53 protein-coding genes and 1 tRNA gene (2 of these 54 cut by a window edge) are annotated in these 57,671 nt (G+C 67.3%); 32 read left to right on the top strand and 22 right to left on the bottom strand.

What is annotated here, in order from left to right; genetic code table 11:
• Positions 1–1,344: the 3' portion of a TldD/PmbA family protein gene (locus SBI80_RS16740; RefSeq protein WP_318975932.1), read on the top strand. Its footprint begins 177 nt before the window's first position; the window shows 1,344 of its 1,521 coding nt (coding positions 178–1,521); the start codon falls outside the window, past its left edge; it ends in the stop codon at positions 1,342–1,344.
• Complete coding sequence (locus tag SBI80_RS16735; RefSeq protein WP_318975931.1) at positions 1,341–2,711, top strand: metallopeptidase TldD-related protein; 1,371 nt, start codon at positions 1,341–1,343, stop codon at positions 2,709–2,711. The genes SBI80_RS16740 and SBI80_RS16735 overlap by 4 nt, the downstream gene beginning before the upstream one ends.
• Here SBI80_RS16735 and SBI80_RS16730 read toward each other — a convergent pair whose 3' ends face one another.
• The 3 genes from SBI80_RS16730 to SBI80_RS16720 all read right to left on the bottom strand — a co-directional run bounded on the left by SBI80_RS16730 (position 2,712) and on the right by SBI80_RS16720 (position 5,735).
• Entirely contained in the window at positions 2,712–4,394 is a 1,683-nt protein-coding gene (locus SBI80_RS16730; RefSeq protein WP_318975930.1) for an amidohydrolase, read from the bottom strand.
• 224 nt (positions 4,395–4,618) lie between these two features.
• Positions 4,619–5,353: an SHOCT domain-containing protein gene (locus SBI80_RS16725; RefSeq protein ID WP_318975929.1), complete on the bottom strand. Its 735-nt coding sequence runs from the start codon at positions 5,351–5,353 to the stop codon at positions 4,619–4,621.
• 4 nt (positions 5,354–5,357) lie between these two features.
• Positions 5,358–5,735: a phage holin family protein gene (locus SBI80_RS16720; protein WP_318975928.1), complete on the bottom strand. Its 378-nt coding sequence runs from the start codon at positions 5,733–5,735 to the stop codon at positions 5,358–5,360.
• 104 nt (positions 5,736–5,839) lie between these two features.
• Between SBI80_RS16720 and SBI80_RS16715 the strand changes: the two genes are divergently transcribed.
• Positions 5,840–5,913: transfer RNA gene (locus tag SBI80_RS16715), tRNA-Ile, on the top strand.
• A 41-nt stretch (positions 5,914–5,954) separates the two neighbouring features.
• Here the strand turns inward: SBI80_RS16715 and SBI80_RS16710 are convergent.
• Both SBI80_RS16710 and SBI80_RS16705 read right to left on the bottom strand, forming a co-directional pair.
• Positions 5,955–6,464 (bottom strand): nucleotidyl transferase AbiEii/AbiGii toxin family protein, encoded by a 510-nt coding sequence (locus SBI80_RS16710; protein ID WP_318975927.1) that lies wholly within the window; start codon positions 6,462–6,464, stop codon positions 5,955–5,957.
• Complete coding sequence (locus tag SBI80_RS16705) at positions 6,461–6,913, bottom strand: type IV toxin-antitoxin system AbiEi family antitoxin domain-containing protein (protein ID WP_318975926.1); 453 nt, start codon at positions 6,911–6,913, stop codon at positions 6,461–6,463. Before SBI80_RS16705 ends, SBI80_RS16710 begins: the two co-directional genes overlap by 4 nt.
• Before the next feature lie 1,018 nt (positions 6,914–7,931).
• Between SBI80_RS16705 and arr the strand changes: the two genes are divergently transcribed.
• The 7 genes from arr (at position 7,932) to SBI80_RS16670 (ending at position 16,909) form a co-directional block, all read left to right on the top strand.
• Positions 7,932–8,354 (top strand): NAD(+)--rifampin ADP-ribosyltransferase, encoded by a 423-nt coding sequence (gene arr / locus SBI80_RS16700; protein ID WP_318975925.1) that lies wholly within the window; start codon positions 7,932–7,934, stop codon positions 8,352–8,354.
• 403 nt (positions 8,355–8,757) lie between these two features.
• A complete protein-coding gene (locus SBI80_RS16695) occupies positions 8,758–9,795 on the top strand; it encodes an ABC transporter permease (RefSeq protein WP_318975924.1) in 1,038 nt (345 codons plus the stop codon).
• A gap of 39 nt (positions 9,796–9,834) precedes the next feature.
• Complete coding sequence (locus SBI80_RS16690; protein ID WP_318975923.1) at positions 9,835–10,926, top strand: substrate-binding domain-containing protein; 1,092 nt, start codon at positions 9,835–9,837, stop codon at positions 10,924–10,926.
• Between the two features lie 24 nt (positions 10,927–10,950).
• Positions 10,951–13,464, top strand: coding sequence for an ATP-binding cassette domain-containing protein (locus SBI80_RS16685; RefSeq protein ID WP_318975922.1), 2,514 nt, complete (start codon positions 10,951–10,953; stop codon positions 13,462–13,464).
• 27 nt (positions 13,465–13,491) lie between these two features.
• A complete protein-coding gene (locus tag SBI80_RS16680; protein ID WP_318975921.1) occupies positions 13,492–14,880 on the top strand; it encodes a M24 family metallopeptidase in 1,389 nt (462 codons plus the stop codon).
• Entirely contained in the window at positions 14,880–15,932 is a 1,053-nt protein-coding gene (locus tag SBI80_RS16675) for a zinc-dependent alcohol dehydrogenase (RefSeq protein ID WP_318975920.1), read from the top strand. The genes SBI80_RS16680 and SBI80_RS16675 overlap by 1 nt, the downstream gene beginning before the upstream one ends.
• Entirely contained in the window at positions 15,929–16,909 is a 981-nt protein-coding gene (locus SBI80_RS16670) for a zinc-dependent alcohol dehydrogenase (protein ID WP_318975919.1), read from the top strand. The genes SBI80_RS16675 and SBI80_RS16670 overlap by 4 nt, the downstream gene beginning before the upstream one ends.
• On the opposite strand, the gene SBI80_RS16665 is transcribed toward SBI80_RS16670, so the two are convergent.
• Positions 16,899–17,975 carry an SDR family oxidoreductase gene (locus SBI80_RS16665; protein WP_318975918.1) on the bottom strand — a complete coding sequence of 359 codons (1,077 nt, stop codon included), beginning with the start codon at positions 17,973–17,975 and terminating at the stop codon, positions 16,899–16,901. The two genes, SBI80_RS16670 and SBI80_RS16665, sit on opposite strands and share 11 nt — an antisense overlap.
• A 222-nt stretch (positions 17,976–18,197) precedes the next feature.
• On the opposite strand from SBI80_RS16665, the gene SBI80_RS16660 reads away from it, so the two are divergent.
• The gene (locus tag SBI80_RS16660) at positions 18,198–18,851 is read left to right on the top strand and encodes a helix-turn-helix domain-containing protein (protein WP_318975917.1); all 654 of its coding nucleotides are present in this window, start codon (positions 18,198–18,200) and stop codon (positions 18,849–18,851) included.
• A gap of 31 nt (positions 18,852–18,882) precedes the next feature.
• Here the strand turns inward: SBI80_RS16660 and SBI80_RS16655 are convergent, their stop codons facing one another.
• Both SBI80_RS16655 and SBI80_RS16650 read right to left on the bottom strand, forming a co-directional pair.
• Complete coding sequence (locus SBI80_RS16655; protein WP_318975916.1) at positions 18,883–19,560, bottom strand: GntR family transcriptional regulator; 678 nt, start codon at positions 19,558–19,560, stop codon at positions 18,883–18,885.
• Positions 19,533–20,057, bottom strand: coding sequence for a VOC family protein (locus tag SBI80_RS16650; protein WP_318975915.1), 525 nt, complete (start codon positions 20,055–20,057; stop codon positions 19,533–19,535). The genes SBI80_RS16655 and SBI80_RS16650 overlap by 28 nt, the downstream gene beginning before the upstream one ends.
• A 155-nt stretch (positions 20,058–20,212) precedes the next feature.
• Here SBI80_RS16650 and SBI80_RS16645 point away from each other — a divergent pair, with 155 nt between their 5' ends.
• Both SBI80_RS16645 and SBI80_RS16640 read left to right on the top strand, forming a co-directional pair.
• Positions 20,213–22,429, top strand: coding sequence for an alpha-ketoacid dehydrogenase subunit alpha/beta (locus SBI80_RS16645; protein WP_318975914.1), 2,217 nt, complete (start codon positions 20,213–20,215; stop codon positions 22,427–22,429).
• 17 nt (positions 22,430–22,446) lie between these two features.
• Positions 22,447–23,721 carry a dihydrolipoamide acetyltransferase family protein gene (locus SBI80_RS16640; protein ID WP_318975913.1) on the top strand — a complete coding sequence of 425 codons (1,275 nt, stop codon included), beginning with the start codon at positions 22,447–22,449 and terminating at the stop codon, positions 23,719–23,721.
• A gap of 65 nt (positions 23,722–23,786) precedes the next feature.
• Here the strand turns inward: SBI80_RS16640 and SBI80_RS16635 are convergent, their stop codons facing one another.
• Positions 23,787–24,869, bottom strand: a complete 1,083-nt coding sequence (locus SBI80_RS16635) for a ketopantoate reductase family protein (protein ID WP_318975912.1) — start codon at positions 24,867–24,869, stop codon at positions 23,787–23,789.
• 218 nt (positions 24,870–25,087) lie between these two features.
• On the opposite strand from SBI80_RS16635, the gene SBI80_RS16630 reads away from it, so the two are divergent.
• From SBI80_RS16630 to SBI80_RS16605, 6 genes are all read left to right on the top strand, one after another.
• Entirely contained in the window at positions 25,088–25,384 is a 297-nt protein-coding gene (locus SBI80_RS16630; RefSeq protein ID WP_318975911.1) for a Dabb family protein, read from the top strand.
• A gap of 29 nt (positions 25,385–25,413) precedes the next feature.
• Positions 25,414–26,445, top strand: a complete 1,032-nt coding sequence (locus SBI80_RS16625; protein WP_318975910.1) for a ketopantoate reductase family protein — start codon at positions 25,414–25,416, stop codon at positions 26,443–26,445.
• A gap of 393 nt (positions 26,446–26,838) precedes the next feature.
• Positions 26,839–27,612 carry an SDR family NAD(P)-dependent oxidoreductase gene (locus tag SBI80_RS16620; RefSeq protein ID WP_318975909.1) on the top strand — a complete coding sequence of 258 codons (774 nt, stop codon included), beginning with the start codon at positions 26,839–26,841 and terminating at the stop codon, positions 27,610–27,612.
• A gap of 57 nt (positions 27,613–27,669) precedes the next feature.
• A complete protein-coding gene (locus SBI80_RS16615; RefSeq protein ID WP_318975908.1) occupies positions 27,670–28,728 on the top strand; it encodes a 2,3-butanediol dehydrogenase in 1,059 nt (352 codons plus the stop codon).
• On the top strand, positions 28,728–29,489 hold the full coding sequence (locus SBI80_RS16610; RefSeq protein WP_318975907.1) for an SDR family NAD(P)-dependent oxidoreductase: 762 nt from the start codon (positions 28,728–28,730) through the stop codon (positions 29,487–29,489). The genes SBI80_RS16615 and SBI80_RS16610 overlap by 1 nt, the downstream gene beginning before the upstream one ends.
• 31 nt (positions 29,490–29,520) lie before the next feature.
• Positions 29,521–30,309, top strand: a complete 789-nt coding sequence (locus SBI80_RS16605; protein WP_318975906.1) for an SDR family NAD(P)-dependent oxidoreductase — start codon at positions 29,521–29,523, stop codon at positions 30,307–30,309.
• Positions 30,310–30,346: 37 nt separating this feature from the next.
• On the opposite strand, the gene SBI80_RS16600 is transcribed toward SBI80_RS16605, so the two are convergent.
• The 4 genes from SBI80_RS16600 to SBI80_RS16585 all read right to left on the bottom strand — a co-directional run bounded on the left by SBI80_RS16600 (position 30,347) and on the right by SBI80_RS16585 (position 36,021).
• Entirely contained in the window at positions 30,347–31,285 is a 939-nt protein-coding gene (locus tag SBI80_RS16600) for an ABC transporter permease (protein WP_318975905.1), read from the bottom strand.
• Between the two features lie 114 nt (positions 31,286–31,399).
• Positions 31,400–32,881 (bottom strand): sugar ABC transporter ATP-binding protein, encoded by a 1,482-nt coding sequence (locus SBI80_RS16595; RefSeq protein ID WP_318975904.1) that lies wholly within the window; start codon positions 32,879–32,881, stop codon positions 31,400–31,402.
• Positions 32,878–33,876 carry a sugar ABC transporter substrate-binding protein gene (locus tag SBI80_RS16590; protein ID WP_318975903.1) on the bottom strand — a complete coding sequence of 333 codons (999 nt, stop codon included), beginning with the start codon at positions 33,874–33,876 and terminating at the stop codon, positions 32,878–32,880. Before SBI80_RS16590 ends, SBI80_RS16595 begins: the two co-directional genes overlap by 4 nt.
• 333 nt (positions 33,877–34,209) lie before the next feature.
• On the bottom strand, positions 34,210–36,021 hold the full coding sequence (locus tag SBI80_RS16585) for a glycoside hydrolase family 15 protein (protein ID WP_318975902.1): 1,812 nt from the start codon (positions 36,019–36,021) through the stop codon (positions 34,210–34,212).
• Between the two features lie 110 nt (positions 36,022–36,131).
• Here SBI80_RS16585 and SBI80_RS16580 point away from each other — a divergent pair, with 110 nt between their 5' ends.
• Positions 36,132–36,932 (top strand): glucose 1-dehydrogenase, encoded by an 801-nt coding sequence (locus SBI80_RS16580; RefSeq protein WP_318975901.1) that lies wholly within the window; start codon positions 36,132–36,134, stop codon positions 36,930–36,932.
• Positions 36,869–37,840: an NAD(P)-dependent oxidoreductase gene (locus SBI80_RS16575; RefSeq protein ID WP_318976232.1), complete on the top strand. Its 972-nt coding sequence runs from the start codon at positions 36,869–36,871 to the stop codon at positions 37,838–37,840. The genes SBI80_RS16580 and SBI80_RS16575 overlap by 64 nt, the downstream gene beginning before the upstream one ends.
• 92 nt (positions 37,841–37,932) lie before the next feature.
• On the opposite strand, the gene SBI80_RS16570 is transcribed toward SBI80_RS16575, so the two are convergent.
• The 3 genes from SBI80_RS16570 to SBI80_RS16560 form a co-directional block, all read right to left on the bottom strand.
• Positions 37,933–38,352: a DUF6319 family protein gene (locus SBI80_RS16570; protein ID WP_413232736.1), complete on the bottom strand. Its 420-nt coding sequence runs from the start codon at positions 38,350–38,352 to the stop codon at positions 37,933–37,935.
• A gap of 101 nt (positions 38,353–38,453) precedes the next feature.
• Complete coding sequence (locus SBI80_RS16565) at positions 38,454–39,965, bottom strand: PE-PPE domain-containing protein (RefSeq protein ID WP_318975900.1); 1,512 nt, start codon at positions 39,963–39,965, stop codon at positions 38,454–38,456.
• A gap of 27 nt (positions 39,966–39,992) precedes the next feature.
• The gene (locus SBI80_RS16560; RefSeq protein WP_318975899.1) at positions 39,993–40,442 is read right to left on the bottom strand and encodes a hypothetical protein; all 450 of its coding nucleotides are present in this window, start codon (positions 40,440–40,442) and stop codon (positions 39,993–39,995) included.
• 205 nt (positions 40,443–40,647) lie between these two features.
• Here SBI80_RS16560 and SBI80_RS16555 point away from each other — a divergent pair, with 205 nt between their 5' ends.
• On the top strand, positions 40,648–41,118 hold the full coding sequence (locus SBI80_RS16555; protein WP_318975898.1) for a hypothetical protein: 471 nt from the start codon (positions 40,648–40,650) through the stop codon (positions 41,116–41,118).
• 10 nt (positions 41,119–41,128) lie between these two features.
• Here the strand turns inward: SBI80_RS16555 and SBI80_RS16550 are convergent, their stop codons facing one another.
• Together SBI80_RS16550 and SBI80_RS16545 are read right to left on the bottom strand one after the other, a co-directional pair.
• Positions 41,129–42,688, bottom strand: coding sequence for an acetolactate synthase large subunit (locus tag SBI80_RS16550; RefSeq protein WP_318975897.1), 1,560 nt, complete (start codon positions 42,686–42,688; stop codon positions 41,129–41,131).
• A gap of 23 nt (positions 42,689–42,711) precedes the next feature.
• Positions 42,712–44,964, bottom strand: a complete 2,253-nt coding sequence (locus tag SBI80_RS16545) for a SpoIIE family protein phosphatase (RefSeq protein WP_318975896.1) — start codon at positions 44,962–44,964, stop codon at positions 42,712–42,714.
• 337 nt (positions 44,965–45,301) lie between these two features.
• On the opposite strand from SBI80_RS16545, the gene SBI80_RS16540 reads away from it, so the two are divergent.
• Positions 45,302–46,189, top strand: coding sequence for a hypothetical protein (locus tag SBI80_RS16540; RefSeq protein ID WP_318975895.1), 888 nt, complete (start codon positions 45,302–45,304; stop codon positions 46,187–46,189).
• Here the strand turns inward: SBI80_RS16540 and SBI80_RS16535 are convergent.
• The gene (locus tag SBI80_RS16535; protein ID WP_318975894.1) at positions 46,186–47,601 is read right to left on the bottom strand and encodes an APC family permease; all 1,416 of its coding nucleotides are present in this window, start codon (positions 47,599–47,601) and stop codon (positions 46,186–46,188) included. The two genes, SBI80_RS16540 and SBI80_RS16535, sit on opposite strands and share 4 nt — an antisense overlap.
• A gap of 99 nt (positions 47,602–47,700) precedes the next feature.
• Here SBI80_RS16535 and SBI80_RS16530 point away from each other — a divergent pair, with 99 nt between their 5' ends.
• On the top strand, positions 47,701–48,915 hold the full coding sequence (locus SBI80_RS16530) for an ROK family transcriptional regulator (RefSeq protein ID WP_318975893.1): 1,215 nt from the start codon (positions 47,701–47,703) through the stop codon (positions 48,913–48,915).
• Here the strand turns inward: SBI80_RS16530 and SBI80_RS16525 are convergent.
• From SBI80_RS16525 to SBI80_RS16515, 3 genes are all read right to left on the bottom strand, one after another.
• The gene (locus tag SBI80_RS16525; protein WP_318975892.1) at positions 48,912–49,055 is read right to left on the bottom strand and encodes a hypothetical protein; all 144 of its coding nucleotides are present in this window, start codon (positions 49,053–49,055) and stop codon (positions 48,912–48,914) included. The two genes, SBI80_RS16530 and SBI80_RS16525, sit on opposite strands and share 4 nt — an antisense overlap.
• Before the next feature lie 199 nt (positions 49,056–49,254).
• Positions 49,255–49,941, bottom strand: a complete 687-nt coding sequence (locus SBI80_RS16520; RefSeq protein WP_318975891.1) for a GAF and ANTAR domain-containing protein — start codon at positions 49,939–49,941, stop codon at positions 49,255–49,257.
• 42 nt (positions 49,942–49,983) lie between these two features.
• The gene (locus tag SBI80_RS16515) at positions 49,984–50,577 is read right to left on the bottom strand and encodes a TetR/AcrR family transcriptional regulator (protein ID WP_318975890.1); all 594 of its coding nucleotides are present in this window, start codon (positions 50,575–50,577) and stop codon (positions 49,984–49,986) included.
• 208 nt (positions 50,578–50,785) lie between these two features.
• Here SBI80_RS16515 and SBI80_RS16510 point away from each other — a divergent pair, with 208 nt between their 5' ends.
• From SBI80_RS16510 to SBI80_RS16475, 8 genes are all read left to right on the top strand, one after another.
• Positions 50,786–51,451 carry an HAD-IA family hydrolase gene (locus SBI80_RS16510; protein ID WP_318975889.1) on the top strand — a complete coding sequence of 222 codons (666 nt, stop codon included), beginning with the start codon at positions 50,786–50,788 and terminating at the stop codon, positions 51,449–51,451.
• Positions 51,452–51,492: 41 nt separating this feature from the next.
• Positions 51,493–52,716 carry a sedoheptulose 7-phosphate cyclase gene (locus SBI80_RS16505; RefSeq protein WP_318975888.1) on the top strand — a complete coding sequence of 408 codons (1,224 nt, stop codon included), beginning with the start codon at positions 51,493–51,495 and terminating at the stop codon, positions 52,714–52,716.
• Positions 52,713–53,555, top strand: a complete 843-nt coding sequence (locus SBI80_RS16500; protein ID WP_318975887.1) for an O-methyltransferase — start codon at positions 52,713–52,715, stop codon at positions 53,553–53,555. Before SBI80_RS16505 ends, SBI80_RS16500 begins: the two co-directional genes overlap by 4 nt.
• The gene (locus SBI80_RS16495) at positions 53,552–54,880 is read left to right on the top strand and encodes an ATP-grasp domain-containing protein (protein ID WP_318975886.1); all 1,329 of its coding nucleotides are present in this window, start codon (positions 53,552–53,554) and stop codon (positions 54,878–54,880) included. The genes SBI80_RS16500 and SBI80_RS16495 overlap by 4 nt, the downstream gene beginning before the upstream one ends.
• The gene (locus tag SBI80_RS16490; protein ID WP_318975885.1) at positions 54,880–55,941 is read left to right on the top strand and encodes a D-alanine--D-alanine ligase family protein; all 1,062 of its coding nucleotides are present in this window, start codon (positions 54,880–54,882) and stop codon (positions 55,939–55,941) included. Before SBI80_RS16495 ends, SBI80_RS16490 begins: the two co-directional genes overlap by 1 nt.
• Positions 55,920–56,696 (top strand): TauD/TfdA dioxygenase family protein, encoded by a 777-nt coding sequence (locus SBI80_RS16485; RefSeq protein WP_318975884.1) that lies wholly within the window; start codon positions 55,920–55,922, stop codon positions 56,694–56,696. The genes SBI80_RS16490 and SBI80_RS16485 overlap by 22 nt, the downstream gene beginning before the upstream one ends.
• A 70-nt stretch (positions 56,697–56,766) precedes the next feature.
• Entirely contained in the window at positions 56,767–57,492 is a 726-nt protein-coding gene (locus SBI80_RS16480) for a class I SAM-dependent methyltransferase (RefSeq protein ID WP_318975883.1), read from the top strand.
• A gap of 110 nt (positions 57,493–57,602) precedes the next feature.
• Positions 57,603–57,671 carry the 5' end (the start) of a catalase gene (locus SBI80_RS16475; RefSeq protein WP_318975882.1) on the top strand. It continues 2,121 nt past the right edge of the window, so the window shows 69 of its 2,190 coding nt (coding positions 1–69); its start codon is at positions 57,603–57,605; its stop codon lies off the right edge, out of view.

Here is a 57,671-nt window from a genome sequence, read left to right as displayed (position 1 = left end):
GACCGTGAGATCGGTTTCGCGGTGCGGGTGATCGTCGACGGCACCTGGGGGTTCGCGTCCCACGCCGAGCTCGATCCTGCGGTCGCCGCCGAGACGGCACGCCGCGCGGTCCGGGTGGCCAGCACCCTGTCGCCGCTGAACGCCGAGCGCATCGAGCTAGCGCCGGAACCGGTCTACTCCGATCTGTCGTGGGTATCGGACTACGTCGTCGACCCGTTCGACGTGCCGAGTGCGGACAAGATCGGCCTGCTCGACGAGTACTCGGGACGGTTGCTGGCCGCCGACGGCGTCGACCACGTGTCCGCCGGCCTGCAGACCGTCAAGGAGCAGACGTTCTACGCCGACACGTTCGGTTCGGCGATCACCCAGCAACGCGTGCGTCTGCAGCCGACGTTCGAGGCGATCACGGTCGACGCCGCGGCGGGAACGTTCGAGACCATGCGCACGCTGGCCCCGCCCACCGCGCGCGGCTGGGAGTACCTGACTGGGGACGACGTGTGGGACTGGTCGGGCGAGCTCGCCGAGCTGCCGTCGCTGCTGGCCGAGAAGGTCAAGGCGCCGAGCGTCGCCGCGGGTCCGACGGATCTGGTGATCGACCCGACCAACCTGTGGCTCACCATTCACGAGTCCATCGGTCACGCCACGGAGTACGACAGGGCCATCGGCTACGAGGCCGCCTACGCGGGAACGTCGTTCGCGACGCCGGACAAGCTGGGTGTGATGAAGTACGGCTCACCGGTGATGAACGTAACCGCCGACCGGACCGTCGAGCACGGCCTGGCATCGATCGGTTTCGACGACGAGGGGGTCCGCGCCCAGAAGTGGGATCTGGTGCGTGACGGCGTCTTCGTCGGCTACCAGCTCGACCGGGTGTTCGCGCCGCGGTTGGGCCGAGCGCGGTCCAACGGCTGCTCGTACGCCGACTCGCCGCACCACGTGCCGATCCAGCGGATGGCCAACGTGTCGCTGGAACCGGCCGTCGAGGACACCAGTACCGAGGACCTGATCGCGCGCGTCGAGGACGGCGTGTACGTGGTCGGTGACAAGTCGTGGTCGATCGACATGCAGCGCTACAACTTTCAGTTCACCGGCCAGCGCTTCTTTCGGATCAGGGACGGCCGGCTCGACGGCCAGCTGCGCGACGTCGCCTACCAGGCCGTCACGACGGACTTCTGGGGGGCGATGGAGGCGGTCGGCGGAGCGTCGACGTGGCGGTTGGGCGGTGCCTTCAACTGCGGCAAGGCCCAACCCGGTCAGGTCGCCGCCGTGAGCCATGGCTGTCCGTCGGCACTGTTCCGGGGGATCAACGTGCTCAACACCCGTGAGGAGGCGGGCCGGTCATGATCAGTGCACCGGAAGTCGTCGGCATCGCCCTCGCCGAGGCCGCCCGCCGGGGTGCTGCCGACGAGACCATCGTCGTGGTGACCGACCGGGCGACGGCGTCGCTGCGGTGGGCGGGCAATTCGATGACCACCAACGGTGAATCGCGCGGCCGCGACACCACCGTGATCTCGATCGTGCGGCGCGGCAATGCCGCTCACGTTGGAGCGGTCAAGTCCAGCGAGGTCGATCCTGCCTCGATCGCCGGATTGGTCGCTGCCTCCCAGGACGCGGCGCGCTCGGCGCCCGAGGCGCGCGACGGCGCCCCGATCCTCGCCGGCGATGACACCCCGTACGACTGGGACGCACCGGTGCCCGAGACCTCGGCGGAGGTGTTCGCCGGCATCGCCAAGGAGCTGGCCGTCGGGTTCCGCGGCGCGGACCGGCTCTACGGCTTCGCGCGCCACGAGGTCGACACCACCTTCGTTGGCACGTCGACCGGTCTGCGTCGGCGCTACACCCAGCCGACCGGTTCGGTCGAGGTCAACGCCAAGCGGCACGGAGCCAGTGCCTGGGTCGGTGTCGGTACGGCCGACTTCGCCGACGTCTCAACCGATTCCATGCTCGAGGAGCTGTCGACCAGGCTGGGCTGGGCCGACCGGACCATCGAGCTGCCGGCCGGTCGCTACGAGACGTTGATGCCACCGTCGACCGTCGCCGACATGATGATCTACCTCGGCTGGACGATGGACGGCCGAGGCGCGCAGGAGGGTCGCACCGCACTGTCGGCGCCCGGCGGCACCCGGGTGGGGGAGAAGCTCACCGATCTGGGCATGACGCTCTACTCCGACCCCACGGCCACCGGCCTGGAGTGCACGCCGTTCGTGGCGACGACGAGTTCCTCGGAACGGGTGTCGGTATTCGACAACGGCATGGACGTCGACCGGGTGGACTGGATTCGCGACGGAACCATCAACGCCCTGGCCTACCCGCGGGCGGCTGCCGCCGAGTTCGACGTTCCCGTCGCGGTGCCCGCCGAGAACCTCTTGATGACCGGCGGATGGGCGAGCCTCTCGGACATGATCCGCCGCACCGAGCGCGGCCTGCTGCTGACCACGCTGTGGTACATCCGCGAGGTCGATCCCGCCGTGCTGCTGCTGACCGGGTTGACCCGCGACGGTGTGTACCTCATCGAGGACGGTCAGGTCACGGGCGCGGTCAACAACTTTCGGTTCAACGAGAGCCCGCTGGACCTCCTGCGCCGGGCCACCGAGGCGGGCGTCAGCGAGACCACGCTGCCACGGGAGTGGGGCGATTGGGCGACACGGGCGAAGATGCCGTCGCTGCGCATCCCGGACTTCCACATGTCCTCGGTCAGCCAGGCGCAATAGTCACGCGCGGTAGACGCTGCGACCCTCCTTGAAGGTCTCCACGACCGCGATGTCGAGGATCTCGTCGACGGGCACCGAGGTCGGGTCGGCGTCGAGCACCACCAAGTCGGCCAGCTTGCCTGGCGCCAGGGTGCCCTTGGCGTCCTCCTCGCGAATCTGCCACGCCGCCTCGATGGTCAACGCCTTGAGCGCCTGCCAGGGGGTCACGCGTTCGTCCGGCCCAATGACCTCACCGGAGCGCGACTGGCGCGTGACCGCGCTCCACGTCATCCGCATGGGATCGATCGGCGTGACCGAGAAGTCGTTGTGGTTGGAGTAGTGCAGCCCCTTGTCGATCGCGGAGGCCATGGGGCTGAGGAAGTATGCCCGTGGCCGGCCGAGATTCTGCACGTGCAGGTCACCCCAGAAGTAGGCGTGCACGGTGAAGAAGCTTGGCGACAAACCCAATTCGACGTACTCGTCGAGTTGCTCGGGGCGCATGAACTGGGAGTGGATGATCACGGTGCGGCGGTCGTCACCTGCCGTCATCCCGGCCGCCCGGCAGGCGTCGATCATCAGGTCGATGGCGGCATCGCCGTTGCAGTGGCTGAAGATCTGGATGTCGGCGTCGGCGATCTCCTTGATCATCTCGTCGATGACCTCCTTGGGAAACACCGGTTGGCCGCACCAGTCGGCCTCGCCGTTGGGGCCCGGTGTCAGCAGCGGCTGGGTCCAGTAGGCCGTCTTGCCCTGCGGGGACCCGTCGACGATGCACTTGATGCCCTGCAGCTTCAGCCGGTCGCGGTAGGTCCCGAAGGCATCGGAGGCGTTGTCGGGCAATTCCGTTGGTCCGCCGGTGAAGTCGGGGAAGTACTGCTCGATGAACTTCGGCACCTCCAGCACCAGCGGGACGGCGACGACGTCGAGGTAGAGGCGCCCCTGGTCGGCGGCGGTGCGCAGCAGGGCGAGGTCGTTGGCGTGGGTGGCGCCCTCCTGCACGGTGGTGGTGCCCTTGCTGGCGTAGAGCTGCTGGGCGGCGTCGAAGGCGGCCAGCAGGTCGTCCGCGGAAGGTTGCGGCATGTTGGCGAAGATGGGCGCGAACGCCGTCTCCATGATCAGGCCCTCGGGTTCGTTGCTCCCTGGCTTGCGCAGGATCAGGCCGCCCGGCGGAGTCTCGGTGGTGGCGTCGTATCCGACCGCAGCGAAGGCCGGCGAGTTGAGTACTGCGCCGTGGTTGGAACTGTGGATCAACATCACCGGGTTGTCCGGCAGCGCGGAATCGAGGTCGTCGCGGGTGCATTGGCGTCCGTCGGTGAGGTTCGAGGCGTCGTACCCGTATCCGACGACCCATTCACCTGGCGCCACCGCGTTGGCCGCGACGAACTTGGTGAGCACGCGCCCGATGTCGGCGATGCACGTGACGGGCCCGGCAGGCTCGCCGGATACGTTGGCCCACTTGACGATCTGCGGTGCGTTGGCGAAGTGCCCATGGGCATCGACGAACGACGGCATCAGGGTGTGCCCATGCAGATCGATCACCTCGGTGCCCTCGCCGCGGCTGACCATCACGTCGGCGTCGTCGCCGACGGCCAGGATGCGACCGCTGCCGATGGCGATGGCTTGGACGCGCGGTCGGGCGTCGTCCATCGTCAGGATGGTGCCGCCGCGGAAGATGCGCTCTGCCGGGGTCGTGTCAGTGATCATGATCGCGACCGTAGCCACTCGGGGGCCGCGGGGCAGGGGAACGTCGCGTTCCCGCGTGTCGGCGCGATGGAGCGACATGATCACCGACGTGGACGACGATCGTCGCTACGACCGGTTGACCCGGCTCGTGGCGCCGTCACCCGGGGTGGTGACGACCGCGGATCGAGCACGGCACCGAGCGGTAGGTCCTGGGGCTGGAGGAGCAGCCGGTGTTCAGCTGAGCGCTAGTCGCGCAGGAGGCGCTGCTTGGCGGTGGTGAACTCGGCGTCGGTCAGCGCGCCGCGGCGGTGCATGTCGTCGAGCTGCCGTAGCTGGGCGGCGAGGGAGGAATCCTGGATTCGAGGCTGATCGGAGGAGCCGGCGATGAGGTCGGTGGTCTCGAAGTGCGTGGGGTCACTCGGGTCGACTCGCAGGTTGAACACGTCACCGGGGGAGGGGATCGCGCCGAGCATGAACGTGCCCGAATACTTCGCATCATAGGGTGGGGTGCCGTCGGAACGTTCGATGCGCAGGGTCATCGTGCGACGGATGTAGACGCTGTTGACGATCGTGTTCAAGAGCGGTTGTTCGACCTCCAGCACCCGTCCGGTGGCCGGAATTCCGTTGCGCCGCAAGTCGTCGCTGCGGGCGAGCCGAGAGTAGAACCACGCGGAGTAGGCCGCCACGACCACCAGGACCGCGGCTGGTGACCAGGGCGCGACGGGGACGGTCCAGTCGGCGACGAACGGCATCGTCGAGGCCAGCAGCCAACCGCCGAAACTGTTGCCGCGCGCCTTGCGAGCGATGACCATGAACACGCCGAACTGCAGCAGATAGCCGACGATCCAGATGATGACGATGGGACCGAAGATCGGGGCGTTCGGGTCGGCGCCGCGGAACGTCACGAAGACGATCCAGGCCGGCATGACCACCAGGACGCACCAGATGGTCAGCAAGCCGACGATCGACGGTCTGTTCACGGTGCTATCGGGTGGTCTTGGTCTTGAGCAGCAGCATCGGCAGCAGCAGCGTGGCGACGGCGGTGACCAGCCACACCACCACGGTGGCCGCCACCCACGAACCGATGCCGCGGATGCTGAGCCCGTGGGTCAGCACGGAGGCCAGGATCAAGGCGGCCAGGGTGGACACCAGGCCGATGCCACCGAGGAACGCCGAGGCGTAACGGCTGGCCATCTTCAGGAAGAACGGCGCCAGGATCGCCTGGGCGACGGTGAAGACCACGACCGCGGTGAGGAACCCCAGCGGCCGGATGCTGACCCCGCTCACCAGCCATGACGCGACCAGCAGCCCGATCGCGGACGAGCCGAGGAAGACGACGACACGCAGCAGGAAGCGAATCACGATCGGAGCCTAGTTCGACGCGGTCGCTCGTGATCGTCGTTCGACGTGGCCGGTGCTTCTCCCGTGGACCCTGTGGGACCATGATTGCCGCGCACGTGCGCCAAGGGGCGGTAGCTCAGTCGGTTAGAGCCGCGGACTCATAATCCGTTGGTCGTGGGTTCGAGCCCCACCCGCCCTACGTCAGAGGGTGATTCAAGGGTGAAGATCTTGAGTCATCGTTTATAAGTCGGGGGTCTCGGCTCCGTGCTGGTCATCCGGGGTTTCCGTCACTACCCGCCACGCTTCGCGTACCACGTCGAGGGCTTCCGTTGCAGAGACGCTGAGGCGGTCGGTCCACGTCGCCGTCTTCGATGCGGCGAACGCGGGCAAGGTTGGGACCAGCAACTTCGCAGCAGGCGCGTCTGCGTACCGCTGGAAGAGTGCGCGTCGCTCGGCTGGCCACACCGTCCGATCGTGGGAGGACGGCAATTGGACCCGGACGGACAGTCCGCTCGGCGATCGAAGGATCGCTGGCTGGATGCTTGCCACGCTGCTGAGCGTCGGTTCGAGGGTGAGTCGCCCCTTTGGGAGGTGGGTTCGCGCCAGTGCTGTGCCGCCGATGAAATCAATTCTGTTTTCGACGTGCGTGCTAAGGAATGCCAGCACGTGAGAGATGAGATGGTCGCGCTCGACTTGTTCGGTGGAGACGCCGAATTGGTCTGAGACGGAATCGCGTTCATCGTGGTTCACGTGTGAACCCACGCTTCGGTCCGCCGCAGCGAAGCTGCCCGCCTCTGCTCACCGGCGAGCATCTCGAGTCGGTCGCGGTCACTTCGCGCATAGAGGGCGGTCACCGCGGCCCCGACGTCGGCTCCTATGTCGCCAAGCTCCGGGCGATGGGCGAGGTCGAGGACCGTCTGTTCAGGTGTAGTGACGAGAACCGGTCCCAGTGGGGTCTGGATGCGTTCGGCGTCCAGGACGGCGATGTCGCGCTTGATGAATCGCACGACCGCCGGTCGGTCCGATAGCGCGATCTCGCGGTGCTGGCGAGGGACGGCGACTGTCGCCGTGGCCAGGGCGCGGGGGATCACCCCGTGCAGGCACGCCGCGCTTGGCCCCATCACGACGACGTCGTCGGGACCGTAGATCGCCGACGCGATGCAATAGCCCGCGTTCAGTGTGGCGGGCGAACTCGACACGCGGGTGTGCGTAGATGTCGCCTGCGTCGCGTGGCCGGACGGTCGTCATCGACGCCTGAGCGAGTGCGGGCGGGAGCGGAGTGCTACGGGTTGGCACCATATCGACTCCTTGAGTATGCAAATCGCAAGTCTGTAGCCTAGAAATGCATACTCACCAAGCAAGATCATTTCGCGCGGCTACCCAGTGGGTTCATCGTCGGATCCGCCAACGAGCCGATCCAGCAGTTCGGCTACTTGGGGTGAACTCGGCCGCGGCTCATGTGGTCGTCCTGAGTCATCGAGACATTGCTGTGGCCAAGGTGGTCGGCGCCGATGCGACCACCAAACGGGTCCCCCTCGCCTTCACCCCGGTGGACTACAAATTTCGACGCCCCCTGTTTCCGCATTTGCTCCGCGACGGGAATTTCACGCAAGCTCCCACCGTCACAGCGAAGCCAGGTCTGTCTTATTCTGGCGCAGATGGACGAGGACGAGGCGGTCGTAATTCGTCTCATCGGCGACGTGCGGGTCGTCCACTCTGGGCAGGTCGTCGACCCGCGGCAGTTGGTGGAGCACGTTGCGTCGACGTCCTGGCGTACCTGGCCGTCAATCGCAATCGCGATGTTGCGCAGGATGAGCTCGCAGGCATCCTGTGGCCCAAGGACCGCCCCCCGTCGTGGAACGCCGCGTTGCGCGGTGTCTTGTCCCGAGTGCGCGACACCATGGGGCTGGCCTCATTGCCCGTGGGTTGCGTGCGGTCACGCGGCGGAAGCGTGCGATTGTCGTTACCCGACGGGCTCGTCACCGACATCGAGGTGCTTCGACGAAGCTGTGCCGGCCCCGCCGGCGCTTGGCGCAGTTCGGTGGCCGTCGCGCGCAATGCTAACCCGATGGATTACGGAGAACACCCGGCGGGACCGTTGGCAGGAGATCCACACGCCCTGTCCCACTTCAGGATAAGGCACGGTGGGGGGCTTGCGGCAAGGGCGGGGTGGTGCTGCATGCTTGCCCGTCCCAGCAATTCGTCGGAGGAATTACCGTGTCCAAACCGCTTGATGTGGGTCCGTTCTTCCATGGCACCATCGCGGATCTGAAGGTGGGTGAGTTCCTCACCCCGGGTCGTCGTTCGAACTACCGCCCCGAGATCGTGATGAACCACGTCTACTTCACCGCACGTGTCGATGGAGCCGGCCTTGCTGCGGAGATCGCCGCAGAACTCGCCGAGGGCGACGCCGCCCCGAGGGTGTACGAAGTGGAGCCCACCGGAGACTTCGAGAACGACCCAAATGTGACCGACAAGAAGTTCCCTGGTAACCCCACCCGGTCGTACCGCAGTACGTCGCCTCTGCGAATCGTTGGGGAGATCCCCGGGTGGACGCGACTGACACCCGATCAACTGCAGACCTGGCGGGAACGCCTGTCTGTGCTCCTCTCGAACGAGGGTGGCGAGATCATCAACTGACCTGGTGGCCCGTCGAACCTTAGGCATTGGAGACGGGCGGCAGGGGCGCCACGCCGTCACCGCTCAACTCCACGGAGACCCTTGCGGCCTAGTCGGTAACCTCCCGCCGGCCCGCCTTGCCGGCGCCGGGGCGTCGCGCAAGTTGACGTCACGAATATGACTGTGGACGGAAGATTTTCGTCTTCTCGAGATTTGTCCCTGAGTGGCGGGGCGGCGAACGGGTCGGGCTCAGCGCTAATCGCATCCCCGTAGCCGCCACGACGCGCGCCCGCCGTGCTGCACGAAAGTGGACTCCTTGTGCGTTTCCACGTCACACCGTACAGTACGACTGAACATTCGATGGTGACCCTGTTCACAACTGGGGCGAGACGTCGAATGTCCTCACAGTGGAGGCGAAGCGATCATGTCAGCAGCACACCCGCGGTCCGATTCCGTCGACGAGAAGCCGACCACGGCGCCCGGCACACGGGTGTCCCCGTCGAAGGGTCTGACGACGGTCGGCGCTTCGACCGCGCTGTTGTTCATCATCAGTGCCATCGTCGAGCCCGCCAGTGTCTCGTTCACCTCGCTGTCCGGCATGCTGCCGGTGGCGGCAGTCCTGGCGATCGCAGGACTCGGGCAGATGCTCGTCGTCCAGCAGGGAGGCATCGATCTGTCGGTGGCAGGGGGCATCTCCCTGGCCGTCGTCATGGTCACCCACGTCCCCAACGGGGACGGCTCGCTGCTGCTTCCTGCCATCGGCTTGGCGCTCCTCGTGGCCGTCATCGCCGGCCTGCTGAGCGGGGTGCTGATCGCCACCCTCGGGCTCAACCCGATCATCGCCACCCTGGGCACCAACGCCGTGCTCTATGGCATCAACCTCGCCATCTCCAGCGGACGTCCGCGCACCACGACGGATCTACTCGCGGGCATTGCGGGCGGGTCGACGCTGGGCATCCCGAATTCGGTGTTCTTCGCCATAGCCGCGTTGATCGTCGTGGCGGTATGCGTCAAGCGCACCGTCGCCGGCCGCCGCTTCGAGGCGATCGGCGCGAACTGGCGGATGGCGCGTGCGGCCGGCCTGCGGATCCGGCTGCACCAGTCGCTGGCCTACGTGTGGGCGCAACTCTTGTACTGCCTGGCAGGCATTCTCATCGCGGGCATCACCTCGATGCCGTCGGCCTACGTGGGTGACGGTTACCTGCTGCCATCCATCGCGGCCGTCGTCCTCGGCGGTACGTCGCTGCTCGGCGGCCGCGGTTTCGCGCTGCCCACGGTCATCGCCGCCATCTTCCTCCAGCAGCTCATCCAGTTCGTCACCGTGCTGGGGGTGTCCTCGGCCATCTCGCCGCTCGTACAGGCCGCCGCGCTGGCGATCGGCATCTCGCTGTACACGCTCGACTGGAAGGCGATCCTCGCCGCGTTCACCACGCGGGCCAAACCCGCCGCGGTACCCGCCTGAACCGTCGCCGACAACCGAACCACCAGGAAGACGAAGCTCATGACTGTACGGTCCACGGTCCTGATCGGATCGATCACCGCCGTGGTCGCCCTCGTGGGCGGCTGCACGTCCGCCTCCGAGACAGCGGCGCCCGCCGTCCGCGATTCGGCTACCTCGCAGGATGTTCCGTCATGGTGCGGTCCGAAGCCAATCGAGTTCGGATTGCTGGACGGCAACGGCGGGAACAGCTGGCGGCTGGTCGCGACGGCCACGGGCAAGGAGGAGACCGCCAAATGCCCGAGTGTGAAGGGTTTTCGATACGCCGACGGTCAGGGCAACACCCTCAAGGCGATCTCGGACATCAAGGGCATGGTGGCCGCGGGTGTCGACGCGATGGTGGTCTTCCCCGACGCAGGCAAGGCCGTGCTGCCCGCCCTGACCGCCGCGTACCAGGAGGGCGTCGTCACGGTTCCCTACCGGGTCGACCCAGGTGGCAAGGCCGGCGTCAACTATGACGAGTGGATCGGCGACGACTTCGCCAACGACGCCCACAACTGGGCGGCCTGGATCAAGAAGAACGTCCCCAAGGGGGGCAACATCCTGTTTCTCGGGGGACCCGCGGGATCGAGTCAGAGCACCACCGAATACGAGGCCCTCAGCGGCGATCTGGGCTCGGACTACACGTTCATCGGCCAGACACCGTTCCAGCCGACCAACTGGGAGCCGACGCTGACCCAACAGCTGCTCACCGCCGACATCGCGAAGTACCCGAAGATCGACGTCATCGTGTCAGACTTCGGGCCCACGCTGGTCAGCGCCCTTCCGCTGTTCACCAAGAGTGGACGCCCGATTCCCGCGCTGACGACGTCGGACGGCAACTCGCTGAGTTGTTTCTGGGCGGACAACCAGAAGACCAACCCGTTCGACATGATCACCGTCACCACCGGAAACGACAACGTGCGGTTGGCAATTCAGCACGCGGTGGCCCGGGCGACGGGCGGCCAGATCCCCGCCGAGACGTCGTTCAAGGGACCCGTCTTCGAGGACTCGACCGATCCGGCCAAACCTGTGCAATGCCGACATGACTTGCCCCCGGACACGTACCTGTCCGCGACGATGCCGGGCGACCAGCAGGCGCAGCTCGATGGCTGAGCCGACGAGACGAAGGACGATGCAGTGACTCAACCGAACACCGACGTCATGGCCGTCGAAATGACCGGGGACGCCGCGATGGAGCTGGCGGGGATCTCCAAGCACTATGCCGGCGTCTCCGCGCTGACCGACGTGTCGTTGGTGGTGCTGCCCGGAGAGGTGCACGCGGTCCTCGGTGAGAACGGTGCCGGCAAGTCGACGCTGATGGGCGTCGCCACCGGCGCCGTCACCCCCGACGCTGGCACCATCACGGTGCGCGGCGAGGTCGTGTCGGGGCTGGATCCCAAGGCCGCTGCGCAACTGGGCATCTCGATCGTCCACCAGCATCCAGCCGTGCTACCGGATCTGACGGTACTGGAGAACCTTCAGGTCGCGCTGCCGGACGAAGTGTTCGCGCACGGGCCGACCAACGAGGTGGCGCGCGCCATCCTGGATGGGGTTGGGCTGAAGGTCCATCTCGGCGATCGCGTCGAGTCGCTCACCCTGGCGGAGAAACACCTGTTGGAAATCGCCAAGGGATTCGCCGTCACGCCGAGGATCCTCGTGCTGGACGAACCCACGGCACCCCTGGCGGCGGACGCGGCCGAGATGCTATTCCGTCGAATCCGCGACGTCGTCGCCGAGGGCACCGCGGTCGTCTACATCACCCACCGGATGGCCGAGGTGCGGGAGTTGGCCACCCGGGTGACGGTACTGCGGGACGGCCGGGTGCGCGGAACCTCCACCGTGGCGGCGATCACCGACGGCGAGCTGCTCGAGCTCATCGTGGGCCGCAAACTGGACTCGACCTTCCCCGACAAGCACACCGGCCGTTCCGGCGATCAGCCGAACCTGGTCATCGATGGACTCTGCGGTCCCGGCTTCGACGCGATCTCGGTGTCTGCCACGCCCGGTGAGATCATCGGCATCGCCGGAGTCGTCGGCAACGGCCAGAGCGAACTACTGAGGGCGCTGGCGGGCCTGGAGAGCTTCACCGGAACCGTCACGGTCGGCGCCGAGGTGCACGACGCGCGAAGTCTGTTGCACCGCAGCGGATTCGTGCCCGCCGACCGGCAGGCCGAAGGCCTGGCCATGAGCCTATCGGTGCGGGAGAACGCCGCGTTGACGGCGCTGAAGTCGTTCACGGTCGGGCCGCTGCTCAGCCGCCGGCGCGAAACCGATTCCGTCCGGGCCTCATTGGAGTCGCTCTCGGTCAAGGCGCCCTCGATGGAGGCCGCCGTCTCGGCCCTGTCCGGCGGCAACCAGCAGAAGGTCGTCATCTCGCGCGCGCTACTCTCGGAGCCCGTGCTGCTGGTGGCCGACGAACCCACGCAGGGCGTCGACGTCGGAGCCCGGGCCGAGATCTACGGCATCCTGCGGGGCGCCTCGGCACGGGGTGTTCCGGTGATCGTGGCGTCCTCGGACGCCAAGGAACTCGAAGGTCTCTGCGACCGGGTGCTGGTCATGTCGCGGGGCCACGTCGTGGAGACCCTCGCCGGAGCCGACGTGACCGAGGAGCGCATCGTCTCCGCCGCGGTGACGTCGACGGCCGAGGCGGTGTCGGTGGCCGCGGCGCAGCGTGACGCGCGAACGTCAGGCCTGCGCCGACTGCTCGCGGGCGACTACTCACCTGCCATGCTGCTGCTGGTGCTCATGGTGGTGCTCGGCGCGTGCATCGCCCCGGGAAGCGAGCGTTACCTGTCGAGTTTCAACGTCTCGACGATCCTGACGGCCGCGACGGCGATCGGGCTGATCGCCATGGGGCAGACCATCGCCCTGCTCATCGGTGGCATCGACCTGTCGGTGGGGCCGCTCGCCGGGCTTCTGGTGGTGATCTCGTCGTTCTTCATCGTCGACGGCGCGTCCGCGACGACCGTCGTCCTGGGCCTGGTGGTGATGCTCGTCGTCGCGGCAGCGGTGGGCGCCATCAACGGATCCCTCATCCGCTTTGGTAGGTTCACCCCGATCGCAGCCACGCTGACGCTCTACATCGCGCTCGGCGGTGTGGCGTTCCTGCTGAGGCCCACCCAGGACGGGTACGTCGCTACCGCATTCCAAGACGCGGTCAACTATCGGGTGGGCCCCCTGCCAGCGGCCTTCGTCGTCTTCGTCCTCATCGCAATCGGAATGGAGTACGTGCTGCGCCGCCGCAGACTCGGCTGGAATCTGCGGGCCGTCGGCTCCAACGAACCCGCCGCGCGTCGCATCGGCATCGGCATCGGCAAGACCGTCATCCTCGCCTACGTGGGTTCATCGCTGTTCGTCTTCCTCGGTGCGCTGATGTTCATGGGGCAGTATGGAATTGGTGACCCGGCCCAAGGCTCGGCCTTCACGTTGACCAGCGTCACGGCCGTCGTGCTCGGCGGCACCAGCCTGCTCGGCGGCCGCGGCACGTTCATCGGCACCCTGGTGGGTGCGGTGGCACTACAGCAGTTGCTCAACGCCACTGCGGTCCTCAATCTCGGCTCGGCTGCCCAGTACTTCTTCCAGGGTGCACTGATTCTCATCGCGGCAGTGCTCTACACCGTGGCGCGCTCGCGCCGCGGCACCAGCGTCTAGGAAACGCGTAACCGAAAGGGACTTCACATGGACACTGGCACGGCAACATTCGGCACCAATGCGGTCGACTGGGAGAGTCGCATCGACTTCGACCGCTTGCGCGAGGAGCGCCTCGGGAGGCTCAAGGTCGAACTCGAGAAGTCCGATCTGGGCGCGGTGCTCGCCTTCGACTTCTCCAACATCCGATACATGTCCGCCACGCACATCGGTACGTGGGCGATGGACAAGATGATCCGGTTCGCGCTGCTGACCCGCAATTCCGATCCGATCGTGTGGGACTTCGGTTCCGCGGCGCGGCACCACCAGCTGTACAACCCGTGGCTCTCCACGACGACCGCCGAGATGGACGCCGACCCCCACGCACCACATCACGGTGCGGTCCGGCCCCGCATCGAATCCGGTGCGCGCGCTGGCATCTCGACCCTGCGCGGGGCGTTCAACCCGGACGCCGGGATCGCCGACGAGGTGGCCCGCAAGATCAAGCGCGAACTGGAGCGCTTCGAGTTGATCGACGAACCGCTCGGCGTCGACGTCATCGAACTGCCCATCCTGTTCGCGCTGCAAGCGGCCGGCGTCGACGTCGTCGACGGCCAGCAGGTCTTCCTGGCGGCCCGCGCGATCAAGACGCCCGACGAGATCTCCCTGCTGACGCAGGCCGCCTCGATGGTCGACTCGGCCTACGACAAGCTGTACGAGTTCCTGCGGCCCGGGGTCAGGGAGAACGAGACGGTGGGCCTGGTCGCGAAGACTCTCTACGACCTCGGATCGGAGTACGTGGAGGGCGTCAACGCCATCTCGGGCGAGCGCTGCTCGCCACACCCACACGTCTACTCCGATCGGATCATCCGGCCGGGCGACCCCGCGTTCTTCGACATCCTGCACAGCTACAACGGGTATCGGACGTGTTACTACCGGACCTTCGCCGTCGGCTCGGCCAGCAGCGCGCAACACGATGCCTACGTCAGGGCGCGGGAGTACATGGATCGCGCCATCGCGTTGGTGCGTCCCGGGGCGACGACTGCCGACATCGTGTCGGTGTGGCCCACGGCCCAGGAATTCGGCTTCCCCGACGAGGAAGCGGCCTTCGCCCTGCAGTACGGCCACGGTGTCGGGCTGTCGATCTGGGAGAAGCCGATCTTCTCGCGGCTGGTGTCCCTGGACCATCCCGAGGTGCTCGTCGAGGGCATGTTCTTCGCACTGGAAACCTACTGGCCGTCGGCCGATGGCATCGGTGCCGCGCGCATCGAGGAGGAGGTCGTGGTGACGGCGACGGGTTGCGAGGTGGTCACCAAGTTCCCCGCCGAGGAACTGCTGGTCACCGGGCAGCGGTATTACGCGGTAGGCGGCCTACTGCCGGTGGTGCGCAATTCGCAGTCGCACCTCAACACCACCGCGGGACGCGGCGAGGAGGGCTGATGCGCGCCTCTGTCTATCACGGCGCGCATGACGTCCGCGTCGAGGACGTACCCGAGCCCGTCCGCCGACCCGGTGAGGCGATCCTGCGCGTACTTCGCAGCGGGGTCTGTGGCACCGACGCCACCGAATGGTCCAGCGGCCCGAAGACGTTCCCCGTCAACCGCGTTCACCCGGTCACCGCGCACAGCGGGCCGATGGTGCTCGGGCACGAGTTCGTCGGTGAGGTGGTCGAGGCGGCCGACGGCGGTCACTTCGCCCGCGGCGACGTCGTCGCGTCCGGTGCGGGCGTGTCGTGCGGTGAGTGCGGCCGGTGTCGGGAGGGTCGTACCAACCTGTGCGACGTCTACTACACGCTGGGGCTCAACACGGGCGGCGGCATGGCCGAGTACGTGTCGGTTCCCGAACGGGTGCTGACCCGGGTGCCCGCCGAGATGTCGCTCGACAGTGCAGGACTCGCACAGCCAATGGCGGTCGGCCTGCACGCGGCCAGGCGCGCGGGAGCGGTCGATGGGGACCGCGTGGTCCTGATCGGCGCCGGCGCGATCGGGTCGTTCGTATTGGCGGGACTGACGTCCCTCGCCGACGTCGACGTCACCGTCGTCGACTTCGCAGGGACGCGGCTGAAGCGGGCCGAGCGCCTCGGTGCGGCGCGGACGGTCGCGGCGGGGACGGACGCGGCGTCGCAACTGCGCGGGGTCGAGGTGGTCATCGAAGCAAGCGGTGCGCCAGGACAATTGAACAACGCGATCTCCATGGTGCGTACCGGGGGAACCATCCTTCAGGTCGGCCTGCCGTCGCGGCAGCAGGAGGTGGACGTGCACACGCTGGTGATGCGGGAGATCTCCATCGTCACCACGCTGGCGCACGTGTGCGGCGAGGATCTCGGCGCGGCGCTGGAGATCCTTTCGGCGACCGATCTCGCCGGCGAGGTCTTGGAGTCGGTGCATCCGCTCGAAGATCTGCCCGAGCAGCTTGAATTACTGGCCACGGGAAGGTTGGAGGGCAAGGTGCTCTTCGACCCGCGGGCCGTCGCGACGAAGGAGGACCGGTGAAGGCACTGCAGTATCGAGAGCGGGGAGTAGCCGCCGTCGCGGAGCTGAGCGTTCCGCAGATCGCGGCCGACGAGGTGCTGGTGGCCGCCCGCTCGGTGGGGGTCTGCCACTCCGACATCGAACTGCTGGAGGGCCGCTACATCATCCCGTTCGCCTATCCATTGATTCCAGGCCACGAGTGGTCGGGCGAGGTCGTCGCGGTGGGCGACGACGTCACCGGCTTGACTCCCGGTGATCGGGTGGTGGGGGAGTGCGTGATCGGCGAGGACCACTTCGGCTTCTCGATCAGCGGTGCGGCGGCGGAGTTCTTCGTCGCCCGTCCCGAGTGGCTGCACCGCCTTCCCGACGGGTTGTCCCACACGATGGGGGCCCTCGTCGAGCCGTTCAGCGTGGCGTACTACGCGCTGGTGCGGGCCGGTGGCGTCGACGCCAGTGACACCGTCGTCGTCCTCGGGGCGGGTCCGGTGGGATTGGCCGTGGTGGCGGCCGCGGTGGCGATGGGCGCGGTGGTCGTCGTGGCCGAGCCCTCAGAGGACCGACGATCCTCGGCGAAGGCCCTTGGCGCGCATCACGCGGTGGCCCCCGACGACGTCGAGGACCTGCTGGCCACTATCACCGGTCGGGGTGGAGCCGACCTGGTGGTGGAGGCCAGCGGCAGGCCCGAGGTGATGGCGCGCGCACTGGAACTGGTGACCTTCCGCGGACGCGTCGCCTACATCGGGATCGACGTCGGAAGGGAGGCGCCCGCGAAGCTGGGCCTGATCCAGTCGAAGGAACTGCGCATCACGGGTTCCATTGGGTCACCCGGGGTTTGGCCCGAGACGCTGCGCTTCCTGGCCAACAGCGGTATCGACCTCACGGGAATCGTCACGCAGCGGTTCGGCATCGACGACGCCGTGGCGGCGCTCGAGGCGGCCCAACACCCCGAGTCGACGATCAAGGCTCACATCGAACTGAGCGCTCAGCTCACGGCGTGACGCGCGCGGCGCGATAACGCTCGGCGTAGTCGAAGAAGCTGTCCCTGGTGTCGCGGGTGCCCGTGAAACCCGCCTTGCGGCTCTTGTTCATGTCGGTGAGGACCTCGATGTTACGGCCGAGGTCCCCGTCGGTGTGCCACCAGGAGGCCACCCGGGACAGGTGCGACTCCACCAGGCCGTGCTCGTCGGCGATCTCGCGCCACGTTCCTTCCATGCCCACCATCGCCTTCTCCAGGGTGCGTGGTTCGCCGGAGAAGCCCTCCCACTCGAGCCCGAAGTGCTCGGCCACCTGCGGCCACAGCCACCGCCAGCGGAACGCGTCGCCGTTGGCGATGTTGAAAGCCTGGTCATGACCCGCGTCATGGCTTGCCGCCCATAGGATCTGCTCGGCCAGCAGCTCGGCGTCGGTCACGTCGGTGACGCCGTTCCACTGGGTCTCCGAACCGGGAAACACGAACGGCAGACCACGTTTCCGGCAGATGGCGGCGTAGGCGCACAGCGTCGCGACCATGTTCATCGCATTGCCGGTGGCATAGCCGAACACGGTGTGCGCCCGGTGCACGCTCCAGGTGAACCCGTTGCGCTGCGCGGAGCTGAAGAGCTCGTCCTCCTGGGCGTAGTAGAAGTTGGGCGCGTCGAGCCGGGGCTCCTCCTCGTGAAACGGGGTGTCCGGCATCTCCCCGGTGGCGTAGGCCTCGAACGGGCCGAGATAGTGCTTGAGGCCGGTCATCAGCGCGACGTGCCGCGTCGACTTCGACGGTTCGAGCGCAGCCAGCAGATTGCGCACCGCCCCGCCGTTGACGGCGATGTTCTCGGCCTCGGTGTCCTTGCGGGTCCACGCGGTGATCGCCACGAGTTCGGGGTTCACCCCGTCGAGCGCACGTAAGAGCCCGTCCGGATCGCCGAGGTCGGCTTGTACGGGGGTGACGCCGTCGATGGCGGAACCGCTGCGCGACAGGCCGAACGTTTGCCATCTGTCGGCGAGTAGGTTGCGCGCTACGGCCTGCCCGACGATTCCGGTCACGCCCACCACCAGGGCGCGGCCTTGGTTCGACTCAACGGTCACGAGATTTCCTCCATCATGGGGCAAGGTGCCGACGTAACGGCAGTGTTCAGTCTAGATGAACGACTGTCGGACGAGAAGTCCCCACGACAGAACCCCAAGCTGCCTGTCAGCCACGTCAATCCGTTGTCCGGGGCGCACGGCGTACAGTGCTGCTAATGTCTCCTCAGGCGCGCCGACACCGGCCGGAACGCCACTAGGAGCTCACTGAACGGCAGGGACACGATGGATCAACTGGGTCGGCGACTCAAGGCCATCAGGTTGCAGGCCGGCGTCTCGCTTCGCGAGCTCGCCCGGCAGGCCGATGTGTCCCCGTCGCTCGTCTCGCAGATCGAGAACGGCAAGTCCCAGCCCTCGGTTGCGACGCTGTACGCCTTCTCACAGCTCCTCAACGTCTCCATCGACGAGTTGTTCGAAGACGAATCACTCACGGCCCCGGTCGCTGCCGCGCCCAGTCGCGGGACGTCCAACGGAGCCAACGGCTCCGGCCGGCGAGTGGACCCGGTCCACGCATGGCGGCCGACCGAATACGCGAACCGGGTGTCCGTCGTTCACCCCTCGCACCGACCCTCCCTGGCGATGGCCGAGGGCGTGATGTGGGAGCGGCTTGCGGCGACCCCGGAACATGGCGTCAACTTCATGAAGATCACGTACGCGCCGGGCGCCACGTCGAGCGACGGTGACCACTTGTCGGTCCACGACGGTTATGAGTACGGCTTCGTGCTGGCCGGGGAGGTCGAGATCACCGTGGGCGACGAGGTCTTCCTGTTGCGCCAAGGCGAGTCGCTGGGCTTCGACTCCAGCATCCCCCATGTGCTGCGCAACCCCGGACCGGAGCAGTTCGAGGGTGTCTGGTTCGTGCACGGTCGCGCTCACTAGGGCCGCCGACGCGATCGGCGTATCGGACGAATCACGCGAACACCTCTGGATGACGCGCCAATTGGAGTCGGGTGCGACGGATGTGGCCCACCAGAACCCGCTCAGCCTCCTCGCTGTCCTGCTCTCGGATCGCCGTCACCAGCATGTGGTGCTCGTCATGCAGGATGCGGTTGCCGTCGAGGTCGAGGAGCCGGGTGAAGGCGCGCCGGTAGTGCTGGGTGGTGTTCCACAACCGCAGGACCGTCGGACCGAGAAAGGTGGTGTCCGCGCCGGCGTAGCTGCCGAGGTGGAATTCGCGGTCGAGCTCCAAGAACTCTTCGACGTCGCGGGCGCGCGCCATCTCGTCGACCAGCTCGACCAGGCGGGCGATCTGGTCGTCACGCAACGCGGGCATGCTGTACCGCAGCAACAGTGGTTCGATCCGCTCGCGAACCTGGTACAGCTCGATGCATTCGTCGAGGCTCAGGCGGGCGATCCACGCGCCCGTGTTGGCCACTGTCGTGATCAGGCCCTCCGACTGCAGAATTCGCAGCGCCTCGCGCACGGGCACCCGGCTGGCACCGAACTGCGCGGCGAGTTCCTCCTGGCGCAATCGCGTCCCCGGCGGATGCTCGCCGTGCAAAATGGCCGAACGCAGTTCGTCGGCGACACGGGCGCCGGTGATTCCGTCGCGGACGCGGCCTACTCCGCCGGCTGATTCGGGTTCCACAGCAGCACCTCGGCGTCCTGTTCGTAGGCCTTGCCGTTCGGAAAGCTCACCAGCTCGAACTGCATCCCCCATGGGCTCAGAAAGTACACCCACCGCTGTCCCTCGCTGGCGTTGCGACTCGGGGTCGGATCGCCAAGGACGCGAATCCCCTCGGCGCGAAGGTACTTCACGGCGTCGTCCAGGTCGTGGACGTAGAACGCGAGATGATGCCCGCCGAGGTCGCTATTGCGCGGGATGGGGGCCTGCCCGTCGGCCGGTTCGTACTGGAACACCTCGAAGTTGGCCCCCGTGCCGCAACGGTAGAACCGCAGTTGCCGCATCACCGTGCGTGGGTGCACGTCGAGGTGCTCGCGCATCCAGTCGTCGTCGTGCTCGAACGGCCCCAGCGAGTAGACGTGCGTACAACCAAGGATCCGAACGAAGAAGTCGTGGGCCTCCTCGAGGTTCGGCACGGTGAATCCAATGTGGTCGGTGCCGACCAGGCCAGGCACGGGCATCGTCACTCCTCAGCTCAATGGATCCAATACGGAACAGAATAGGCGCTTTGATCCCGTTTGCGCACCGACTCTAGCCAAATTGGATCCAATAAGGTTAGGTTGATGTGGTCGCGCTCACTTTGGTCGAGCGCTGCCGCCAACCGAGATGAGGGTTCATGCCACTCGAACGCAGCCTTGAGACACATGCTTCGTGGGTCGAGCTGACGACCACGGAGGACGACTGGAAGGCTGCCGACCCAGCTCTTCTCGCGACGATGCTCGTCGAGCTCCACCTCATTCGCGCCTTCGAGGAGACGGTGCTCGAACTCGCGGGCGAGGGCCTCGTGCACGGGCCCGCGCACTCCAGCATCGGTCAGGAGGGCGGCGCGGTGGGATCCATCGTCGGGCTGCGGTCCACCGACGCGGTCAACGGTTCGCACCGCGGCCACCACCAGTTCCTCGCCAAGGCGCTCACGCACGTCAGCGGGGGCGCTCTCGATCCGGCCGCCGTGGTGACCCCGAAGATCCAGCGGGTGTTGCAACGCACGCTCGCCGAGATCCTGGGACTCAAGGAGGGGTACTGCAAGGGCCGCGGTGGCTCGATGCACCTGCAGTGGTTCGAGGCGGGCGCGCTTGGCACGAATGCCATCGTCGGTGGTGGCGTGCCGATGGGCGCGGGCAATGCTTGGGCGCAGAAGCACAGCGGCACAACCGATCTCACCATCAGCTACTTCGGTGATGGATCCAGTCAGATCGGCTCGGTACTCGAGACGATGAACCTCGCCGCGGTGTGGAAGCTGCCGTTCTGCTTCTTCATCGAGAACAACCTCTATGCGGTGTCGACCCACGTCGAAGAGATCACCGCAGACACCCGGCTTTCGGTCCGTGGCCAGGGCTTTGGCATCCCCGGCTGGCGCGTCGACGGAATGGACCCGCTTGCCGTACATCTCGCGACGCAGCAGGCCGCCGAACGGATGCGCAGTGGGGAGGGGCCTGCCGTCGTCGAAGCCGAGGTGTACCGGTACTTCCACCAGAACGGCCCGTACCCGGGAAGCGCCTTCGGCTACCGCCAGAAGCAGGAGGAAGCCGAGTGGAAGCAGCGTGATCCGCTGGAGCGGGTGGCGCGAGAGATGATCGCGCTCGGCCTCGTCGACGAGGCGGGCGTCGCCGCAGTACGGTCCCAGGCCCAGGAAGCCATGACCGCCGTAGCGGCCCAGCTCACCGAACGCGATCCCGACAGGGACGGCAAGCGTCGCATCCGCGAGGAGCTGTGGCCCGACCCCGGGTTCGTCAACGTGGGTGTCCGCGGCGATGCGAGCGAGCTCGACGAGCTGGCCGCAATGGATCCCCTCGACTACGACGGCCCCTGGCGCAAGACGAAGTTCGTCGACGCGGTCGCCGGCGTGATGGATCGCCGGATGGCGACCGACGACCGCATCGTGGTGTTCGGCGAGGACGTGCACCGACTCGGTGGCGGCACCAACGGCGCCACCAAGGGGCTTGCCAAGTACGGCGACGACCGGGTGATCGGAACCCCGATCAGTGAGAACGCCTTCACCGGCGTCGGGGGCGGATTGGCGCTCGACGGACGGTTTCGGCCCGTGGTCGAGTTCATGTACCCCGACTTCATGTGGGTCGCCGCCGATCAGGTGTTCAACCAGATCGGCAAGGCACGCCACATGTTCGGCGGCGAGAACCCGGTGCCGTTCGTGCTGCGGACCAAGGTCGCGATGGGGTCGGGCTACGGTTCCCAGCACCTGATGGACCCGGCGGGCGTGTTCTCCATCAGCCCCGGATGGCGGATCGTGGCGCCGTCGACCGCCGCAGATTACGTCGGTCTGATGAATGCCGCACTGGCGCTGCAGGATCCGGTGCTGGTGATCGAACACATCGACCTCTACGCCAAGGCCGACGAGGTGCCCGAGGGAGACCTGGACTACGTCATCCCTCCCGGTCGCGCGGCAGTTCGCAGACAGGGCACCGAGGTGACGGTGATCAGCTATCTATCGATGGTCGCCCGGTGCGCTGAGGCCATCGAGCAGACTGGAATCGATGCCGAACTCATCGACTTGCGCTGGCTCGACCGCGCGTCCATCGATTGGGACACGATCACTGCCAGCGTGAAGAAGACCAATGCCGTGCTGATCGTCGAGCAGGGGGCGCGGGGGAGTTCTTACGGAGGGTGGTTGGCCGACGAGATTCAGCGACGATTGTTCGACTGGTTGGACCAACCCGTCGAGCGGGTGTCCGGTGGGGAGGCCTCGCCGAGCATCTCGAAGGTGTTGGAACGGGCCGCGATTGCGGGCACCGAGGAAGTCGTCGCAGCCCTGGAGAAGATCAGAGTCGGCATGGGACAACCCGTGACGAGCCAAACGACGGAAAGTAACCGCTGATGCCCACTGTGGTACGGATGCCTGAGGTGCTTGCCAACGCCACCGAGGCCGTGATCCAGTCGTGGCTCGTCACCGAGGGGCAGCAGGTCGCAGTCGGCGACCCGCTGGCTGAGGTCGAGACCGAGAAGGCGGTGGTGGAACTGGCGGCCGAAGTCGCCGGCGTGCTGGCCCGGTTGATCGCCGAACCGGGCGCCACCATCACCGTCGGCGAGGCCATCGCGATCGTGCTGGCTCCCGGAGAGAGCGACGCAGACCTCGATACCGAACCGCCGGCCGACCCCGACTCGGGAGCCCCGGTGCTGGAGGCCGCCTCGCAGCGTGAATCCGCACCCGTGCGCGCGGCTGCCAACCAGCAGACCGCCGAACCCGAGCGCGAGACGACGCCCGCCGGCTCGTCCGGCACCACTGGCAAACGCCTGTTCGCCACACCCCTGGTGCGAAGACTGGCAGGCGAGAAGGACATCGACCTCACCACGGTGACGGGGACCGGTCCCGGCGGACGCATCGTGCGCCGCGACCTCGAGCGGTTGGCCGCCGCGGAGCCGGTGGCCGGCACACCGGTCGCGGAATCCCCGAAGCCGACGCCTGCTTCGGCACCGGCTACCACGCCCGACGGCTTCACCGACGAGCCACTCACCGGCATGCGCAAGGCGATCGCCCGGCGTTTGACCGAGAGCAAGATCACCGTGCCGCACTTCTACGTCAAGGCGGAGTGTCGGGTGGACGCGCTGATGGATCTGCGTCGCTCGGTGAACGAGGTTGCAGCGGTGAAGATTTCGCTCAACGACTTCGTGCTGAAGGCAGTCGCCGGAGCTCTGGTCGAGGTGCCGGAGGCCAACTCGATCTGGAACGAGACGTCGCTACGACGCTTCGAGAAGGTGGACGTGGCTGTAGCCGTGGCGGTCGACGGAGGTCTTCTCACCCCGGTGTTGCGGGACGTCGACGGGATGTCGTTGTCCGTCGTGGCGACCACCGTCGCCGATCTGGCACGGCGGGCCCGCGAGGGTCGGCTCAAGCAGGCGGAGCTCGAAGGCGGCAGCTTCTCGGTGTCCAACCTTGGGATGTACGGCGTGAGCGAGTTCGCGGCGATTCTCAACCCGCCGCAGTCCGGCATCCTCGCCGTGGGTAGCGCTGCGCCTCGTCCCGTCGTCGTGGGCGGCGAACTGGCCACCGCCACCGTCATGACGGTCACGCTGTCGGCCGACCACAGGGTGATCGACGGCGCAGTGGCTGCCCAGTGGATGTCGGCGTTCGTCAGACGGATAGAGGATCCCCTCGCGATCCTGATCTAGGGGACCCCAGGCTCCCGGGCCGTGCGGGCACCGCTCCACGGGGCCGGGCGGCACCCGTCGCCCGGTCAGCAGGCGAGCCCGCGGGCGGCGATCAAGAGGTCCGCGTTGTCCAAACTTGGCTTCAGGTCTCCTGATTCGATCCTGTTGGCAATCTGAAGGATTGCCTCGTTCACCGGCGCGCTGCCCCCGAGCTTGCGACGAGTCTCGACGATGTAGCCGTTGTAGGCATCGAGTTCGGCATGGCGACCCTTGTCCCAATCCTGCAGCACCGCAACGCGAGTGTCCTCCAGCGAGTACGACTTCAGGACGGCATCGAGCAGGTCCAGCGCGTACTGATCGGAGTCGGGCACGTCGTTGGCGGTCATGCCGAATATCGGCACCATCGCGATGCCGAGTTCTCGGGCCAGTGCGTACGCCTCGCGAGACGCCTCGTCCATCGTCTCCCGCACGCCGGGCACGTGGACCGCGGTGAGAAGGGGCACGCCGAGGATGGCCGAGGGGAGCATCTCGGGAATGTTGGCCAAGAGCTTCATCCACTTCGACGCCCGGATGTCGTGCGACGTCTCGGTCACCGCGGCGGTGGACAGCACGGCGCGGACGTTCTCCAATTGCGGCGTCGGGGCACCGGCGTACGTACCGACGGTGGTCCAGGTATCCGCACGCGACACCTGCCGGTTGACGACTCCGGGCTCGAACATGTTGGCCGCTATGCCCAATACGGCGCCGACCGTGCGTTCGGGCCCGACGATGTCGGCGACGTCGTCGATCGTCATGCCGTTCTGGAGACCGACGACGACGGATTGGTCGTGGAGCAGCGGCTTGATCAGCTCGACTGCCCAGCGGGTGTCATAGGTCTTCACGCTGGTGAACACGATGTCGAACGGTCGCCGCAGCTCCGCGACCTGGCAGAGGTGGTAGGCCTGCACCGCCGTGTTCTCGACCGTGCCGTCCGGAAAGTTGACGGTCAGACCATGCTCGCGCATCGCCTCGACGTGGGCAGGCCACTGTTCGACGAATGTGACCGATAGCCCACTGCGGATCATGTCGGCGCCGAGCGAGGCGCCGTTGGCGCCCGTCCCCACCACCGCGACGTTGAGCTCCTCGATGCCCATGGCCCACCTCAATTCCTCGACCGTGTTTAGCAGCATGCTACAAATCAACGGCGATGTACATGCCGTCGTCGGCGAAACCGCGAGCGCCTCCTCTCATGGGTTGATCAATGTCATTGCGAGACAATCACAGTCGTCAGTCGCATTCGCCGCACCGTTCAGAGATCGAAGTCGACCGCACCAAACCTCTAGGACCGACTCGAGTTTGGTGTTAATCTCCGTTGCACACCCGTGCCGAGACGTTCGAGGAGTCTTCCGTGATCAGACACATCGTGGCCTTCGAACTCGACACGCCCGACGACGAGACGCGAGTAGCGCACATCGGTCGGATGCAGGAGGCCCTCGAGGCGCTGGCGACGCTCGACGAGGTCGAGTCCATCACCGTGCGGCCGGACCTGGGGACCGTCGACGGTCACTGGGACGTGGTCCTCGTGTCGGAGCATCGGTCGAACGCCGATCTCGAGGCATATCAGGCCCATCCCGAGCATCAGAAGGCCGCGAAGATCGCGGGCGAGTTCGTGGCTCGGCGAGCCATCGTCGACTACGAGTACTGACCCACCGGGCAGAGACACGAGGAGGGGACATGCCATCCATCGCGATCGTCGGTACGGGCGCAAACGGAGCGGCCATCGGTGCCGACCTGGCGGAGGCCGGTCACGACGTCACCTTCATCGAGCAGTGGCCCGCCCACGTCGAGGCCATTCGCGAGCACGGGATCCGCGTCGAGACCCCCGAAGAACAGGTATCGGCCACGGTGCCGGTGCTGCACTTCTGCGAGGTGGCGACACTGCGTCGCACGTTCGACGTCGTATTGCTGCTGGTCAAGGCCTACGACACGCGATGGGCGTGTGAACTGATCAAGCCCCATCTCGCCGACGACGGCATCGCCGTCGGAGTGCAGAACGGCATGTCGGTCGATGATATGACCGACGTTCTGGGAGCAGAGCGCACCTTGGGCGCCGTCATCGAGATCTCGTCGACGATGTTCGAACCGGGCGTGGTCGACCGTCACTCCCCGAGGTCGCGCAGCTGGTTCGCCGTCGGCAGCCTCGGGCCGGCCACCGTCGGCCGCGAGGAGGAGGTGGCGACGCTGCTGCGTCACTCGGGATCCGTCGACGTCGTGAGCGACATCCGATCGGCGAAGTGGATGAAGCTGGTCATCAACGCCGCCGAACTCGTTCCGTCGGCCATCCTCGACCTCTCCATCGTCGAGGCCGGACAGCACCCAGGGATGAAGGAGGTGATGCTCCAGGCCGGCTATGAAGCGGTCGACGCTGCGGTGGCCGCAGGCCGATCGGTGGTACCCATCTTCGGCCTGACCACCGTCGATCCCTCCAATCCGCACGCCTTCGTCGACACCCTGATGGACGTACTCCTCGAGAAGTACGTCCTGTCGCACACGCTATCGACCGTGCTCCAGGACTGGATCAAGTCCCGCCGCAGCGAAGTCGACCAGATCAACGGTCGGGTCGTCGAAGAGCTGGCCAGGGCCGGCAGGCAGGCGCCGGTCAACCAGGCCGTCGTAGAGATCGCCCATCGCATCGAACGGGGCGAGATCAAGCGCTCCACCGACCACGTGTCGGTGTTGCGTGCCGCCCTTCCCGATTCGGTCTAGGCGCGACATCGGCCAGGGGCGCGCCGCGCCCGCCATCCTCGCGGCGGCGGTCGTTGTGTCGCGCGATGGATGACTGGCGGATTCCACCTCCGATCGTCCGACACCTTCCTGCATTTGGTTGACACCGTCGTAACGGGTGTTTAGTGTCATGAATCAGTACGAGTGTGACGCTCGTCGCAGCAGCCACCATCCCTTCCTCGTCGTTCGAGGGGCCAGGAGTTCGCAATTGAAGCCTGACCTGGAGCATCACGGGTCTGCCAGCGAAATCCAGGTCGGGTGCGACGGTGTCCGGCACCGTGGACAGCTACCTAGACGAATTACCAGAATGTCCATCGACACCGAACACCCGGGGTGTAGCGGCGGGCGCGTGAACTATGAGTAGGAGGCCAAGCAATGACCGGTGAATGGTCCTTCGAAGGACGGTCCGCGATCGTGACCGGCGCGGGCAGTGGCATCGGCAAGGCAGTGACGCTCGCGTTGGCCGCCGTGGGCGCCAAGGTGTTGGCCGTCGACATCGATGGCGACGCAGCAAAGGCCACGGCGAACGAGGCGGCGACGTCCGTCGTGCCGCATCGCGCCGACGTCGCCGACCGGGCGCAGGTCTTCGGGTACGTCGAGGCAGCCACCGCCGAGCATGGCGCACCGGCGTTGTTCTTCAACAATGCAGGCGTCGAGGGCGTTCACGAGTCGATAGTCGACACCAATCCCGCCGACTGGCTGCGCGCCATCGACGTCAACCTCAACAGCATGTTCTGGGGGCTGCAGGCCGTCCTGCCTCACATGAAGGCCGAAGGCGCTGGCGCTGTGGTGAACACGGGGTCGATCCTCAGCCTGAAGTTCGCACCGAACCGATCCGACTACGCCGTCACCAAGCACGCCGTCCTTGGACTGACCCGCAGCGCGGCCAGTGAGATGGCGGCCCACGGCGTCAGGATCAATTGCCTGTGCCCGGGTCCCATCGAGACTCCGCTGATGCGTCGCTCCGAGGCGCTCGTCAACCCCGACGACCCTGAATGGGAACGGCGCCGTTTCGAGGAGGGAACTCCCATTGGCCGGTATGCCACGACCCGAGAGATCGCCGAAACCGTGCTGTTCCTGCTGCGGGGGGACGTGGCCTACCAGACCGGTTCGGCGGTCGTGATCGACGGCGGCATCACCAGTGTCTGAGGCCGGCCGCTTCGCCACACGTTCAATCCGATTGAAATAGGAAGAGGGAGAATCGAAATGCGCGCCGCCATTTTCTACGACGAGCATGACATCCGGGTCGAGGACGTGCAGGAGCCCGGCCCGCTCAAGCGGGGCCAGGTGCGGCTGCGCCCCATCCTGTGCGGAATCTGCGGAACCGACCTGCACGAGTATCTCGCCGGACCGATCGTCATCCCCACCTCGCCGCATCCGCTCACCGGATCATCGGCGCCGCAGGTACTCGGACACGAGCTGTCCGCCCGTGTTCTCGAGGTGGCCGACGACGTTTCCTCGGTTGCCGTGGGCGACCGAGTGTCCGTGCAGCCGTTGGTGTTCTGCGGCGAATGCTACTTCTGTCGGCGTGGGCTCAACCATCTCTGCACTCGGATGGCTTGCGTGGGTCTCAGCTTCGACGGCGGCGGGATCGCCGAACAGCTGGTGCTCAACGCCAGCCAGGTAAGCGTGCTGCCCGACGCGGTCAGCGACAAGCAAGGGGCCCTCATCGAACCTTCGGCGGTCGCTGCCTACGGTGTCGACCGAACCGGGTTCCGGACGGGCGACACGATCCTGATCACCGGCGCAGGACCCATCGGCGCACTGTCCGCGCTCTATGCCCACGCGGGCGGCGCCTCGGAGGTCATCATCTCCGAACCCAATCCGAAACGTCGGGCACTGGCCGCGTCCTTCGGCATCGCGACGATTCTGGACCCCACCACCGACGACGTCACCTCGGCGGTGAGGGACCTGACGGGCGGAGTCGGTGTCGACGTGGCGGCGGAATGCTCGGGCTCGGAGCCCGGCCTGAACGCCGCCTTGAACGCCGTACGCTCGCACGGCACCGTCACGCAGGTCGGGTTGCACATCAAACCGGCCTTCATCGATCCGATGAACCTGTCCAACCGGGATCTGAGCCTGATCGGTACGTGGTGCTACCCGGTGACGGACTGGCCGCGGATCATCGCGCTGGTGGCGTCGGGCCGGTTCCCGGTGGAGAAGGCGGTCAGCGACGTGGTGCCGGTGGCCGACATCGTCGAGCGTGGTTTCGACCGGCTGCTCGACCCCCGGGGCGACGCGCAAAAGATCCTGGTGGAGGTCTGATGAGTTCCATTGCGCTGGTGACGGGAGCCGCGGGTGGCATCGGCCGCGCCTCCGTCCAGGCCTTCCTGGACAAGGGATACGACGTGGTGGCAGTCGACGCGGTGGACGCCGTCCACCAACTGCCCGAGGACCTCGGCGTCGACGCCGCGCGCGTCACGACCTCGGTCACGGACATCACCGATGAACGCAGCGTCAGCGCATTGGCCGCGGAGGTTGGCGCCACCCACGGCACGTTGAACACGCTGGCGCTGGTCGCAGGCGTCGTTCAGAACGCGGCCGCAGTGACCGAGTTGGATCCCGCGGAGTTCCGAAAGGTGCTGGACGTCAACCTGACCGGGCCGTTCCTGCTGACCCGCTCGTTGATCCCGCTGCTGTCGCGCGACGACGGCACCATCACCTTCATCTCGTCGTGGTGGGGCCGTTCGGGGCATGCCTATTTCTCGTCCTACTGCGCCTCGAAGGCCGCCGTCATCGTCTTCGCGCAGGCGTTGGCCGAGGAGCTGGCACCCGACATCCGCGTGAACACGGTCTGCCCGGGCAACATCGATACCACGATGCACCGTGCAGCCCTGCACACCGAAGCCGCCGAGCGGAGAATCACGTTCGAGGAGATGAGGGACATCGAATGGGCGAAGATCCCACTCAAGATCGCGGGCCCTCCATCGGCGATCGCCGACGCCCTGGTGTGGCTGGCGTCTCCCGAGGCGTCATACGTCACCGGGGCGTCCCTGGACGTCAACGGCGGCGTCGTCTTCCACTAGTGACCCCAGAACACGACAGGAGCATTGAGAGATGGTCGAACGCGTAACGGGCCGAACGGTACTCGTCACCGGCGCTGGTCAGGGAATGGGCGCCGGCATCGCGCGTGCCCTCGCCAGCGAGGGCGCGAACGTCGCCGTCGGTGACATCAACGCCGCCGCCGCCGATGCCGTGGCCGCGGCGCTTCGCGACGACGGTCTCTCGGCACTCAGCGTCGCGATGGACGTCACCCAGCGCGGCGACGTGCGCGCCGCAATCGCCGAGACGGTTCGCGAATTCGGGCGCCTGGACGTGATGTTCAACAATGCCGGCCTCAACAAGCCCATGCAGTTCCTCGACGTCACCGAGGAGAATTGGAACCTGGTGATGAACGTCAACGCCCTGGGCGTCCTGATCGGCACGCAGGAGGCCGCCAAGCAGATGATCGAACAGGGCGGCGGTGGCAAGATCGTCAACACCGCGTCGATCGCGTCGCGCCAGGGGTACGCCGAATTCGTCCCCTACTGCGCGAGCAAGTTCGCGGTGGTGGCCATCATCCAGGCAGGGGCGCGGGCCCTTGCGGGCCATCACATCACGGTCAACGGATTCTCACCGGGCGTGGTGGATACCCCTTTGTGGGCACAGCTTGACAAGGACATGGTCGACATCAACGCGGCGGAGAAGGAGGGCGATGCCTTCGCGGCGTTCGCCTCGGGAGCACTCCTCGGCCGCGCCGCGACCGTGGAGGACATCGTTCCGACCGCGGTGTTCCTCGCCAGCTCGGACAGTGACTTCATCACCGGACAGGTGATGGCCATCGACGGGGGAATGGTGCTGGTGTAGGCCGTTGCCGGCGGGGTGGGAATTCCAGCGGTGACGATCAACGCTTGCCCCTCGACAGCCGGCGGGAGTTGTAGGAGTCCAGCAGCACGGCGATGAAGATCAGTGCCCCCTGCATGAACTGCACCCAGAAGGGGCTGACGTCGAGCAGGGTCAGCCCGTTGTTGATCACGCCAATCAGCAGCACGCCGACGAAGGTTCCGGTCAGGCTCCCCTTGCCGCCGAAGAGGCTGGTGCCGCCGATCACCACTGCGGCGATCACCTGGAGCTCCAATCCAGTTGCCGCAGTGGGCGTGGCGGATCCGAGTCGGCCGACAAGGGTGATCGCCGCGATCCCTGCGCATACGCCGGCGATGGCGTAGACCAGGAACAGCACGCGGCGATCGCGGATGCCGGCCAGGCGTGCCGCCTCCCGGTTCCCACCGACGGCGTACACCTGGTGACCGAACGTGGTGCGGCTCAGCACGAAGTACCCGATGGCGAACATCAGCACGGTGGTGATCACGGGGACGGGCAGCCCGAGCAGCGTGCCGCCGCCCAGCCAGGTGAACGAGGCCGGCAGATCGTAGACACTCTGGCCACCGCTGATCTGCAACGTCAAGCCGCGACCCATGCCGAGCACGGCGAGGGTGACGATGAACGGGGCGAGACGCAGCACCGTGACCGAGAACCCGTTGAGCCCGCCGATGAGGACGGCGACCACGATCGTGAGGAGGACTCCGAGTACGCCGTTCAACCCGCCACTCACCAGGGTCGCCGCGAGCATCCCCGACAGCGCGATGTTGGAGCCGACCGAGAGGTCGATGCCTCCGGTGATGATGATGAAAGTGGCTCCCACAGCGGCGATTCCGACGATCGACGACTGCGTCAAGATGTTCGTGAAGTTCGACGTGGTGAGGAACTTCGGCGTCAGGATGAACATGACGACGCACGCGACGACGAGGGCCGTGACGATGGGGAACAGCGGGCTCTTCGCCATTCGTCGGAGGGTGTCGATCCCGTTCGTTCGTCGATCGTCTGGCGCCGTGTGCCCCTCGCTCGCAGGCGACTTTCCGGTGGTCGTCGTAGTCATGGTGCGTCTTGTCGCTTTCGCTTAGCCCGCCGCGGCGAGGTGGAGGATGCGTTCACGGTCGTAATCGGCGCGGGCGACTTCGCCAACGAGTCGTCCCGCGCGCAGGACGTAGACGCGGTCGGCCATCGCCAGCACCTCGTCGGTGTCCGAACTCGTCAGCAGCACGGCGACACCGGTCTTCGCGAGTTCGATGATCTGACGGTAGATTCCGGATTTCGCGCCGACGTCGACCCCGCGGGTGGGGTCGTCGAGAAGCATGACGGCGGGCTGGCCCGCCGCGGCGCGGGCGAGCACGACCTTCTGCTGATTCCCGCCAGACAGCATCCCGACCGCCGTCGCGGGTGACTCCGCCTTGACCCCGAACCGCTTCATGGCCGCCGCGGCGAACGCGCGCTGCGCGGCGGGCATCCGAATCCCGTAGCGGGAGACGCGACCGTAGAGGCCGTAGATCATGTTGTCCTGGATGCTCTTGTCCAGGATGACGCCCTCGGTCTTCCGATCCTCCGGCGAGTAGACGATGCCACGCTTCTTGGCCGCCACGATGCTGCCGGTCCGCAGTGGCGTGCCGTCACGCTCGATGGTGCCTCCGGATGCGTCGTTGATCCCGGCGATCGCCTTCATCAACTCAGTGCGTCCCGCCCCCGCCAGACCGACGAGGCCGACGATCTCGCCGGCCCGCGCGGTCACGGTGGCGTCGCGAATGCCGGGCGCGCTAAGGTCGGTCGCCGTCAGGCGGACGTCGCCGAGATCCCGAACCTCGAAGGGGTAGGCCTGCTCCAGATCCTTGGCGAGCATCGCCGTGATGAGCGATCTCTCGGTCCATTCGGTGATCGGTCGGTCGTCGACGAGTCGCCCGTCGCGCAACACGCAGATCCGATCCGCGATCGCGAACAGTTCGTCGAGGTGGTGACTGACGTAGACGATGGTCAGTCCGTCGTGCTTGAGCCGTCCGATCAGTGCATGCAGGTTCTTGACATCGTGTTCCGGCAGTGCCGAGGTGGGCTCGTCGAACACCAGGACACGTGCCTCGCGCGCAAGGCATCTGGCGATCTCGACGAGTTGGCGTTGGGCGAGTGTCAGCGACCGGACGGGCCGCGTCACATCGAGGTCGGTGAGGCCGACCCGGGCCAGCGCGTCGCGGGCGGCGCGCCGGTTACCGCGCCGGTTCGTCACGTTCGCGGTGTGCAGAGGGCGGCCCAGCATGACGTTGTCCACGACGGACATGTCGGGGATGTCGGTCAACTCCTGATAGATGACACTGATGCCGGCCTCGATGACCCGTCTGGGGTCGGCGGGCAACTCGGCGCCGTCGAGTAGCACCCGCCCGCGATCGGCGGCTACGGCACCCGCGAGGATCTTGATCAACGTCGACTTGCCCGCGCCGTTCTCACCGGCCAGCGCAACCACGCTGCCGGGCTGCAGCGTGACGGTCACGTCGGCGAGGGCGTGCACGCCGCCGTAGGACTTGGTGAGCGATTCCAGCGTCAGCTCCGCGGAGCTCATTGCACCTCATCTGCCCAAATGCCATACGCCTTGACCTCAGGTGAGTCGATGTTGGCCTTCGTGATGAGCTGAGCCGGGTACACCACGTTCTTGGGAACCTGCTTGCCCGCCTGGAGGTCGGCGACGAGCTCGATCGCCTTCTCTGCCATCTTGATTGGATTCTGGCTCACCGACGCGTCTTGGATGCCGGCGCGGACGTTGGCAATCGCCGGCTTGGAGCCGTCGACCCCGATCACGTAGATGTGCCCGGGCGTACCCACCGGCCTGAAGCGTCCCGCAGCCTCGATCGCCGCGCTGACGCCCACCGCTTCGGCGTCGTTGCCGTTGAACACCGCGTCGATCCTCGGATTGGCCTGCAGGATGTCGTTCATCGCCGCGTTGGACTTCTCCGTGTCGTAACCGCCGTCCTGGGTGGCCACGATCTTGATGTCGGGATGCTTGCCCATTTCGTCGAGGAAGCCCTTGTTGCGGTCGGAAGCCGAAGGGGTGCCGATGATTCCGGTGATGTTGACGACGTTGCCGCGGGGCCCGCCGTTCACGGTCTCGAGAAACTGGACGATCTGCTGGGCGGCCGTCTGGCCTGCCGCGACGTTGTCCAGATTCACTGTCGAGGTGATGTCCGCCTCGACCGAGTCGGCGATCGAGATGACCGGAACGTTCTTTGCCTTGGCGGCATTCAGGGCCGGGGTGACGGCCTTCCCGTCTGCGGGCGTGAGCAGGAGGTACTGGGCGCCGCGGTTCAGGAGGTTCTCGATGTCGCTAACCTGTTGGCTTGGTTCACCATTGGCGTTGGTCGTCACCATCTGGTAGCCGTGTTGGGCGCTGCCGGCGTCGAGTCCCTTCTGCATGCCCGCGAAGAAGGGGTTGGACACCGTATAGGTGCTGTATCCGACGGTCGTCGCGGACTCGCTGGAGTCACGGTTACAGGCGGTCAGGCTGGCCACGCACGCCAGACTCAGCGCGCCCGCGGTCAGTGGGCCCATCAGGTTCGTCATGCGGTCATCTCCTAGTGGACGATTCGAGGCCGGCGGAGGAGCGTGTCGTCGCAGGCGGCCGGCTGCCGTCGCCAGCCTAGGTTCACGATGAACAGTGTGTCAATCGTCACTATACAATCCCAGTGTGACGCCGGACCCACTTTGACGGAGGACGGCGTGGTCGCGACGCAGACTATCTCTGCACGTCAGCGCCACGTGTGAGCTGATGCCACAGCACGCCGGAGGGCTCCGACTGCGGGGAGATCGCATTCCCTGGTGCGCTGATGTGCAGTGTCACTGAAGCCAGGGCTGACTCAACCCATCCCTCACCGCCGCAGCGTGCGACCGTGGCGCTCAAGATCCATTGCTGGGCATGGTGATGGGGTCGCTGCTGTGGTGCCCTCGCCCAGTGTGGAGTTGCATGGCACTGGTGACCAGGGGGAAGTGACTGAACGCCTGCGGGGCGTTGCCCACCTGGCGTCCCACCTCGGGATCCCACTCCTCGCTGAGCAGCCCGACGTCGTTGCGCAGGGCGAGCAACCGCTCGAACAACCTGGTGGCCCGGACGCGCTCCCCGGCCAGGTTCAGGGCGTCGACGAGCCAGAACGAGCACGCGAGGAACAGCCCCTCACCGCCGGAGAGCCCGTCGTCGGAGTCACCGGTGTCGTAACGCTTGACCAACCCGTCCTCGGTGAGGTCGCGCTCGATGGCACTTATCGTGCCCAGTACCCGTGGGTCATTCGGAGGCAAGAAGCCCACCCGCGGAATCAACAGGAGCGAGGCGTCCAGCCCGGGAGCACCGTAGGACTGCGTGAAGGTGTTGCGGTCGGGGTCGTACCCATTGGCGAGGACGTCCGCGTGGATGGTGTCGGCCAGCATCTCCCACCGATCGGCGGGGCCGTCCAGATCTGGATGGGCACGTACGGCCGCGGCCATCCGGTTCGCACCGACCCACGAAAACACCTTCGAATGGGTGAAATGCCTTCGTGCGCCTCGCATCTCCCACAACCCGTTGTCCGGTTGATCCCACGCTCCCTCGAGGTGCTCCATCAGGGCCACCTGAAGATCCCAGGCGTGATCGTGATGACTGATCCCGGCATTGCGGGCCAGGGCCAGCCCGTCGAGGGTCTCGCCCCAGACGTCGAGCTGCAGCTGATCCGATGCGGCGTTGCCCGTCCGGACGGGACGGGAGTTCTCGTACCCGGCCAGCCAGGGCAACTCGGCCTCGGGAATGTAGCGGGTGCCGTCCAGCGCGTACATGATCTTCAGGTCGGCGGGCTCGCCGGCAACGGCGCGCAGCAGCCATTCGCGCCAAGCCTTGGCCTCGGCGAGGTAACCGGCCGCGAGCAGGGCTTGCAGCGTATAGGTCGAGTCCCGTAGCCAACAGTATCGGTAGTCCCAATTGCGACTTCCGCCAATGCTTTCCGGCAGCGACGTGGTCGGTGCGGCTACGATGCCGCCGGTGGGTTCGTAGGTCAGTGCCTTGAGGGTCAGCAGGGACCGCTTGATGGCATCGCGATACGGTCCGTGGACCGGATGTCCCTGCGCCGACCAACGTGTCCAGAACGCCAGAGTGTCACGTAGCGCTCGTTCGGCATCGACGGGTTTCGGACTGGGCTGGTGGCTGGGACTCCACGTCAGTACGAACGGCACCCGATCACCAGCACGCACGGTGAACTCGGACACCGTGCTCATCTCGTAGCCCTCGCTGGGCACTGGCGTGCGCAGCCTGACCCGGTTGGGGCCGGCAAGCGCCTCGATCTGACCGCCGTGGTTGCGCACCCACGGCACCACCCGGCCGTATTCGAACCGCAGCTTGAGAACCGACCGCATCGCGACCGCGCCGCGAACCCCTTCGACGATGCGCACCACGTCGGGCGCGTGACCGCGCGGAGGCATGAAGTCGATCACCCGCACCGTGCCGTCGGCGGTGACCCACTCGGACTCCAGAACGACAGTGTCGTCGACGTACCGCCGGCTCGTGCATGTGTCGGATCCCACGGGCGCCACCGTCCAGTGCCCGGCGTCCTCGGTGTCCAGCAGCGCGGCGAAGCACGCCGGTGAGTCGAATCGGGGCAGGCACAGCCAATCGATGGAACCGGCGGTGCTCACCATCGCCGCGGCCTGCAGATCGCCGAGCAGGGCGTAGTCCTCGATCCGGGGCATCACTCGATCATGCCATCGAAGCGGCAGCGGCGAACCTGATCGCCAGCTGTGAACGTATTCCACTGTGGGGTATCGAGTTTGGCGCCGTGATGTTGGGGCAACCTCCCACGTTGACCATCTCAGTTCGACGTCGGGAGTACACCGTGTCGTTGCAGGACAAGACGATCGTCGTGACGGGCGGCAACAGCGGGATCGGCGAGGCCATCGTGATCGCGGCGGCTGCCGAAGGTGCCAACGTCGTCGTCGACTACGTGGCCCATCCCGACGAGACGGCCGCGCTACTCGCCAAGGTCGAGGCAGCGGGCGGGCACGCGGTCGCCATCGATGCGGACGTCTCCAAGCCGGCGGACCTCGTGCGAATGGTTCAGAAGGCGGTCGACACCTACGGACGTCTGGACGTCTTCGTCAACAACGCCGGCATCGAGACCAGGACCTCGCTGTTGGACACCGCCGAAGCCGACTTCGAGAAGGTGGTCGCGGTGAACCTGAAGAGTGCCTTCTTCGGAACTCAATTGGCAGCCAAGCAATTCATCGCCCAGGGCGGGGGTGGCCTGGTGGTGAACATGTCGTCGGTCCACGAGGATTGGCCAATGCCCGGCAACATTGCCTACTGCGTGGCCAAGGGTGGGGTCAGGATGCTGACCCGTACCGCGGGAGTGGAACTCGGCCACCATGGCATCCAGGTGCTCAACATCGCTCCCGGTGCGGTGGCCACGCCGATCAACGCCTCGACCGAGGACGATCCGGAGAAGCTGAAGGCGCTCGACGCGGCCATCCCCTTGGGGCGGATGGCGCAGCCGTCGGAGATCGCCGACGTGGTCGTCCTCCTCGCCTCGGGGCGCGCCCGATACATGACCGCGACCACCGTCGTGATCGACGGCGGCATCATGCAGGGCAGCGTCGGACTCTGATCAACCCCGCGGACCCGGCTGAGACCATCGGTCACCGACGAAGCGGCACAATGGCGTCCATGCGAGTGACGGTTCTGGGTACGGGTGCCATGGGCGCCGGAATGGCGCGGTCGATGCTGCGCGAGGGCATCGAGGTCGCGGTGTGGAACCGAACCGCGGAGCGATCGCAGCCGCTGGCCGCGGACGGCGCAGAAGTCGCATCCGATCCCGTTGCCGCGGTCGCAGCAGCCGACGTGGTGGTGGCGATGTTGTTCGACGCGGCGGCGACGCTCGAGGTGATGGCGTCGGTGCTGCCGGCGATGAAGGCGGATGCGGTCTTCGTCCAGTGCGCCACCGTCGGTCTCGACGGTGCGGCAGCAACCGCAGCGATCGCCGCCAAGCACGGTGTGGCCTTCCTGGACTGCCCGGTGCTGGGCACCAAGGGACCCGCCGAACAGGGCAAGCTCGTCGTGTTGGCCTCGGGTGATCCCGCGCTGCGGGAGCGGGTGCAGCCGTCATTCGACGCGATGGGTTCCAAGACCATCTGGGTGGGCGCCGAGCTTGGCCTCGGGTCGAAGCTCAAGTTGGCGTGCAACGCGTGGATCGCCTCCCTGGCCGCGGCCGTCGGGCAGTCGCTGGCCCTGGCGAAGGGCCTCGGCTTGGATCAGCAGCTGGTGCTCGACGCGTTCGATGGAGCCGCCGCCGGTTCGCCCTACCTGCAGGCGAAGGGCTCCGCCATCATCGAGTCGTCGTTCGCACCGCAGTTCAGCGTCGATGGAGTTCGCAAGGACACCGGACTGATCAGGGCCGCGATCGTCGCGTCGGGGTTGTCGACCGTGCTGGTCGACGGGGTCCGCGGCGCCTTCGACGCGGCCAGCGAGGCTGGCCACGGCGGCGAGGACATGGCCGCGGTCTACTTCGGATTCTGATGGGAACGGCGTGGCTCCGACCCGGGATCACACCGTCGCCCGGTGGCCCTTCTCATCGACGCGGCCGTCGACCGAGGGGGCTGACCAGGGGGTCAGTCCAGGCCTGCGAGGGCCCGTCGCGCAGCTTCGAGTTCGGCCTCCAGGGCGGCGACCTTGGCGGCCTGCTGGGAGCGCGCCTCCTCGATCACCTCGTCGATGGGTCCGGAGAGGTCCTCGTGGAGTTCCTTGGCGGCGCGGGAGACGGCGGCGGCAGCGATCGCCAGGTCGCGCGCCAGGTAGGTCGAACCCTGCTTGAGTTCGGCTCGCCACTCGCCGTCGGCGGTGCCGGTGACGGTCAGCGTCAGCTCGAGGGTCTTGGTCTTGCGTCCGGGGCCCCTCTTGGCCCGTGTCTTGGTGGGCGTCTCCTCGGGGGCGCTCTCGACCACGGCAAGGGCGGGTTCGTGGGACGCGGTAGTGGCTGGCGCGGCTTCTGCCATCAGGGTGTCTTCTGCGATTAGGGTGTCTACGGTCATCGGTGCGCGAACTCCTTCTGGACGTCGTCCTCGGTGAGCGGGCTGGTGTTCCGCAGTTCATTAGAACACGTGTTCGACGTTCGCGGTCAAATCGCCGCCCATCACGCGGCTGCGTGTTCGCCTGCCTCGGCGCCGTCCTTGGGCGTCGCGTCGTGATTGCGTGTTGCCTCGGGTGGCGATTCGGCACTGGGGTCGGAGTGAGCAGCCTTGGGGGCATCGGGTCCGGCGACTGAATGCAGAGCCGGCGCCGGAGTGGCCTCCGGGCCGGGTGCATCGTCATTCGGGTTGTGGGACGCGTTCAGATCGGGTTGTGCGGCAATGGTATTCGTCGAACGCGATCTGTCGGTCGCGGCTGCTGGTTTGCGTCGATCGACACTGGTGGTGGTGACCGAAGCGACTGCTGCCGAGATCTGCACCGACGGCGCAGGCGTGGGCGGACCGTACGGATCCACGGCGCCGGTGTCGACCGGCGGTCCGCCCACCCCGTAGGTGGATTGCGGGGTGGTGTGGAACGGCCTGTTCGTTGGATCGCCGGTGAGCTGGGCGATCCCGTCGTCCCAGCCGGTCGGGATCGCGGTCAGGAAGTCCCGGACCGTCTTGATCGGGCCGGGAGCATAGAGGTACTTGGCCGGTGTCGGCTGCCCCGGATTGATGCTGCGGTCGTAGCCGGTTTCGACGAGGACTCGCAGCGGAGGGTCCAGCACCGCGGCGAGAGTCGGTCCGATGATCGGGATCTGCCTGAGCGGCAACAGCATCGGCAGCGTCTTGGCAGGCGCCAGATAGTACGTCGTGTCTCGATACTGCCCCTGGAGCAGGGGGGTCCCGGGGTCGAAGTAGGCGTTCTCCGGGTGGAAGTAGAGGAATCCGAAGGCCACGTTGAGATCGGCCAACGGGTTGAGGGGATTGATCGGAAAGTCGGCAGCGGGATCGTACTGGCTGGCGACGTCGACGGTGGTGAGCGGAGTTGGCCGCGGCGAATTCGTCTGTGTCGCACCGTTGAAGGTAATGCCAATGATGGGGAGGTATGCCCCGGCGAAGCGTTCGAAGATGCCACCGTTGGGCCGGTTGGGGTTCCCGATCAAGACCAGGCTCACGCTCGTCCCGGTTGGTGGGTGTGCGATCAAGTCGCTCTTCTCGATCGAGGCGATCGTTGCGCTCTGCGAATATCCGTACACCACCAGGGAATGGTCGGTGAGCGATCTTGGTGGCCCGGTCGTCGTGAACGGTGGTTCGGTGACGGTGCAGGGGATCCCACGCAGGCAGGCGTCGAGGTTGGCACGGCCGACGGCTATCGATTCGTCGTAGGTCAGGTCCCAGAGACCCGTGTCGAGCTTGACCTGTTCAGGGGTGTACACCGCGACTCGAGCGCACCCGGGATCGCCCCCCACGCACAGGCCCGAAGGCGCGACGTACGTGGTGTCTGCGCCCGCCACGTAGGCCCCGATGTATTCCGGGGTGTCCTGCGGAATGCTCAGCGGGTGGCCGGCCCCGCCCATGAACAGCGCCGTCGCCGCGAGCGTGACGACCGCCGAGGTGAAGGGCGTGAATGCCAGCAGGATTGCGGTGCCGACCGCGCCGAGTGCGAGCGCAGCGGACGGGACTCGTTGGCGCATGGCGCCCTCCTTCGTCCGGAGCGGCCGTCAACTCGTGGCGTTCGGGGTGCAATCCAGCGAGACGGAGATGGTCTTGCTCAAGGTGATGATCGTCAAGGGTTCGGGGGTGTGGGGACCGATCGGATTTCTCGTCGTCTGCGTGACGGTGACGGGGTTTCGGACGTCGATCACCTTGCAGTCGGACAGGTTGCCCGTTCCGATGCGGTCGATGGTGATCGTGAAACCCTGCTTCTGCAGGTCGGCGAGGGTGCCCGCGGCGCCGGTGTCGGCCATCCAACTGAACCCGCCCTGCTCGGTCGCCAGACAGCGCACCGGCGCACCGTCGGGAGTGGTGGCAGCGTTGCCGAGCTGATCGTTGGGGCACGTGGCGCCGACGGCGACCGGATCGTCGGCGACGCTGGTGGAGGCACATGTCACCGCGAGAGCCGCCATCGACACCAGCAGCGTCGCGATCCGCCCGTGCATCGTCATCGACATGCCCCCACCACTCCGCCGTGTGTCATTCCGCCGTACTGCTTCATCGTGTCGGGCCGGGACGGCCGGCCGAAGGGTCTTCGGTCCGGACTCGTGGGGACCAAGGCCTCCTGGCGACATCACCAGCCGATGGCCTTCGTCCCTAGAGATCGCCGCGGACGCGATGTCGAATTGGGGTATCGCACCGATCGATTCGAGGAGGTCCACGATGAACGTCGTCTCTCACCGGACTCCGGCTCGCACACGAGCCTTCGCCCGGGTGCTCGGACCGTTCCTGGCGGTCGCCACGCTGACCGTAGCCCTGCGTGCTCCGGACATGCGCGGACTGCTGGAAGCCTTCACCGGATCGCAGGTATGGCCCTGGGTCACGGGTGCCTACCTCTTGCTGGGCGGTATCGCGATCATCGCCTTCCACCAGTACTGGGGCGGTGTCGCCGAGGCGATCATCTCGCTGCTCGGCTGGCTCGTGGCGGCCCGCGGCATACTTCTGCTGGCCTTCCCGCACGTCTTCGCCGCGATGGCCGACCGGGTGATCGGTGTGGGCGCCGTGTGGGCGGCCGTTTACGTCATCATGGGTGTCATCGGCCTCTACTTGACCTACGTGGGCTGGCGGCCCGAAACGGTTCGCGCGCGCGACGATGCAGCTCGGCCCGGCCAGGACCTGCCACGCGCCGCTTGAGGCTGGGCCATCAGCCTGCCAGTGACGGCAGCACGGCCTCGACCACGTGCGGACCGGGTTCGCGCAGCGCCCATTTCAGCGCATCGGCGAATTCCTCCGCGGTGCTCGCGCGGCGGGCGGGGACGCCCATGCCCTCGGCGATCCGGACGAAGTCCAGCGTCGGTTCGGTCAGATCGAGCAGCGACCGGGCCACCGGGCCGGGACCGGCCACACCGGACTCGGCGCCAACGCGCTGCAGTTCGATGCGCAGGATGTCGTAGGCCCGGTTGGCGAACACGACGGTGGTCACGTCGAGCTGCTCGCGGGCCTGCGTCCAGAGTGCGGAGATGGTGTACATCGCCGACCCGTCGGATTCCAGGCACAGCACCGGCCGATCGGGCGCGGCCACGGCCGCACCCGTGGCGGCCGGCAAGCCGTAGCCGATGGCGCCACCGGTCAGCGTCAGCCAATCGTGTGCCGGCGCGCCCGAAGTCGCCTGCGGCAGGAACACGCCCGAGGTGTTCGCCTCGTCGACGACGATCGCGTGCTCGGGCAGCAGCGCTCCGATGACGGCGGCGCAGGACTGGGCGTCGAGAGGCCCGGAGGGCAGCACCGGTCGAGACGGCGCCGCGACGGCGGCGACCTCGTCGGGCGCGAGTCGGTCGGCCAGCTCGGTGAGCGCTGCGGCCGCACCGATGGGGCCGGCGAGCACATGCGCCTGACATCCGTCGGGCAGCAGATCGCTCGGCTTGCCGGGATAGGCGAAGAACGACACTGGCGACGCCGCTCCGGCAAGCACCACGTGGCGGGTGCCGCCGAGCTGCGCGACGGCTGCCTCGGCGAAGTAGCCGAGCCGCTCGACGGCCGGCAGTCCCGCTCCGCGTTCCAGCCGCGTCGGGAACGTCTCGCAGAGCACGCGTGCCCCGTGGGCCTGCCCCAGCCGGACCGCGGCGCTCAGACCCGCACTCCTGGTGGCGTCGCCGCCGACGAGGATCACCGTGGGCTCACCCGAACGCAGCACTGCGGCAACGTCTTCCGCGTCGCCTTCGGCCGAGGAGGGGATCGGCCCGGCCAGCTCCCGGGCCGGCGGCGCGTCGTCACCCCACGACACGTCGGCCGGCAGGATCAGCGTGCTGACGTGTCGTCGTGCCCGCGCCGAGGCGATGGCGGCGTCGGCGTCGGCGGCGACGTCGTCCACCAGCGTCGAGCGCCGCAACCATCCGGAGACGGTGCCGGCGACGGAGTCGATGTCGGATTCCAGTGGGGCGTCGTACTTCTTGTGATGGGTGGCGTGGTCTCCGACGATGACCAGCATCGGCACTCGCGCACGCCGGGCGTTGTGCAGGTTGGCCAGCGCGTTGCCCAACCCGGGCCCGAGATGCAGCAGCACCGCGGCGGGGTCATCGGACATCCGGGCGTATCCGTCGGCGGCTCCCGCGGCCACCCCCTCGAACAGCACCAGCACCGCGCGCATCCGAGGCACGTCGTCGAGCGCCGCGACGAAGTGCATCTCCGAGGTTCCGGGGTTGGCGAAGCAAACCCGGACACCGAGGTCGGCAATGGTGGTCAGTAGGGTGCGTGCGCCGTTCATCGACCCAGTGTCGCCGACGAGGCTCAGTGCCGCCGGAGAGTGAGGATGGTGACGTCGTCGTCGGTGTCACCGGACGCCATGGCCGTCGAGATCCAGGACGCGGCCGCGTCACCGGCGCGTCCAAGCGTCTCCGCCAGCCGGTCCATGCCGTCGTCGATGCTGGCGTGGCGGCGCTCGACGAGGCCGTCGGAGTACATCACCAGCCCGTTCCCCGGCTCGATGGTGAACGTGCTCAGTGCGTGCGTACGGCCCTTTGCACCGATCGGTGCGGAGAGCCGGATCGGGGCTCCGACGGCCGCCGTCCCGTCGCTGGTGATGTAGGGCATCAGGTGTCCGGCGGACGCCGCTTCGACGTGGCCCGAACTGAGGTCGACCCGGGCCGCGATGACGGTGGCGAAGGTGCGCGGCATCAGGTGAACGGCGAATTCGTTGAGCTGGGTCAGCGCCTCGGCGGGGTTGGCGCCGGCGAAGAGCTGCGCACGCAGCACGTTGCGCAGCTGCGCCATGGTTCCCGCCGCGGTGATGCCGTGCCCGGCGACGTCGCCGAGCAGCACGATCAACCGGCCATCGGAGAGCTGGAATGCGTCATACCAGTCGCCGCCCACGCGCCCGGCGGCCGACTCGTAGTGGGCGGAGAGCTGCCAGCCATCCAACGCCGGAATCGATTGCGGCAGAAGGCTGTGCTGCAGCGTCTCGGCCATCCGCAGCGCGCTGCGCGTCTGCCGGTAGAGCGCCTCGACGAGATCGCGACGCAGCGCCTCGGCGGATTCGGTCTCACCGGGTGACCACGGTTCGCTGCGCTGGTCCACGACCTCTCGCCAGCGCTCGAACGACTTGCGGGGGCTGATCCGGACGTCGTCACCCTCGCTGACCGCGATGGCCTTGTTGTGCGGATCCCCGCCCCAGTCGACCGAGCGCAGCACCTGGGTGCGAAACCATATGACGTACTGACCGTCGGGCAGGTTGAGAGCCAATGCGCCCGCGGCGACCTGCGGATCGAGATTCAGCGCGGGAAGGGCACCGGCGAGATGGTCGCTGCTCGCGACGTCCTTGGTGGTGCCGCGCGCCCGGGCCGCGATGGCGGCCACCGCGTCCGGAGTGGGCACCGACCCGCGCACCCGGTATTGGCCGCCGATCGCGACCGCCACTCCGTCGGAGGGCACCAGGTCGAGCAGGCTGGGCGTCCCGAGCAGTGCCTGGGCGATGTGCGTGCCGTCGTCGCGGGTGGCGACACTCAGGGCAGCGAGCACCGCCTGGGAGGCGAGTCGGGCGCGCAACCGGTCGTCCTCGTCCTGGTCGACCAGGCGCAGCGACAGCGTCGAACCGAGGAACTCCGCGGCCGCCCGGCTGCCGTAGGGCGGCAGATGCGGTCCGGCGTAGTGATGGCAGGCGATCAACCCCCACAACCGCCCGCGCCGCAGCAGGGAGATCGACATCGAGGCCCGCACACCCATGTTCTGCAGATACTCGACGTGGATGGGGGAGACGCTGCGCAACGTCGAGTAGGTGAGGTCCAGCGGGGCGCCGACGTCGGGATCGATGGCGGGCACCACGGGCACTGGCGTGTAGTCGACGTCGGAAATCAGTCGCAGCCAACTCTTTTCGTACAATGCGCGGGCCTGGGCCGGGATGTCGGTGGCCGGGTAGTGCAGGCCGAGGAAGGAGTTGAGGTCCTCGCGCTTGTCCTCGGCGACGACCTCACCGTTGTAGTCCTCGTCGTAGCGGTACACCATCACCCGGTCGAAACCGGTGAGGTTGCGCACCGTGCGGGCGGCGGTGTCGTATAGCGCGCCGATCGTGTCGGCGCGGTTGAGTTCCTCGACCGAGGTGCGCACCGCCTGGTAGGTGTTCGGGAAGGAGAACGGTCTCGCGCCGTGGGCGACCTCCAGCTCGACGACGAGCGCGCCGCCGGGCTCGCGGTGCAGGATGGCGTCGAACACCACCCGGCTGCCGTCGACGTCGATGACGCACTCGTGGGGATTGCGTTCCCGAAGGTCTCCGAAGCTGGACGCCGCGTGCTGGATGCGGGCCGCCTGGTCCGTGCCGAGCAGCGCCGACAGATGCCTGCCCAGCACCGCCTCGGCGGGACGGCCGAGCAGCTCGAGGACGTTCACGCTGACCTGGCGCACCTCGAAATCGGGTTCGCGCACGACGGCGAGCACGCCCCTTGGCTGAATGCTGCCCGGGATGTGGATGGGCTCGCGGGCACAATTGTCCAGGTCGATCGGCGTGCCGGCGGGCAGGGTCTTCTCCACCTGCTGGGCGTCGTGGCTCACGGCTTCGGCACGGTCGACGTCATGGCACGCAAGAATCAAGCCTCCTGACTCGGATGGGCTCGCCCTTTGCTGGACCAGTGCGACTCGGAACTAACTGCGACCCGGTCACGTCAATCAAACCAGGAACCGAACGCGTGTCCGCGCGGGACTGCCAACCTGGGCGGCTCCCAGGCCGCCGGCGCGGCGGTCAGCTGACGCGGAGCGCCCGCCGGGCATGCGGCCAGAAGGGCAGCCCGGCGATCACCGTGGCGCCCGCGGCGATGACGGTGACGGCGGGGACGCGGGCCCCGCCGCGTCGTTCCCCGCAGCGACGGGCCGATCCCGGACAATGGCGCAGGTGACAGTAGGACCCAACCCCATGGACGTGCGGCGGCGGCTCGAGGAGCGGTACCGCCGGTTGGCCGAGACGCGTCAGCTGCGGCCGGTGGCAGCGATCGTGGCCCGCTTCGGCGAGATCGACGGCGGCACGTTGGGTGCGGTGGTCTCCGTGCAGCTCTTCACCACCGTGATCCCGCTGATCATCATGGGGTTCAGCTACCTGACCGGGTTCGCCGACAACGCCAGCCCGGGCACCGTCTTCAGCCGAGAACTCGGTTTGGTGTCACCGTTGACCGACCGGGTGCGTGCGGCCTTCGGCCACGCCTCGGGGTTGCGCTCCCAGTGGACCTTCCTCGGGGTGGCCGGCTTCCTGGCGTGGGGTCTTCCGATGTCGATCACGATCGCCGGCATCTTCGCCAAGGCGTGGCGGCGGGCCCAGTTCGGTCTCGGCGGCAAGCTGTGGCGGGGTGCAGCGTGGTTCGCGCTCTATCTGACGATGATCACGCTGCGCGACCGCATCGCCTTCGGCGGTGACCACCATGCGGCGATGCGCATCGTGCGATTCGTGGCATCGCTCGCGCCGGTGTGGGTGTTCTGGTCGGTGACGCCCGCCCTGCTCGTGCGCGACGGCGGGCGGGGCCGCAAGTACCTGCTGCTCGCCGGCCTGGCCGGGGTGGTGATCGACGGCATCGTCATCCCGCTGGCCGCGCGGGTGTTCTTCCCGCACCTGCTCGGCGGCTGGGACGAGTTCGGCCCAATCGGCGTCGCGATGGCGCTGCTGACGTGGTGCGGGGTGATGGGCACGGGCTGGGTCGTGACGGCCTGCGTCGGTGCGGTGCTGTGGGAGCGCAACGCACCAACGCGGACCGTCGTGGAGTCGCAGACCGAGGACCTGGCAGTGTCCTAGGGCCGGACCTCGCTGTCCACGACGGCGTCGGTGCCGAAGGACTCCCTGATCTCCTTGGGACCGAAGGGCCACGTGCGTTCGGCCTTGGCGTACACCAGGAAGGCCGCGCAGCCGATGACGATCCAGCCGAGGGACAGCGCGATCGACAGCCACGTCGCGGAGACGTAGACGTAGATCCAGCCGACCAGCGCGATGATCGTCGGCACCGGGTACAGCCACTGGCGGTACGGCCGCGCCAGCTCCGGTTGGCGCCGGCGCAGCACGACGATCGCGGCGACCTGCGCCAGTGACTGGATGATCACCAGCGTCGCCACGGCCGCGTTGATGATGGTGGTCAGGGTGAACAGCGAGCCGATGATGGTGATCACGCCCATCGCCAGCACGCCCGCGGTGGGCAGGTGCAACTTCGGGTGCAGCTTGGCGAAGACGGGCATGAAGACCTTGTCGCGCGCCGCCTCGTAGGGCACGCGGGACCCGCCGAGCAGACCGGCGAACACCGAGCCGATGGCAGCGACGACGATCAGCGCCGTCACGACCTTGGCAGTGCCGGATCCCCAGGCCTGCTCCAGCACCGAGGAGGCCACGGAGGTGGAGTTCTTGATCTCGTCGAGCGGCAGGGAGCCCAGCACGCCGATCTGCAACAGGAAGTACAGGCTCATGATGCCGAGGATGGAGAACACGATCGAGCGCGGGATGGTGCGGCCCGGGTCGCGCATCTCGGCGCCGAGATAGGCGGTGGTGTTGTACCCGAGGTAGTCGTAGATGGCGATGATCAGGCCGGCTCCGAGCCCGGCCCAGAACGTCCCGCCGAGCGCGAAGGCGCCCGGGGTGTAGTCGAAGGCCTGCGCACCGCTGAAGTGACTGAACGCCGCGACGATGGTGGTGAGCACCGCGACGAGCATGACCACGAACAGCACGGTGGTGAGCTTGCCGATCTGACCGATCTTGCGGAACAGCGCAGCCATGATGATCAGCGTGATCCCGACGCCGATCACCTTGCCCAGCAACGTGTTTCCCGCGTCTGTGGTCACGCCGGGGATGAGGTAGCCCAGGTATTGGACAAGCCCGATGATGCCGGTCGACATGATCAGCGGGATGAACAGCACGGCGCTCCATACGAACAGGAACGGCATCAGCCGCCCGGTGCGGTACTGGAACGCCTCGCGCAGGTAGATGTAGGTGCCGCCGGCACCGGGCATCGCGGCGCCCAGTTCGGCCCAGATCAGGCCGTCGGCCAGCGCAAGAACGGCGCCGACGATCCAGCCGAACATCGCCTCGGGACCGCCGATCGTGGCGACCATGGCGGGGATCGTGACGAACGGGCCGATGCCGCACATCTGCGTCATGTTGATCGCGGTGGCTTGCAGCGGACCGATCCGCCGTTCGAGCGTGGGCTGCTCGGGTGTGCCCATGGTGACCTCCAGAGTTCGTTAGTAAAGTTTCTTAACACAGATCGCTGGAGTGTGGAAGATTGCGTTCGTAAACTTTCCAGGGACCGAAACGGAGGGGACGTGGCCGACCAGGCGGCGCCACAGGCGGGAACGCCAGCGGCCATGCGTGCGCTGAATCAGCGGCTGGTGCTCAACCGGCTCCGCGATCACGGCGAGGCCACGCGTCCGCAGATCGCGCTCGATACCGGCTTGTCGAAACCGACCGTCGGGCAAGCACTTCTGGATCTGGAGCAGCACGGCTTGGTGTGCGCGAGCGGTCGCAGCGCGCCGCGGCCCGGCCGGTCGGCGGTCGTTTACCGCACGGCGCCGGAGGCCGGTTACATCGTCGGCATCGACGTCGGCCGGCGCGTGCTGCACGTGGCGGTGGCCGATCTGGACGGGACCATCGTGGCCCGGTTGGAGGAACCCAACCGCAGTCGCTCCGGTGCGACACTGAGGCAGACCGTGGAGCGGACGGTGCGCGAAGCCGTCGCACGGGCCGGGCTGGACGAGCGCGACATCGTCGTGACGGTGGTCGGCACGCCCGGCGTGCCGGACCCGGTCACCGGCACCGTGCACCGGGCGCCCAACCTGCCGGGCTGGGAGCGTCGGGGGTTGCTGCGCGAGCTCGTGTCCGCGCTGGAGGCGCGCGGCTCGGAGGTGATCGTCGAGAACGACGCCAACCTATGTGCCATCGGCGAGCACGCTCGTGGCGCGGCCCGGGGCTTCGACGTGGTGGCGTGCCTGACCGTGGGCACCGGCATCGGCATGGGAATCGTCATCAACGGCAAGCTATTTCGCGGCGCCCACGGTGCGGCCGGGGAAATCGCGGACCTTCCCTTCGGCCGGGTGCCGGCTGGCGCTACGGCTCGCCGACCCGGGCCGGTCGAGGTCGTCGCGGCGGGTCAGGCCGTGGTTGCTGCCGCCCGTGAGTCGGGCCTACCGTCGCCAACGGCGAAGGCCGTGTTCGACTCGGCGCGAGCCGGCGACGAGCGCGCGTTGCGTGTCGTCGAGGGGGAGGCGGTCAAGCTCGCCCACGTCGTGTCGGTGGTGACCACCGTGCTGGACCCCGGCGTCATCGTGCTCGCCGGCGGCATCGGCCACAACGCCGACCTGCTGACCGAGCCGATGCGTCGGGAGCTCCTCGCGTCGGTGCCCGTGGTGCCCCACATCGTCGGGGGGCATCTGGGGGACGACGCGGTCCTGGTCGGCGCCATCGCCACGGCGATGGACACGGCGTGGGATTTGGTGTTCGACCGGCGGGTGCTCGGCCTGTCGGCCGGTAGCGGCGCTTAGCGGCCGGTGGTCTCGTAGCGCTGCGCGATGGCCACCAGCTCGTCGCGGACCGTCGAATCCGGCAGCGCATTGATGCGGGCGTACAGCCGACGGCGGCTCACGGCGCGTCTGACGTCATGACGAAAGTTCGAGATCGACACGTTCCAACTCCTAGTTCACCCCGGGGTCTACCGGGGATCGATCGTGGTGGGGATCCCACGGCGCGGGGTCACCTGCCGTGGGAACGTGTCAATCGTCCATGTTAATTTCGTGTAAACCAAGTTCTGAGCTGTGAGTTTGCCTACACCCCAAGGCAAATCACGTGAATTTGGTGACGCGGGCCACAACCCCGCGCGGCCGTCAGTCGTGCAGCGTGGCGATCACGCGGTCGGCGACGTCGACCAGTTTGACGTTCTCCTCCTGGCTCAGCTGGCGGAGCATGTCGAAGGCCCGCACGGCGTCGACCCCGAACCGTTCCATGACGATGCCCTTGGCCTGACCGATCCGATCCCGGCTCATCAGCGCCGCGTGCAGTTGCTGTTCCTGTTGGGTGGCGACGATGGCCGCGGCGGCGTGCGCGGCGAGCACACCGCCGATGGATTCGTCCTCGGCGTTCCACTGGCGGGGCGCGAAGCCGAAGAGATTCAGCGCTCCTGCGGTCCGTTCACCGGTGTAGAGCTTGAAGGACAGGCCGCTGTAGACGCCGATCTCCACCACGGCGGGCGAGTACTGCGGCCAGCGCGTCTCCTTGCGAAAGTCGGGTGTGCGCACGACGGTGTCGGCCAGCGCAGCCTGAACGCACGGCCCCTCGTCGAAGGTCATCTGCAGGATGTCGAGTTGATGGGGCAGTTCGGATGTCGTCGCCAGGGATTCGAATCCGCCGCCGGCCTTGATCAGCAGGATGCCCGCGGTGTCGACGCCGGGGATGAGTTCGACGGCGGCCAAGGTCACTTCCTTGAGCACGGCGTCGACGGATCTGTCCTGGGCGAGCGTGCGGGCCAACTCGGCCATTCGGACCGCAAGCTCGTGATTAGACCGTGTCGCCATGGGGTCAGCCTTCCCGCATCGCGACGGTGGTCAAACTCGCCGTCATCGAGGCTTCGCGGTCTCGGGGTGGCCGTCGCGAAGGACGATGTCAACCGCGGCCTCGATCACCGCGTCGTCGGGCAGGGTGCCGAACATCAGCGCCGGACAGGCCACGACACCGCTGAGCATGGACACGGCGGCGTCAAGGGCTGCACCGCTGAAGCGTTCTGAGAGCATTTCGTACATCTGGCGCTGGCCGTCGGTATTGACCTTGTTCCTGATCTCGGCCATCTGCTCCACCGAGGCCCACTGGGCCATGCCCGCCAGGATCCGGTCCAGCCGCAGTTCGACCACGGCGGTGCGAAACACCTTCAGCTCGCCGATCACGTCGGCGCGCAGGTCGCCGGTGCGGTCGTGGTGCGGCATGGCGCCAAGGGCCTCGATCGCCATGGTGATCAGGTCGATTCGCGCCGGCCAATGGGCGTACAGCGTGGTCTTGGAGTACCCGGCCAGATCGGCCACCCGGGCGTGGGTCACGGAATCGGACCCCTCGGTGGTGAGCACCTCGAGCGCAGCCCGGGCGACGTCGGTCCGGGTCCGCGCGACCCGCGCGTCCTCACCCGATTCGCCTGCTCGGTTGCCGTCGACAGGTGCCATCTGCGTGCGCATCTCCTTCGCCCGTCGAGACCGTCGAAATCCCGGGTCGTCGACAGGAAGTTAGCTGATGAACACCTAAGTCAGTACTGGCCTGGACATCCACTATTGAACGTTTATTTCATTAGTGTACGGGGCATTCACGATTCCGAAGTGCGACGTCGCTGTTGGCGGCGTTGGGATCTTCTCCGCCCACTCGAAAGGGAATCCCATGTCAGCGATCTTCTTCGGCTCGATCAGCACCCTTGCCGATACCTCCGAACTCCAGCGCCAAGCCTTCAACGACGCCTTCGCCGCCTACGGCCTGGACTGGGAGTGGTCACGTGACGACTACCGGTCCATGCTGGGGTCCAACGGCGGTGCGGCTCGGATCAAGGAGTACGCGGCTTCCCGCGGAGCCGACGTCGACGCCTCGGCCGTGCACGCCAAGAAGTCGCAGATCTTCCAGGACCTCCTGGCGTCGACGAGCATCGAGCCGCGTCCCGGCGTCCTCGACACCGTCGAGGAGGCCAAGCGCGGCGGCCACAAGCTGGGTTTCGTCACGACGACTTCGAAGGGCAACGTCGATGCGATCCTGTCGGCGCTGCAACCGCATCTGGATGCCGACGTGTTCGACGTCGTCGTCGACGTCGATTCCGTCGACGATCCCAAGCCCAATCCGGCGGCTTACGCGTTCGCCCTGCAGCTACTGGGCGAGAGTGCCGACGGCGCAGTGGCGATCGAGGACAACGCCGGCGGGGTGAAGGCCGCGGCCGCGGCGGGCATCACGTGTGTTGCCTTCCCGAACGAGAACACCGCGGGCGGCGACTTCGCCGACGCCGCGCAGACCGTCGAGTCGCTGGATGCCGGTCGAATCCTCGAACTGGCGAAGTCCTGACCGAGCATCCGACTGACCAACCACGATTCAGGAGCAGATCCATGAGCAACCTTCAGGCCAGCGTCACCGTGAGCGACGGCGCCTTTCACGTCAAGGGCTACGAGAAGATCGAGTACGACCTCGTCTACGTCGACGGCGTGTTCGCCGTGGAGAACCTCGAGTTGGCCGATACGTACCGGCCCTACGGTCGCGCCCTGATGGTCGTCGACGAAACCGTTCTGGCGCTCTACGGCGAGCAGATCCAGAACTACTTCGACCACCACGCGATCGCGCTGACGGTGCTGCCGGTGCAGATCCGCGAGACGGCGAAGTCCTTGGAGACGTTCGAGCGCATCGTCGGCCAGTTCGACGACTACGGGCTGGTGCGGACCGAACCCGTGCTGGTGGTCGGTGGTGGATTGACCACGGACGTCGCTGGATTCGCGTGTGCCAGCTACCGGCGCAACACGCCCTACATCCGCATCCCCACCACCCTCATCGGGCTGATCGACGCCAGTGTGTCGATCAAGGTCGCGGTGAACTACGGCAAGCACAAGAACCGGCTGGGCGCCTACCACGCCTCGCAGAAGGTGCTGCTGGACTTCTCCTTCCTCAAGACCCTGCCCGAGGATCAGGTCCGCAACGGCATGGCGGAGCTGATCAAGATCGCCGTCGTCGGCAACGACGAGATCTTCCGGCTGCTGGAGAATCACGGTCCCGAACTGTTGCAGACGCGGTTCGGCCACCTCGACGGGACACCGGAATTGCGGGCCGCCGCCGAACGGCTGACCCACCAGGCCATCGCCACCATGCTCGAACTCGAAGCGCCCAACCTGCACGAGATCGACCTGGACCGGGTCATCGCGTTCGGGCACACCTGGAGCCCGACCCTCGAGTTGAGCCCGGCGGTGCCGTTCTTCCACGGTCAGGCCATCAACATCGACATGGCGCTGTCCACGACGCTGGCCGAGCGGCGCGGACATCTCTCCGTCGCCGACCGGGACCGGGTGCTCGGCGTGATGAGCGCACTGGGCCTGGCCCTGAACAGCGAGTACCTGACCCCGGAACTGCTGGAACAGGCAACGGCCTCGATCCTCAAGACCCGTGACGGTCTGCTGCGAGCGGCCGTTCCGGATCCGATCGGACGGTGCCGCTTCCTCAACGACGTCACCGTGGCCGAACTCGCGGACACGCTCGAGCTGCACGAGAAGATCTGCCTGGACTACCCGCGCGGTGGCGACGGCATCGACGTCTTCACCGTGGCCGAGGCGCAGGACGTTTCGTGAATCCCACCGCGGTCGGCCGTCCGGCACGGCCCGTCACACCGACGACCATCCTGGCGCGCGAACTGGACGAGACGTGCCGCGCGCTGAGCGCGGTCGCCGGGGTCGACACCGCGATCGTCGAACGACTGTCGCGGGCGCGCGACCTCGCAGCTGGCCTCGATCCGTATTTGGACCAGTGCACCAGTGCCGAGTCGGCCGCATTGGCCGACTTGGCCGCGAGGACGCGGGCGACGGACTGGACCGCGGACGCGTCGGGTGGCGGACGGCTGGAGCAGGAGATGCTGTCCGGTCATGTCGAAGGTAAGGTGCTGAAGTTCCTGGTGCACCTGGCCTCGGCGCGACGGGTGCTGGAGATCGGCATGTTCACCGGGTATTCCGCGTTGGCGATGGCCGAGGAACTGCCCGCCGACGGTGAATTGGTGGCCTGCGAGATCGACTCGGCCGTGGTCGATTTCGCCCGCGCCGCCTTCTCCCGGTCGGAGGCCGGCCGCAAGATCACCGTGGCGGTTGGCCCCGCAGCCGACACCCTGCGACGGTTGGCGGCCGAGGCCGAGGCGGACTCGGACCGCCGGTTCGACTTCGTGTTCGTCGACGCCGACAAGGGCAGCTATCGCCAGTACGTCGACGTCCTGCTCGACAGCGGCCTGCTCACCCCGCGGGCGGTGATCGCGGTGGACAACACCCTGATGCAGGGTGAGCCCTATCTCGGCGGGCCGGGCGGCGGCAACGGCCGCGCGATCGCCGAGTTCAATGCGAAGCTGACCGAGGACCCTCGGGTGGAACAGGTGCTGCTTCCCCTGCGGGACGGTCTGACGCTCATCCGACGGGCGCGGGTGTGACGGCACTGCTGGCGCCGCGCGTGGGGGACACCAGCACCGCGCGGACACTGGCCGTGCTCGCCGCGTTGACCGTGACGTGGCCCGTCGACCTCGCGCTGGTGCTAGGTGCCACGCTGGTCGGGCGACGAGGGCGACCGTCGCACGAGGCTTCCGAGGCGCACCGCACGATCTTGATCAGCGGGGGGAAGATGACCAAGGCGCTGCAGCTGGCCAGGTCGTTCCACTCGGCGGGGCACCGCGTGGTGCTGGTGGAGTCGGCGAAGTACCGGTGGACGGGGCACCGGTTCTCGCGTGCGGTCGACGCGTTTCACTGCGTGCCGGAACCGACCGCACCCGGCTACGCCGAGGCCCTGCGCGACGTCGTGCTAAGCGAGGGCGTGGACGTGTTCGTCCCGGTGTCCAGCCCCGCCGCCAGCGTCCACGACGCGCGTGCCCGGACCCTGCTCGACCCGATCTGCGACGTCTTGCATCTCGATGCCGAGACCGTCGAGATTCTCGACGACAAGGCGGAATTCAGCCGGGCCGCCGCCCAACTCGGGCTGCGGGTCCCGGACTTCCGCCGCATCACCGACGCCCGACAGGTCGTCGACTTCGACTTTCCCGACGGACGCGAGTACATCCTCAAACGGATCGCCTACAACCCCGTCGGACGGATGGACCTGACCCGATTGTCGCGGCAGACCCCGCAGCGCAACGCCGAGTTCGCGCGTTCGTTGTCGATCTCCGAGGACGACCCGTGGATCCTGCAGGAGTTCATCGCGGGCACGGAGTACTGCACGCATGGCACCGTGCGCGGTGGCCGGCTTCAGGTGTACGGATGCTGCGAATCGTCGGCGTTCCAGGTCAACTACGCCCACGTCGACAAGCCCGAGATCCGGTCGTGGGTCGAACAGTTCGTCGGTTCGCTGGAACTCACCGGTCAGGTTTCCTTCGACTTCATCGAGGCAGCCGACGGCCACCCGTACGCCATCGAGTGCAATCCGCGCACCCACTCCGCGATCACGATGTTCTACGACGACCCGCAGGTGGCCGCTGCCTATCTCGACGACGGACATCCCGTCATCACTCCTCGGCGGGGAGCCCGGCCCACGTACTGGATCTACCACGAACTGTGGCGGCTGCTTACCCAGCCCGGCCGCATCGAACGGTTCCTGACGATCTTGCGCGGCAAGGACGCGATCTTCGCAGCATGGGATCCGTTGCCGTACTTGATGGTTCACCACGCCCAGATTCCGTCGCTGCTGCTGGACAACCTGCGCCGACGGCGCGGGTGGACGCGCATCGACTTCAACATCGGCAAGCTCGTCGAATCGGGAGGCGACTAATGGACGCGCGCCCGCCCATCTCGGTGTTACACCTGGTCGGCTCCGCCGTCGACGACTTCATGGCCGATCTCTCGCGGCTCTACGCTGGGGCGTGCCTGGCGGCGCTGACCGCGCCCGGTCGCTACGACCATCACCTGGCCTACGTGTCGCCGGATGGATCGTGGCGCTTTCCCGCCGACCTCGGCGCCGATGCCCTGGCGTCGGCGATCGCCATGCCGCTGGACGACGCGCTGGCCTACGTCAAGATGCTGGGCGTCGACGTGGTGGTGCCCCAGATGTTCTGTCTGCCCGGCATGACCTCCTACCGTGCGGTGTTCGATCTCCTCGGCATTGCCTATCTCGGCAATCCCCCCGAGGTGATGGCGAACGCCGCGAACAAGGCCACGGCCCGGGCGATCGTCGCGGCCGCCGGCGTCGCCGTGCCCGATGGACGGTTGGTGGGTTCCGGCGGGGCAAGCCCGTTGCCGCTGCCCGTGGTGGTCAAGCCGGTCGACGCCGACAACTCGGCGGGGGTGTCGCTGGTGCACGAGCCCGCCGACTACGACGCCGCCGTCGACCTCGCACTGGCGCACGGCACCGCCGCTCTCGTCGAGTCCTACGTACCCCTTGGCCGAGAAGTGCGCTGCGGCACCATCGTTCGCGACGGTGAGGTGACCTGCCTGCCGCTGGAGGAGTATGCGGTCGATCCGGCCGTGAAACCGATCCGCGGTCGCGACGACAAGCTGGACCGTACCGAGGGGGGCGACCTGTTCCTGGTGGCCAAGGACGCGAGCCGCGCCTGGATCGTGCCGGAGGACGACCCGGTGACCGCGGTGGTGTGGGAGGCGGCCCGGCGCTGCCACGAGGCGCTGGGCTGCCGTCACTACGGATTGTTCGACTTCAGGATCGACGCCGAGGGCAACCCGTGGTTCCTCGAGGCGGGGCCCTACTGCTCGTTCGCTCCCACCAGCGTCATCGCCGTGATGGCTGCCGCTCGCGGCATCGAGGTGACCGAGCTGTTCGCGATCGCGCTGGCAGAACTCGACGGTGAGAGACCCCGGTGCTCACTCACGACGAGCTGACCCCGCTGGGCGCGGTCGTCACCGGGCTGCGCGTGGACACCCTCGGGGAACGGGACGTGCGTGCGCTGCAGGAACTGCTCGCCGACCGCGGCGTCGTGGTGCTGCGGGGTCACGGCGGGACCGACGACCACCGGTTCCTGCGGTTCCTGCGCAGCCTGGGAACGTTGACCTTCACCAAGGGCGAGACCCCGGTGTCCGGTTTCGAGGACCTCAACGTCATCACCAACGTCGGTCGCGCCACACCACCGCGGTCGACGTTCCACACCGACACCAGCTACGTACGAAACCCGCCGATCTATACCGCCTTACGGGCGGTGCGGGTGCCCCGGCGCGGGGGGCGGACGCAGTTCAGCGACCAGTACGCGGCCTATGACACGCTGCCCGCCGACGTCCGCGACCGGCTGGCCGGACGGACGATCACGCACGTGGTGACCGGCCTCGAACTCGACGAAGACGCCGAGACGTGCGCCGAGCACCCGATCTTCTGGACGCACCCGATCTCGGGTCGCACCGCGCTGTATCTGAGCACGCCCAGCCGATGCGCGGCCATCAGCGGGCTGTCCGCAGGAGAATCCGCCGACACGATCGCCGGGCTGTTCCGGCACTCGACCAGGGAGGCGAACGTCCTCGCGCACGCCTGGGCGCCCCACGACGTCGTGATCTGGGACAACCGCTGCGTCCTGCACCGGGCCGACCACACCGAGGTGGTCGGCGACCGCGTCATGCACCGTGGCATGGTGGCTGCCGCGCCGTGACCGCGCGCATACTGGATTCCCATCAGCTGAATCCCCCCTGCTCGTCGACCGCAACGAAGAGGCTGCCCACGTGAGTTACTCGTCCGCTGGTCTACCGCGTCACGAGGTGCCCGCGGCGTTCGACGTCGGCGCGTCGGCCTATGACCAGCTCGTCGGCGCCAATCCCGGGTATCACGCGCACCTGCGTGCCTCGGCGCTGCGCATGCGGCTGCCCGACCGCGGGCGCGGCTTGCGTCTGCTCGATGCGGGCTGCGGCACCGGCGCGTCGACGGCCGCCCTGCTGGCCGCGGCCCCCGAGGCGGAGATCGTCGCCGTCGATGCGTCCGCGGGCATGCTGGACCAGGCGCGGGCGAAGGCGTGGCCCGACTCGGTGCGCTTCGTGCACAGCCGCATCGAGGACCTCGATAAGGCGGGGGTGGACGGCCCCTTCGACGGGATCTTCGCGGCCTACCTGCTGCGCAACCTCGCCGACCCGGACGCGACGCTCGTACGGTTCCGCGAACTGTTGCGTCCCGGTGCGACCCTTGCGGTGCACGAGTACTCGGTGCGCGACTCGGTACTGGCCACCGCCGTCTGGAACGCCGTGTGCTGGGGTGTGGTGATTCCGCTCGGCAAGCTGCGCACCGGCGATGCCGCCCTGTATCACCACCTCAGACGTAGTGTCAATGGATTCGACGGCGCCGTCGCGTTCCGAAACAGATTGCGCAGCAACGGGTTCACGGCCATTCACAGTGAGACCATGTCGGGTTGGCAGCGCGGTGTCGTACACACGTTCCTGGCGGATGCCCCGCGCTGAGTTTGGACGGGGTGGCAGGGGGTAAGGGCTAGCCGAGGCGTGGAGCAGTCGCGCCAGTCCGGCGTCCCGTACAGAGCGGTCGCCATCGAACCGCAACGCTTGGAGCTTCAATGCCCCCATCACGCAACAAGGATCAGAAGGCGCCCTCCGCGGTCGGACCCGCTGGCGCACGCAAAGCC

This window comes from Mycolicibacterium sichuanense (assembly GCF_033741125.1).
GTDB lineage: Bacteria > Actinomycetota > Actinomycetes > Mycobacteriales > Mycobacteriaceae > Mycobacterium.
This window is presented reverse-complemented; position numbering and strand designations above follow the sequence as displayed.

Bases quoted from the DNA above. Each gene is read 5' to 3' on its own strand.
- SBI80_RS16735 (WP_318975931.1), top strand. From the start codon at position 1,341: ATGATCAGTGCACCGGAAGTCGTCGGCATCGCCCTCGCCGAGGCCGCC.
- SBI80_RS16730 (WP_318975930.1), bottom strand. From the start codon at position 4,394: ATGATCACTGACACGACCCCGGCAGAGCGCATCTTCCGCGGCGGCACC.
- SBI80_RS16695 (WP_318975924.1), top strand. From the start codon at position 8,758: ATGTCAGCAGCACACCCGCGGTCCGATTCCGTCGACGAGAAGCCGACC.
- SBI80_RS16690 (WP_318975923.1), top strand. From the start codon at position 9,835: ATGACTGTACGGTCCACGGTCCTGATCGGATCGATCACCGCCGTGGTC.
- SBI80_RS16680 (WP_318975921.1), top strand. From the start codon at position 13,492: ATGGACACTGGCACGGCAACATTCGGCACCAATGCGGTCGACTGGGAG.
- SBI80_RS16675 (WP_318975920.1), top strand. From the start codon at position 14,880: ATGCGCGCCTCTGTCTATCACGGCGCGCATGACGTCCGCGTCGAGGAC.
- SBI80_RS16660 (WP_318975917.1), top strand. From the start codon at position 18,198: ATGGATCAACTGGGTCGGCGACTCAAGGCCATCAGGTTGCAGGCCGGC.
- SBI80_RS16650 (WP_318975915.1), bottom strand. From the start codon at position 20,057: ATGCCCGTGCCTGGCCTGGTCGGCACCGACCACATTGGATTCACCGTG.
- SBI80_RS16645 (WP_318975914.1), top strand. From the start codon at position 20,213: ATGCCACTCGAACGCAGCCTTGAGACACATGCTTCGTGGGTCGAGCTG.
- SBI80_RS16640 (WP_318975913.1), top strand. From the start codon at position 22,447: ATGCCTGAGGTGCTTGCCAACGCCACCGAGGCCGTGATCCAGTCGTGG.
- SBI80_RS16635 (WP_318975912.1), bottom strand. From the start codon at position 24,869: ATGCTGCTAAACACGGTCGAGGAATTGAGGTGGGCCATGGGCATCGAG.
- SBI80_RS16625 (WP_318975910.1), top strand. From the start codon at position 25,414: ATGCCATCCATCGCGATCGTCGGTACGGGCGCAAACGGAGCGGCCATC.
- SBI80_RS16620 (WP_318975909.1), top strand. From the start codon at position 26,839: ATGACCGGTGAATGGTCCTTCGAAGGACGGTCCGCGATCGTGACCGGC.
- SBI80_RS16615 (WP_318975908.1), top strand. From the start codon at position 27,670: ATGCGCGCCGCCATTTTCTACGACGAGCATGACATCCGGGTCGAGGAC.
- SBI80_RS16610 (WP_318975907.1), top strand. From the start codon at position 28,728: ATGAGTTCCATTGCGCTGGTGACGGGAGCCGCGGGTGGCATCGGCCGC.
- SBI80_RS16605 (WP_318975906.1), top strand. From the start codon at position 29,521: ATGGTCGAACGCGTAACGGGCCGAACGGTACTCGTCACCGGCGCTGGT.
- SBI80_RS16600 (WP_318975905.1), bottom strand. From the start codon at position 31,285: ATGGCGAAGAGCCCGCTGTTCCCCATCGTCACGGCCCTCGTCGTCGCG.
- SBI80_RS16595 (WP_318975904.1), bottom strand. From the start codon at position 32,881: ATGAGCTCCGCGGAGCTGACGCTGGAATCGCTCACCAAGTCCTACGGC.
- SBI80_RS16590 (WP_318975903.1), bottom strand. From the start codon at position 33,876: ATGACGAACCTGATGGGCCCACTGACCGCGGGCGCGCTGAGTCTGGCG.
- SBI80_RS16585 (WP_318975902.1), bottom strand. From the start codon at position 36,021: ATGCCCCGGATCGAGGACTACGCCCTGCTCGGCGATCTGCAGGCCGCG.
- SBI80_RS16570 (WP_413232736.1), bottom strand. From the start codon at position 38,352: ATGACCGTAGACACCCTAATCGCAGAAGACACCCTGATGGCAGAAGCC.
- SBI80_RS16565 (WP_318975900.1), bottom strand. From the start codon at position 39,965: ATGCGCCAACGAGTCCCGTCCGCTGCGCTCGCACTCGGCGCGGTCGGC.
- SBI80_RS16560 (WP_318975899.1), bottom strand. From the start codon at position 40,442: ATGTCGATGACGATGCACGGGCGGATCGCGACGCTGCTGGTGTCGATG.
- SBI80_RS16555 (WP_318975898.1), top strand. From the start codon at position 40,648: ATGAACGTCGTCTCTCACCGGACTCCGGCTCGCACACGAGCCTTCGCC.
- SBI80_RS16550 (WP_318975897.1), bottom strand. From the start codon at position 42,688: ATGAACGGCGCACGCACCCTACTGACCACCATTGCCGACCTCGGTGTC.
- SBI80_RS16535 (WP_318975894.1), bottom strand. From the start codon at position 47,601: ATGGGCACACCCGAGCAGCCCACGCTCGAACGGCGGATCGGTCCGCTG.
- SBI80_RS16520 (WP_318975891.1), bottom strand. From the start codon at position 49,941: ATGGCGACACGGTCTAATCACGAGCTTGCGGTCCGAATGGCCGAGTTG.
- SBI80_RS16515 (WP_318975890.1), bottom strand. From the start codon at position 50,577: ATGGCACCTGTCGACGGCAACCGAGCAGGCGAATCGGGTGAGGACGCG.
- SBI80_RS16510 (WP_318975889.1), top strand. From the start codon at position 50,786: ATGTCAGCGATCTTCTTCGGCTCGATCAGCACCCTTGCCGATACCTCC.
- SBI80_RS16505 (WP_318975888.1), top strand. From the start codon at position 51,493: ATGAGCAACCTTCAGGCCAGCGTCACCGTGAGCGACGGCGCCTTTCAC.
- SBI80_RS16490 (WP_318975885.1), top strand. From the start codon at position 54,880: ATGGACGCGCGCCCGCCCATCTCGGTGTTACACCTGGTCGGCTCCGCC.